49 protein-coding genes, 3 pseudogenes and 1 riboswitch are annotated in these 48355 nt (G+C 55.6%); of the genes and pseudogenes, 27 read left to right on the top strand and 25 right to left on the bottom strand.

Features of this window, described 5'->3' with window-relative positions; all coding sequences use genetic code 11:
- Positions 1 to 433 precede the first annotated feature (433 nt).
- On the top strand, positions 434 to 1000 hold the full coding sequence (gene satP, locus EPE01S_RS20000) for an acetate uptake transporter (protein WP_062748685.1): 567 nt from the start codon (positions 434 to 436) through the stop codon (positions 998 to 1000).
- 37 nt (positions 1001 to 1037) lie between these two features.
- Here the strand turns inward: satP and EPE01S_RS20005 are convergent, their stop codons facing one another.
- Positions 1038 to 1496: a GNAT family N-acetyltransferase gene (locus tag EPE01S_RS20005; protein WP_062748687.1), complete on the bottom strand. Its 459-nt coding sequence runs from the start codon at positions 1494 to 1496 to the stop codon at positions 1038 to 1040.
- A 210-nt stretch (positions 1497 to 1706) separates the two neighbouring features.
- Positions 1707 to 2642 carry an MBL fold metallo-hydrolase gene (locus EPE01S_RS20010; RefSeq protein ID WP_373279692.1) on the bottom strand — a complete coding sequence of 312 codons (936 nt, stop codon included), beginning with the start codon at positions 2640 to 2642 and terminating at the stop codon, positions 1707 to 1709.
- Between the two features lie 96 nt (positions 2643 to 2738).
- On the opposite strand from EPE01S_RS20010, the gene EPE01S_RS20015 reads away from it, so the two are divergent.
- Positions 2739 to 3677, top strand: coding sequence for a LysR family transcriptional regulator (locus tag EPE01S_RS20015; protein ID WP_062748692.1), 939 nt, complete (start codon positions 2739 to 2741; stop codon positions 3675 to 3677).
- A 42-nt stretch (positions 3678 to 3719) separates the two neighbouring features.
- On the opposite strand, the gene EPE01S_RS20020 is transcribed toward EPE01S_RS20015, so the two are convergent.
- Positions 3720 to 5105, bottom strand: a complete 1386-nt coding sequence (locus EPE01S_RS20020; protein ID WP_062748694.1) for an aminotransferase-like domain-containing protein — start codon at positions 5103 to 5105, stop codon at positions 3720 to 3722.
- 149 nt (positions 5106 to 5254) lie between these two features.
- On the opposite strand from EPE01S_RS20020, the gene EPE01S_RS20025 reads away from it, so the two are divergent.
- Complete coding sequence (locus EPE01S_RS20025; protein ID WP_072277494.1) at positions 5255 to 6115, top strand: DMT family transporter; 861 nt, start codon at positions 5255 to 5257, stop codon at positions 6113 to 6115.
- Positions 6116 to 6197: 82 nt separating this feature from the next.
- Here EPE01S_RS20025 and EPE01S_RS20030 read toward each other — a convergent pair whose 3' ends face one another.
- Positions 6198 to 8237 (bottom strand): choline transporter, encoded by a 2040-nt coding sequence (locus tag EPE01S_RS20030; protein WP_062748696.1) that lies wholly within the window; start codon positions 8235 to 8237, stop codon positions 6198 to 6200.
- 329 nt (positions 8238 to 8566) lie between these two features.
- A riboswitch (TPP riboswitch) is annotated at positions 8567 to 8688 on the top strand.
- 154 nt (positions 8689 to 8842) lie between these two features.
- Between EPE01S_RS20030 and EPE01S_RS20035 the strand changes: the two genes are divergently transcribed.
- The 6 genes from EPE01S_RS20035 (at position 8843) to EPE01S_RS20060 (ending at position 13586) form a co-directional block, all read left to right on the top strand.
- Positions 8843 to 9775 carry an FAD-dependent oxidoreductase gene (locus tag EPE01S_RS20035; protein ID WP_062748698.1) on the top strand — a complete coding sequence of 311 codons (933 nt, stop codon included), beginning with the start codon at positions 8843 to 8845 and terminating at the stop codon, positions 9773 to 9775.
- The gene (gene thiS, locus EPE01S_RS20040; RefSeq protein ID WP_062748700.1) at positions 9772 to 9969 is read left to right on the top strand and encodes a sulfur carrier protein ThiS; all 198 of its coding nucleotides are present in this window, start codon (positions 9772 to 9774) and stop codon (positions 9967 to 9969) included. Before EPE01S_RS20035 ends, thiS begins: the two co-directional genes overlap by 4 nt.
- A gap of 3 nt (positions 9970 to 9972) precedes the next feature.
- On the top strand, positions 9973 to 10743 hold the full coding sequence (locus EPE01S_RS20045) for a thiazole synthase (protein WP_062748702.1): 771 nt from the start codon (positions 9973 to 9975) through the stop codon (positions 10741 to 10743).
- Positions 10744 to 10746: 3 nt separating this feature from the next.
- On the top strand, positions 10747 to 11712 hold the full coding sequence (locus tag EPE01S_RS20050; protein ID WP_062748704.1) for a HesA/MoeB/ThiF family protein: 966 nt from the start codon (positions 10747 to 10749) through the stop codon (positions 11710 to 11712).
- A 268-nt stretch (positions 11713 to 11980) separates the two neighbouring features.
- A complete protein-coding gene (zigA, locus tag EPE01S_RS20055) occupies positions 11981 to 13201 on the top strand; it encodes a zinc metallochaperone GTPase ZigA (protein WP_062748706.1) in 1221 nt (406 codons plus the stop codon).
- Positions 13202 to 13301: 100 nt separating this feature from the next.
- Positions 13302 to 13586, top strand: coding sequence for a VF530 family protein (locus EPE01S_RS20060; RefSeq protein WP_062748708.1), 285 nt, complete (start codon positions 13302 to 13304; stop codon positions 13584 to 13586).
- Positions 13587 to 13651: 65 nt separating this feature from the next.
- Here EPE01S_RS20060 and EPE01S_RS20065 read toward each other — a convergent pair whose 3' ends face one another.
- Positions 13652 to 14569: a LysR family transcriptional regulator gene (locus tag EPE01S_RS20065; protein ID WP_062748710.1), complete on the bottom strand. Its 918-nt coding sequence runs from the start codon at positions 14567 to 14569 to the stop codon at positions 13652 to 13654.
- 123 nt (positions 14570 to 14692) lie between these two features.
- Here EPE01S_RS20065 and EPE01S_RS20070 point away from each other — a divergent pair, with 123 nt between their 5' ends.
- The 3 genes and pseudogenes from EPE01S_RS20070 (at position 14693) to EPE01S_RS20085 (ending at position 19684) form a co-directional block, all read left to right on the top strand.
- Positions 14693 to 15556, top strand: coding sequence for an SDR family NAD(P)-dependent oxidoreductase (locus EPE01S_RS20070; RefSeq protein ID WP_062748712.1), 864 nt, complete (start codon positions 14693 to 14695; stop codon positions 15554 to 15556).
- A pseudogene (locus EPE01S_RS23055) lies at positions 15553 to 16421 on the top strand (SMP-30/gluconolactonase/LRE family protein). Before EPE01S_RS20070 ends, EPE01S_RS23055 begins: the two are co-directional and overlap by 4 nt.
- A 158-nt stretch (positions 16422 to 16579) precedes the next feature.
- Positions 16580 to 19684: an efflux RND transporter permease subunit gene (locus tag EPE01S_RS20085; RefSeq protein WP_062748718.1), complete on the top strand. Its 3105-nt coding sequence runs from the start codon at positions 16580 to 16582 to the stop codon at positions 19682 to 19684.
- Between the two features lie 30 nt (positions 19685 to 19714).
- Here the strand turns inward: EPE01S_RS20085 and EPE01S_RS20090 are convergent, their stop codons facing one another.
- From EPE01S_RS20090 to EPE01S_RS20140, 11 genes are all read right to left on the bottom strand, one after another.
- Positions 19715 to 20356 (bottom strand): DUF1109 domain-containing protein, encoded by a 642-nt coding sequence (locus EPE01S_RS20090; RefSeq protein WP_062748720.1) that lies wholly within the window; start codon positions 20354 to 20356, stop codon positions 19715 to 19717.
- A complete protein-coding gene (locus EPE01S_RS20095) occupies positions 20343 to 20897 on the bottom strand; it encodes a sigma-70 family RNA polymerase sigma factor (protein WP_062748722.1) in 555 nt (184 codons plus the stop codon). Before EPE01S_RS20095 ends, EPE01S_RS20090 begins: the two co-directional genes overlap by 14 nt.
- 74 nt (positions 20898 to 20971) lie before the next feature.
- Positions 20972 to 22210: a protein-disulfide reductase DsbD family protein gene (locus EPE01S_RS20100; protein ID WP_062748724.1), complete on the bottom strand. Its 1239-nt coding sequence runs from the start codon at positions 22208 to 22210 to the stop codon at positions 20972 to 20974.
- 26 nt (positions 22211 to 22236) lie between these two features.
- A complete protein-coding gene (locus EPE01S_RS20105) occupies positions 22237 to 22800 on the bottom strand; it encodes a peroxiredoxin (RefSeq protein WP_062748726.1) in 564 nt (187 codons plus the stop codon).
- 119 nt (positions 22801 to 22919) lie between these two features.
- On the bottom strand, positions 22920 to 24185 hold the full coding sequence (locus EPE01S_RS20110; protein ID WP_062748728.1) for a type II toxin-antitoxin system HipA family toxin: 1266 nt from the start codon (positions 24183 to 24185) through the stop codon (positions 22920 to 22922).
- Positions 24175 to 24492: a helix-turn-helix domain-containing protein gene (locus EPE01S_RS20115; RefSeq protein WP_062748730.1), complete on the bottom strand. Its 318-nt coding sequence runs from the start codon at positions 24490 to 24492 to the stop codon at positions 24175 to 24177. The genes EPE01S_RS20110 and EPE01S_RS20115 overlap by 11 nt, the downstream gene beginning before the upstream one ends.
- A gap of 92 nt (positions 24493 to 24584) precedes the next feature.
- A complete protein-coding gene (locus EPE01S_RS20120) occupies positions 24585 to 25232 on the bottom strand; it encodes a TetR/AcrR family transcriptional regulator (protein WP_062748732.1) in 648 nt (215 codons plus the stop codon).
- 251 nt (positions 25233 to 25483) lie between these two features.
- Positions 25484 to 26107, bottom strand: coding sequence for a pyridoxamine 5'-phosphate oxidase family protein (locus EPE01S_RS20125; protein WP_062748734.1), 624 nt, complete (start codon positions 26105 to 26107; stop codon positions 25484 to 25486).
- A gap of 82 nt (positions 26108 to 26189) precedes the next feature.
- On the bottom strand, positions 26190 to 26525 hold the full coding sequence (locus EPE01S_RS20130) for a four-helix bundle copper-binding protein (protein WP_062748736.1): 336 nt from the start codon (positions 26523 to 26525) through the stop codon (positions 26190 to 26192).
- Positions 26526 to 26556: 31 nt separating this feature from the next.
- A complete protein-coding gene (locus EPE01S_RS20135; protein WP_062748738.1) occupies positions 26557 to 27414 on the bottom strand; it encodes an MBL fold metallo-hydrolase in 858 nt (285 codons plus the stop codon).
- A 121-nt stretch (positions 27415 to 27535) separates the two neighbouring features.
- Entirely contained in the window at positions 27536 to 27874 is a 339-nt protein-coding gene (locus EPE01S_RS20140; protein WP_062748740.1) for a hypothetical protein, read from the bottom strand.
- 501 nt (positions 27875 to 28375) lie between these two features.
- Here EPE01S_RS20140 and EPE01S_RS20145 point away from each other — a divergent pair.
- The 4 genes and pseudogenes from EPE01S_RS20145 to EPE01S_RS20155 form a co-directional block, all read left to right on the top strand.
- Positions 28376 to 28594: pseudogene (locus tag EPE01S_RS20145) on the top strand (con-10 family general stress protein); the annotation flags it as partial.
- A 9-nt stretch (positions 28595 to 28603) separates the two neighbouring features.
- Positions 28604 to 28675: pseudogene (locus tag EPE01S_RS23990) on the top strand (con-10 family general stress protein); the annotation flags it as partial.
- Between the two features lie 156 nt (positions 28676 to 28831).
- A complete protein-coding gene (locus tag EPE01S_RS20150) occupies positions 28832 to 29350 on the top strand; it encodes a DUF892 family protein (RefSeq protein ID WP_062748744.1) in 519 nt (172 codons plus the stop codon).
- 16 nt (positions 29351 to 29366) lie between these two features.
- Positions 29367 to 29948, top strand: a complete 582-nt coding sequence (locus tag EPE01S_RS20155) for a diguanylate cyclase (protein ID WP_255210166.1) — start codon at positions 29367 to 29369, stop codon at positions 29946 to 29948.
- A gap of 15 nt (positions 29949 to 29963) precedes the next feature.
- Here EPE01S_RS20155 and EPE01S_RS20160 read toward each other — a convergent pair whose 3' ends face one another.
- Positions 29964 to 30584 (bottom strand): DUF2913 family protein, encoded by a 621-nt coding sequence (locus tag EPE01S_RS20160; protein ID WP_062748746.1) that lies wholly within the window; start codon positions 30582 to 30584, stop codon positions 29964 to 29966.
- A 181-nt stretch (positions 30585 to 30765) separates the two neighbouring features.
- Positions 30766 to 31092: a hypothetical protein gene (locus EPE01S_RS20165; RefSeq protein ID WP_062748748.1), complete on the bottom strand. Its 327-nt coding sequence runs from the start codon at positions 31090 to 31092 to the stop codon at positions 30766 to 30768.
- Positions 31093 to 31486: 394 nt separating this feature from the next.
- On the opposite strand from EPE01S_RS20165, the gene EPE01S_RS20170 reads away from it, so the two are divergent.
- The 4 genes from EPE01S_RS20170 to EPE01S_RS20185 all read left to right on the top strand — a co-directional run bounded on the left by EPE01S_RS20170 (position 31487) and on the right by EPE01S_RS20185 (position 33775).
- Positions 31487 to 31963, top strand: a complete 477-nt coding sequence (locus tag EPE01S_RS20170) for a YciE/YciF ferroxidase family protein (RefSeq protein ID WP_062748749.1) — start codon at positions 31487 to 31489, stop codon at positions 31961 to 31963.
- A 71-nt stretch (positions 31964 to 32034) separates the two neighbouring features.
- Positions 32035 to 32541, top strand: coding sequence for a ferritin-like domain-containing protein (locus tag EPE01S_RS20175; RefSeq protein ID WP_062748751.1), 507 nt, complete (start codon positions 32035 to 32037; stop codon positions 32539 to 32541).
- Positions 32542 to 32595: 54 nt separating this feature from the next.
- Positions 32596 to 33471: a manganese catalase family protein gene (locus EPE01S_RS20180; protein ID WP_062748754.1), complete on the top strand. Its 876-nt coding sequence runs from the start codon at positions 32596 to 32598 to the stop codon at positions 33469 to 33471.
- Between the two features lie 70 nt (positions 33472 to 33541).
- Positions 33542 to 33775 (top strand): hypothetical protein, encoded by a 234-nt coding sequence (locus tag EPE01S_RS20185; RefSeq protein WP_062748756.1) that lies wholly within the window; start codon positions 33542 to 33544, stop codon positions 33773 to 33775.
- A gap of 27 nt (positions 33776 to 33802) precedes the next feature.
- On the opposite strand, the gene EPE01S_RS20190 is transcribed toward EPE01S_RS20185, so the two are convergent.
- Positions 33803 to 34627 (bottom strand): OBAP family protein, encoded by an 825-nt coding sequence (locus EPE01S_RS20190; protein ID WP_062748758.1) that lies wholly within the window; start codon positions 34625 to 34627, stop codon positions 33803 to 33805.
- 120 nt (positions 34628 to 34747) lie between these two features.
- Positions 34748 to 36370, bottom strand: a complete 1623-nt coding sequence (locus EPE01S_RS20195; protein WP_062748760.1) for a putative bifunctional diguanylate cyclase/phosphodiesterase — start codon at positions 36368 to 36370, stop codon at positions 34748 to 34750.
- Positions 36371 to 36528: 158 nt separating this feature from the next.
- Between EPE01S_RS20195 and EPE01S_RS20200 the strand changes: the two genes are divergently transcribed.
- Complete coding sequence (locus tag EPE01S_RS20200) at positions 36529 to 37329, top strand: SDR family oxidoreductase (protein WP_062748762.1); 801 nt, start codon at positions 36529 to 36531, stop codon at positions 37327 to 37329.
- 349 nt (positions 37330 to 37678) lie between these two features.
- A complete protein-coding gene (locus EPE01S_RS20205; protein WP_255210167.1) occupies positions 37679 to 38572 on the top strand; it encodes a GNAT family N-acetyltransferase in 894 nt (297 codons plus the stop codon).
- A gap of 42 nt (positions 38573 to 38614) precedes the next feature.
- Here the strand turns inward: EPE01S_RS20205 and EPE01S_RS23060 are convergent, their stop codons facing one another.
- Together EPE01S_RS23060 and EPE01S_RS20210 are read right to left on the bottom strand one after the other, a co-directional pair.
- The gene (locus EPE01S_RS23060) at positions 38615 to 38758 is read right to left on the bottom strand and encodes a DUF2256 domain-containing protein (protein WP_072277495.1); all 144 of its coding nucleotides are present in this window, start codon (positions 38756 to 38758) and stop codon (positions 38615 to 38617) included.
- Between the two features lie 178 nt (positions 38759 to 38936).
- Complete coding sequence (locus EPE01S_RS20210) at positions 38937 to 40202, bottom strand: oligosaccharide MFS transporter (protein ID WP_062748764.1); 1266 nt, start codon at positions 40200 to 40202, stop codon at positions 38937 to 38939.
- A gap of 339 nt (positions 40203 to 40541) precedes the next feature.
- On the opposite strand from EPE01S_RS20210, the gene EPE01S_RS20215 reads away from it, so the two are divergent.
- Both EPE01S_RS20215 and EPE01S_RS20220 read left to right on the top strand, forming a co-directional pair.
- Entirely contained in the window at positions 40542 to 41606 is a 1065-nt protein-coding gene (locus EPE01S_RS20215) for a LacI family DNA-binding transcriptional regulator (protein ID WP_062748767.1), read from the top strand.
- Positions 41607 to 41811: 205 nt separating this feature from the next.
- Positions 41812 to 42993, top strand: a complete 1182-nt coding sequence (locus tag EPE01S_RS20220; RefSeq protein WP_062748769.1) for a zinc-dependent alcohol dehydrogenase — start codon at positions 41812 to 41814, stop codon at positions 42991 to 42993.
- Positions 42994 to 43149: 156 nt separating this feature from the next.
- Here the strand turns inward: EPE01S_RS20220 and EPE01S_RS20225 are convergent, their stop codons facing one another.
- Positions 43150 to 44142 (bottom strand): threonine ammonia-lyase, encoded by a 993-nt coding sequence (locus EPE01S_RS20225; protein WP_255210168.1) that lies wholly within the window; start codon positions 44140 to 44142, stop codon positions 43150 to 43152.
- Positions 44143 to 44193: 51 nt separating this feature from the next.
- Between EPE01S_RS20225 and EPE01S_RS20230 the strand changes: the two genes are divergently transcribed.
- From EPE01S_RS20230 to EPE01S_RS20240, 3 genes are all read left to right on the top strand, one after another.
- Positions 44194 to 44532: an ArsR/SmtB family transcription factor gene (locus EPE01S_RS20230; RefSeq protein ID WP_062748771.1), complete on the top strand. Its 339-nt coding sequence runs from the start codon at positions 44194 to 44196 to the stop codon at positions 44530 to 44532.
- Positions 44533 to 44627: 95 nt separating this feature from the next.
- Positions 44628 to 45230 carry a hypothetical protein gene (locus EPE01S_RS20235; protein ID WP_245006750.1) on the top strand — a complete coding sequence of 201 codons (603 nt, stop codon included), beginning with the start codon at positions 44628 to 44630 and terminating at the stop codon, positions 45228 to 45230.
- 298 nt (positions 45231 to 45528) lie between these two features.
- Positions 45529 to 46848 (top strand): methyl-accepting chemotaxis protein, encoded by a 1320-nt coding sequence (locus EPE01S_RS20240; protein ID WP_062748773.1) that lies wholly within the window; start codon positions 45529 to 45531, stop codon positions 46846 to 46848.
- A gap of 196 nt (positions 46849 to 47044) precedes the next feature.
- Here the strand turns inward: EPE01S_RS20240 and maa are convergent, their stop codons facing one another.
- Together maa and EPE01S_RS20250 are read right to left on the bottom strand one after the other, a co-directional pair.
- Positions 47045 to 47596 carry a maltose O-acetyltransferase gene (gene maa, locus EPE01S_RS20245; protein WP_167550593.1) on the bottom strand — a complete coding sequence of 184 codons (552 nt, stop codon included), beginning with the start codon at positions 47594 to 47596 and terminating at the stop codon, positions 47045 to 47047.
- An 81-nt stretch (positions 47597 to 47677) separates the two neighbouring features.
- A complete protein-coding gene (locus tag EPE01S_RS20250; RefSeq protein WP_062748777.1) occupies positions 47678 to 48100 on the bottom strand; it encodes a VOC family protein in 423 nt (140 codons plus the stop codon).
- Positions 48101 to 48355 lie beyond the last annotated feature (255 nt).

Genomic DNA, 48355 nt, shown 5'->3' on the forward strand with positions numbered 1-48355 from the left:
CTAAGCGATTCTCTTGCCTTGCACATGAACGCGCAAGGTGGCTATACGCAGATTGACGATGTGATTTCCAAATTCGCACAGAGTTATCATCAGGCGAATGTTAGCCTGCTGATGGCCTCCGTCGAATGATAAAGAGGGGTGCTGGAGGTTATTGATTCTGTCTGCTGCCTGAATTCTTTTTTAATGAGCTCCGGCTTACAGATTCTGTGGTGTGGAAGCGATCACTGATGCTACAGATATCAGTGTTTAGTCTATTTAATGTATGTTGTAACTATAAACAAAAATTCTGACATCCTCATGTCGCTATTGCACAGAATATTCATTTTCTCCCTGCTGAGATCAAAGAGCATAACGGTCACACTGATTATTATCTCGCGCCCCGCCCTGAGGGCGGCATACACATTTTCTGCGCATCATCATTTTCTGGGGACTTATGAGTAACACGACATTAGCGAATCCGGCACCATTGGGACTGATGGGTTTTGGTATGACAACGGTTCTGCTGAACCTGCACAATATCGGCTTTTTCCCGATGGACGGTATTATCCTCGCCACTGGCATTTTTTACGGCGGGATCGTACAAGTCTTTGCTGGCCTGCTGGAATATAAAAAAGGCAATACCTTCGGTATGACTGCCTTTACCTCTTACGGCTGCTTCTGGCTGACCCTGGTCGCCATTATTCTGATGCCTGAACTGGGCCTGTCAGAGCCCGCCCACCCGCACTTCCTCGGGGCGTTTCTCGGCCTGTGGGGCGTTTTCACTCTGTTTATGTTTTTCGCCACACTGACAGGCAATCGTGTATTGCAATTCGTCTTTCTCAGCCTGACGGTGCTGTTTGTCATGCTGGCCATTGGCCATCTGATTGATAACGCTGCAATCATCCGGTTTGCAGGCGGGACAGGACTGGTCTGTGGTGCCAGCGCGATTTACCTGGCGATGGCCGAAGTGCTTAACGAACAGTTTGGCCGCCCCATCTTACCCCTGGGCGAAAAACAGTAATCCTCCGCCTGCCTGTGTCCCGGGCAGGCGGAAACGGTCATAACCGTTTAGACATATTGTAACCCGTTAACACAAACCCAAGGCTTTCATACAGCTTTTTCGCACGGCTGTTGTTGGCTGCTACACGCAGACCGGTTTCCGTGATGCCTTCCAGGGCCAGCTGCTGGTTAATCACGTCCAGCGCCTGTTTTCCATACCCTTTCCCGCGCCATTCGGGAAGCAGATAGATATCATAAATCCAGGCGATATTTTCGCTGACGCTGATCCAAAGGTAACCCACCGGCGGCTCGGCGCCCTCCGTTGCCGTGATACACAACAAACGCTGGGGAGGGCTGTTAACGCCCTGGGTCAGGGCCTGGTCAATCAGGGTTGTTGCGCGGCTAAGGGCATCTTCCAGGGAGCAACGCCGCGACTCTGCGAGGTCTCTGCCATACTCTGCAATCACGATCTGACGGTAAGCCGGAAACTCGTCCGCCTGCATGGGTCTTAATATCATCGATTTTTCCCTGAAATGGTCCGATAAACCCTGCGTCAGCCAGTCTGCACTAGGATATGATTAAGGATGATAACGTGATTTCAGGCGAATTCAACGCAGCAACACTGAACGCGCAGGCGCTGATGCAGCGATTGGCAGAAGAGATAAGAGAGCCGGGCGCAGGTAGTGCCGACATCCAGTCAGGGGCACAGACGTGCCCCTGACTGGGGATTAATGGCTGAGCTGCGTTGTATAATTTGCTGCCACCCAGCGATAGCCGCTGCCGTCGCGTTTAACGTGTCCCAGCCCCGGGAAGGCAATGTGTGCAGCAGCTACCCAGTTCCCCTCCTGCGCCATCTGCGCCAGCACCGCCTCACGGGTCTGCACGGCTTTTTTCTGGTCAACATCGAAGTGGATCGCCACGTGCGGATCGGGCATCTGCACTGATTTTGCATGAATAATGTCGCCCCACAGCACCAGCGTCTGTCCTTCACTCTCCACGCGGTACAGCACGCTACCCGGCGTATGGCCGGGTGCCGGGATGGCCCGTATATCGGCAAATACCGTCGCGGGGGCACTGAACGTGCTCAGACGTCCGGCATCAATGACCGGGCGCAACGTACGTTCAGACTCGGCAAAGGTGTGGGCCTGGCTGGCTGCCACCTTCTTAACGTTGTCGGGCGTCAGCCAGAAATCTGCGTCTTTCTTCTCAACGTAAATCCGGGCATTGGGGAAGGCCAGTTTGCCGCTGCGCGAGACACCGCCGGAGTGGTCGGCATGAATATGTGTCAGCAGCACCGCATTGAGGCTTTCTGCCGGATAGCCTGCCGCCGCCAGAATCTCCAGCAGATGACCGCCATTGTGGCCAAACAGGTCGCCCGCCCCGGCATCCACCAGCACCCGCTGCTGGCCGTTATCAATCACGTATGCATTGATTGAGGTCTCTGCCTGCGGCGTCATGGCATCACTGGCCATACGGTCACGCAGCTGTTGCGGGCTGATGTGAGTCAGTAACTTATCCAGCGGGATGGTGACCGTGCCGTCAGAAACAGCGGTGATGCGCAACTTACCCAGCGTCATGCGGTAAAAGCCCGGCGCCTGGGTATCCGGCGGAACATATTCGGGTCCGGCCAGCGCCGAAGCGGAGAGAGCCATACCGACCATCATTACCATCGTCTTCATTTTAACCTCGTTAATTCATGTCGTTTTTGCGTGAATGCCAGTATCCTGTCCGCAAAGACATCATTCAAATCGATTAAAATAATGCACACTATCAGAGAAAATGATTTTAGCCGTATCGACCTGAATCTGCTGACGGTGCTGCTGGTTTTGCATCGCGAGGGCAGCGTTTCACGTGCGGCTGAACGCCTGCACCTCGGTCAGCCCGCCGTCAGCGGGGCGCTGGCGCGCCTGCGTACGATGTTTAACGACCCGCTGTTTGTCCGCACGGCAAAAGGGATGTCACCGACGCCGCGCGCCGAGGCACTGGTGGCCTCGTTATTTCCGGTGATGGAAGAGATGCAGCAGGTACTTTTTCAGCCATCGTCCTTTTCACCTGAAACCGATACGCACCGGTTCCGCCTTGGGATGAGCGACTGGGTGGAAGGCTGGCTGATGCCCGGCCTGCTGTCGACGCTGAACCGCCAGGCACCGGGAGTGACCGTGCATACTACTGGCAGCGATCCCTTTCACGATGAGGAGATGGTGCAGCAGGATCGTGTTGACGTGGCGATTTCGGTCGGGCAGGGCGTTCCTGCAGGAACGGTGCGTGAACCGGTTACGCGTATGGGATTCTGCACGCTGTGGCACCCGCTCCAGTTAGCACTCACTTCGCCCCTGAGCCTTGATGACTATATATCCCATAATCATCTACTGGTTTCCTATCGCGGTGCCAGTCAGAGCCAGATAGACGAGCAACTGGCGCGGCAGAATCTGTCCCGCCGGGTGCGCTATGTGACCCCCCATTTTTCCTCACTGCCGCTGATGTTGAAGCAGATCCCGGCCCTGACCACCGTCCCGCAGGGGCTGGCAGCGGGCTGGATGGAACACTTCGGCCTGCAGAGCAGTGCCGTTCCGGTCAGCGTGCCGTCCTTTACCCTCTCCCTGCTGTGGAATAAGCGCCGCAGCCACGACCCGGCCCTGCTATGGCTGCTGGAAAAACTGCGGGAAAAGATGTGCACTGACCGATTGATTCACGCCTGACAGTAAGACGGTAAGTCTGAACGCGAGCGGCCGTCATACCCGTTACCGGTGCTGCTCCGCTATCGCGCGCTTCAGTACGCCGTAAATCCGTGCATCGCTGAGATGCGCCACGTTAAAACGTAAAAATGCACCGGCGGTCTGCGAGACGCTGAAGACATTTCCCGGCGCCAGAATGACTCCCTCTTCGCGGCAGCGCCGGGTCAGTAGCGTGGAATCGACGCCGTCCGGCAGGCGGCACCAGAGATAAAACCCGCCTCGCGGTACCTGCCACGGCACGATACCCAGCGTTGCCAGGCGTTCCACCGCCTCTTTCCGGGCGCGATCCAGCCGCGTTGTCACCTCCTGCAAATGCTTACGATAGCTTCCCCCCGACAGCACCCCGGCAATCAGTTCGCTGGCAAGCGGGCCTGGCCCGCCAAAGTTGGTGGCGATCTGCAGGTTAACCAGCTCATCGATCCACCCGGCCCGGCAGGCAATATAGCCACAGCGCACCGAGGCGGAGAGGGTTTTCGAAAAGCTCCCGGTGCGGATAACGCGATCCAGCCCGTCGGGGATCGCCAGGCGCGGCGAAGGGTCCGGTTCGAAGTCGGCAAAGATATCGTCTTCAATGATCAGCGTATCGTGCAGCGCGGCGGCACTTAACACGCGATAGGCAGTCTGCGCAGAGAGGCAGGCACCCGTCGGATTATGCAACGCGGAGTTAGTGATATACAGACGCGGGCGCTCCGCAGCAAGGACCTGTTCAAAAACCGCGATATCGGGGCCGGTTGGCGTGTAGGGTACGCCAGTGATCTTCACCTGGTGGGCACGCAACAGCGCCTTAAAGTTGAAGTAGCAGGGGTCATCCACCACCACGCTGTCGCCCGGGCGCAGCAGATAGCGACAGAGTAAATCCAGAGCCTGGCTCCCCGACCCGGTCAGCATCAGCTGTTCCATCGAAGCAGACAGCCCTTCCCGGGCAAAACGCGCCAGTATAAGACGCCGCAGTTTGGGCGACCCGTGGGAACTGCCGTAGTCGGTCAGCAGGGGACTGTCGAGCCGGGCAAGCTGCCGCAGCCCTTTGCGCAGTGCCTCATGGGGCATCCAGTCGTCGGGCAGCCAGCCGCAGCCCGGCGTCAGTTCACCCACTGCCGCATCCAGCGACTGGCGGGAGACCCAGAAAGGATCCACATCCCGTGGCTGCCCGATGCGCGTATCAACCAGACTGCGCGCAACCAGCGGGGTGCCAGACACGTAAAAACCGGAACCGCGCCGTGCCCGGATCACCCCTTCTGCTGCCAGCCTCTCATAGGCTTCGACGACCGTAGAAGGTGACACACTCCTGGCGGCAGCAAAGCGGCGCACCGACATCAGCCGGTCACCGGCTGCCAGCGTACCGGTCAGAATACTGCGGCGGATTTCGTCAATCAGTGTTTCGGTAAGCGTCATCGGTATCCCAGCCTGTCAGTGATCAACTGTATGGGAAAGACGCCCCATACAGAACAACTTGATTGTAGGGGTAGTGTATCTTCGAATCCGCCGTTCTGACCTCTACTATCCGTGGGATATACCTGTTTTTATACTTACACGGAGGACTTATGCAGCGCACAACATCAGGGTGGTGGAGTGGACTTTTTGGCGTGATGATTTTTAGCGGCTCCCTGCCGGCTACCCGGGTAGCCATCGGCGGATTTTCACCGCTGTTTCTGACCTCTGCCCGCGCGGTGATTGCCGCACTGGTCGCCGGGGGACTGCTGCTGGCGCTGAGGCAGCGACGTCCCGTGCGCAGCGACAGGGTATCGCTACTGATGGTGGCTGCGGGCGTTGTGGTCGGCTTTCCCTTACTGACGGCCCTGGCCCTGCGTGAGATGACCGCCGCCTGTTCTCTGGTCTTTATCGGCCTGCTGCCGCTTTCCACCGCCATTTTCGCTGTGCTGCGCGGGGGAGAACGGCCAGCGCGGGCCTTCTGGTTTTTCTCCCTGCTGGGCGCCGGGATCGTGACAGGTTTTGCTCTCTCAGCCGGCGGAGGGGGATCGCTGACCGGAAACCTGATGATGGTGGCGGCCATTCTGCTGTGCGGACTGGGCTATGCGGAAGGGGCAGAACTGTCGCGCCGGCTGGGCGGCTGGCAGGTGATCAGCTGGTCGCTGCTGCTGTCGCTACCGGTCATGGTGGTGACGGGCCTGATGACTCTACCGCACAGCTGGCAGGGGATCAGCGCGCCCGCCTGGTTCAGCCTTGGCTATGTCTCACTGTTCAGTATGCTGATTGGTTTTATTTTCTGGTATCGCGGGCTGGCGCTGGGCGGCATCGCCGGGGTCGGACAGCTCCAGCTGCTACAGCCGTTTTTTGGTCTGTTGCTCTGCGCGCTGTTCCTTCACGAGCCGGTTGCCCTGAGTATGGTGGTCAGCGCGGCGGCAATTATTCTCTGTGTTGCCGGCGCGAAGCGTTTCGCCTGAGCACCCTTCCACAATAATAAGGAGAACGTCACGGTTTTCTGAGCAAAAAAAAACCAGACCGGAGTCTGGTTTTTTTAAGGGTTTATGCTTCGGGGAAGGGCATCGAATTACCCGGTGCTTCCCGGTGAATATGCAGGAAGGTCAGGTGACGCTCATACTGGTCGAGAATGTCATTGATGATCTGCTCTTTGGTGTAGTCCATCAAATCGTTCCCCTGCGTACCCTCCAGCAGGAAGGTTTCCAGACGGAAGTAATCCGATTTGCCACTGCGCGCCCGGTAGGTGAAGGCCGGTACCGAGTAACGCTGAGGCCATATCTGATAGAGGAAGCTCTGCTCATCCGCCATATCAACCAGCAGTTCCAGATGGTTCAGACGCTCATCCTCCACCGCCGGCAGCTCATTCACCTGCACTTTGGCACCACGACGTTCCAGCTCAAGCCCGACTTCTTCCATTGCCGGACGACAGACGTTATCCAGCATTTTGCGGGTGTGGGTCGTTCCCGGATAGTTCATCACGCGTGAAATGCGCTGTTTCCAGTTCAGGCGATCGTCACGCGATACCGCTACCGGTGGCGTGTTCACCGTGGCACTGGCCCGACGATGATCTTCCACCCGCAGCGATTTATACAGACCGGCCATCACAAAGAAGATCACAAAGCTGAACGGCAGTCCCATGATCACCGTGGTCTTCTGCAGCGCCGTCACGCCGTTAACCATCAGCATTCCCAGCGTCAGGACGCCAATGGTGACTGACCAGAAGATACGCAGCCAGTTTGGCGCATCATTGTTGATGTCCGCCAGACGCGAGGTAAAGTTGCCCAGCACCAGGGAACCAGAGTCTGCGGAAGTGACATAGAACAGCAGGCCGGTGATGGTGGCCACTGAGGCGCTGAAAGTAAAGCCAGGATACTGTGCCAGCAGACTGTAGAAGCCGCGCTCCGGGTGCGCCATGGTTTCTTCAGCGAAGGCCATATTGCCGTGAATAATCTCGTATAGGGCGCTGTTACCAAAGATCGACAGCCACAGCAGGGTAAAGATAAATGGAATGGTCAGCGTCCCTACCACAAACTGGCGGATAGTACGGCCGCGGGAAATACGCGCCAGGAACAGGCCAACAAACGGTGACCAGGCGACCCACCAGGCCCAGAAGAACAGCGTCCAGTTGTTCATCCATTCAGTTGGACGATCGAAAGCGAAACTGTTCAGCGTCATGCCCATAAAGCGGTTGATGTAATCCCCGACGTTGAGCACCAGCGCGTTCAGCAGGAAGCTGGTATCACCGACGAACAGCACAAACAGGATCAGACCAAAGGCCAGCAGCACGTTGAGCTCTGACAGGAAGCGAATGCCCTTATTCACGCCAGAGGTGACCGAGATAGTGGCCATGATGACCGACAGCACGATCAGCCCGGCCTGCGCCGTCAGCCCTTCCGGTACATCAAACAGCACCTTCAGGCCATAGTTCAGCTGCACAACGCCGATGCCCAATGTGGTGGCAATACCAAAAATCGTCCCGAGTACGGCGGCGATGTCCACGGTATGACCGATTGGCCCGTTGATACGTTTACCGAAAATAGGGTACAGGGCCGAACGAATGGTCAGAGGCAGGCCGTAGCGGTAGCTGAAGTAACCCAGGGCGATGCCCATCAGGGCATACATGGACCAGCCGGTCAGACCGTAGTGGAACAGCGTCCAGACCATCGCCTGACGCGCGGCTTCCATCGTCTGTCCCTGGCCCTCTGGCGGCATCATATACTGTGTGACCGGCTCGGCGACCGAGAAGAACATCAGATCGATACCGATACCGGCAGCAAACAGCATGGCTGCCCAGCTCATCAGGCTGAACTCGGGCTTGGACTGCTCAGGGCCGAGCTTAATGGAACCAAAGCGGGAACAGGCCATAAAGATAACGAACACGATGTACAGCGTGGCGGCCAGCAGGTAATACCAGCCGAAGGTGTTGGATACCCAGTCGAGGGTACGATTGATCCAGCGATCGGAAAAATCAGTGAACAGAATAGTCGTCATGGAGAACAGCAGAATCAGTACTGCTGAGGTGTAGAAAACCACGGGGTTGATACGATCTTTTTGAGGCTTTCCTGGTATTTCAGTCGTCGGCATAATGTCTCCGCAAAAAATGATCAGGGAAAGAACCTGAAGTCCGCTCTGCGAAGCGCGCATTAGCGCATACTGGGTAAAATCCGCCGTATATCCGCTAATTACACTGGGAGAACCATCAGGATGAATATTAGTGTAATTTATTGATTAATCGTTATAACTCTTGACTCAAATCGCCTCCGGAAAGTAAATTTTGTGTAAACAGAAGCACGAATGATAGTTTTTATTGATTGAGCATTCAATTAAAAAAAATTTCAGCGTCTCAAAATGCCGTCTTTTTCCCCATTAAAACCGCATATCGCTTGACGATTCCCACCCGGTAAAATACAACTGGTTCCTGTCAGGGGAGTCTCGCCAGAGAGACTGAGAGGCTAATGAGCGATTTATCGCGGCGTAGCGACCCTTAGAACCTGACCCAGTTGATACTGGCGTAGGAAGACGCGTACCCTGATGACGGGCCAGCCGGCCACCCAGCGTACCCGCGCGCAGGCCTGTGTTTATTCCGCCTCCGCCTTTTTCCTTATCCTTATCACGGGTCTCATCAAGTTTTGAGAGGCTAACGTGACGCTATTGGTAACACCCCTTCTCCCTGTCAGGATCCTTACCTCATGAGCCGCTGGTCTGTGATCGGTGACGGCGTGGCCGGGCTGTGCATCGCCACGATGCTGGCAGAGCACGGCCAGGCCGTGGAGGTGATCACTTCACCGCAGCATGATGCGGCATCCCACTGGGCAGGCGGAATGCTGGCCCCCTGGTGCGAAGGCGAAAGCGCCCCGGCGGAGGTTGTTGAGCTGGGCCAGCGGTCTGCCCCGTGGTGGGCTGCGCGTGTCAAAGGCGTGGAGCATCAGGGCACCCTGGTGGTCGCTCCCCCGCGCGACGCGCCTGAACTCACCCGTTTTTCGCGCATGACGCACGCCCATCAGTGGGTGGAACCGGTCACGCTGGAACCCGCCCTGGAAGGGCGCTTTGCCCGCGGGCTGTTCTTTGCCGGCGAGGCCCATCTCGACCCGCGCAGCGCGCTGCAGCAGCTGCGGGCCAGCCTGCTTCAACACGGCGTTGACTTCCATCAGGACAAGCCCGGCGGCACGGTTATTGACTGCCGGGGGATCCACGCTGCCCACGAACAACCGGGACTGCGCGCCGTTCGCGGTGAAATGCTGATCCTGCACAGCGATGAGGTGCACTTCTCCCGGCCCGTCCGCTTGCTCCATCCCCGCTTTCCCTGTTACCTCGTTCCGCGCACGGGGGGGCGCTTTATGCTGGGGGCGACCATGGTGGAAAGCCATGATGACAGCCCCATTAGCGCCCGCGCCATGATGGAGCTGTTAAGTGCCGCTTACGCCATCCACCCGGCACTGGCCGAAGCCAGAGTGCTGGAAAGCGGCACCGGGCTGCGACCGGCTTACGCTGATAATGTCCCTGCCATTCATCGCCATAACGGCGTCTGGTCCGTTAACGGCATGTACCGGCACGGCTTTCTTCTCGCGCCAGTGATGGCGGAAAACCTGATGCAGCAACTGATACAGGAAAACCTGATATGAAAATTCAGCTTAACGGCCAGCCGGTCGATACTGCCGCCCGCACCCTGGCGGAGTTGCTGCGCGAACAACAGATTGACGCAGGCTGTGTCGCCAGCGCGTTAAATGGACAGTTCGTGCCCCGCGCCCGCTATGAAACGCAGCCGATCACACCAGGCTGTGAACTCGAAGTCCTGTCACCCATGCAGGGAGGATAAACGATGTTTTACGGTTTTGTACCCCAGTCACGTTTTCTGCTCGGTACCGCCGGGTACCCCTCTCCGGCGATCCTGCAGCAGGCGCTTGCGGCCTCCGGCAGTGAAATTATCACCGTCAGTCTGCGCCGTGAAGGCAGCCACGGTACCGCCTTTCGTGAGCTGCTGACCGGGCTGAATAAGCGGGTTCTGCCGAACACGGCGGGCTGTCACAGCGTGAAGGAGGCCGTCACCACGGCCCATATGGCGCGTGAGCTGTTTGATACGCGGTGGATCAAGCTGGAGGTGATCGGTCATGCCGATACGCTGCAACCCGACCCGTTCGCTCTGGTGGAGGCAGCGCGTATCCTTTGCGCTGACGGATTTCAGGTGTTTCCCTACACCACAGAAGACCTGATTCTGGGTGAAAAACTGATCGAAGCAGGCTGTGAACTGCTGATGCCGTGGGGCGCGCCAATCGGGTCCGGTCAGGGGCTGCGTAACAGAGAAGGGCTGCGCTCAATGCGCGCCTGGTTTAAAGATATTCCGCTGATTATCGACGCCGGGATTGGTGCACCCAGTCAGGCGGCTGAGGCTATGGAGATGGGTTTCGACGGTATTTTGCTGAATACCGCTGTTGCCAAAGCGCAGGATCCGGTTCGAATGGCAGGGGCCTTTGCTGCTGCCATACAGGCCGGACGGGATGCCCGGCAGGCCGGTCTGGTCGAACGTCGCGATATGGCCAGCGCCTCGACGCCGATTTTTGGTATGGCGCAGTTTCACTCAAGGGAGCCGTAGCCGATGAGTCGCTATCAACGACAGTCAATGTTACCGGAAATCGGCGATGCGGGGCAGCAGGCCCTGCACCATGCGCGGGTACTGGTAGTGGGCGCGGGCGGACTGGGTGCCACGCTGCTGCCGCTGCTGGCCGGGGCCGGTGTCGGTTACCTGCGGATTTATGACGGCGATCGGGTGGAGGAACACAATCTTCATCGCCAGACGCTCTTCGGGATGGGGGACATTGGCAATCTGAAAGCAGTCTGCGCGCAGCAGGCCCTTTACAGGCGTAACCCCGAGTGTGTCGTGGATGCACGGCCACTGGCGCTGAGTGCAAGCCGGGTCGCCGAGGCGCTGGAGGGCATTGATCTGGCTATTGATGCCGCCGATAACTTCGCCGTCACTTATCTGCTCTCCGACACCTGCCTGCCGCGTCGCATTCCGCTGGTCAGCGCCTCTGTGCTGGGACGGCAGGGCTACGTGGGGGGCTTCTGCGGCGGAGCACCCGGCTACCGTGCACTTTTCCCGCAGTTGCCAGGCAGCGCAGCGAACTGCAATACCGCCGGGGTCATGGGGCCGGCGGTGGCGGCGGTGGGCGCGCTTCAGGCTCAGATGGCACTCAGTATCCTGCTCGGATTTGCACCCTCACCGCTTGGCTGCCTGATTAACTGTGATTTCAGTTCGTGGCACTTCCGGCAGTTTCGCTTTGACGGCGCAGATGAGCCAGACAGACCCGGCGTCCCCTTTATTGACAGGCCGTTGCTGACCAGCAGCGATTGTATTGTAGAACTGCGCAGCGAAGAGGAAGCCCCTCGCAGTATCAGCGATCGCGCTGTGCGCATTCTGCCAGAGCAGATCGACCGCTGGCAACCACCAGCCGACCGCCGGATTGTGTTGGTATGTGCCACCGGTATTCGTGCGGCTAAAGCAGCGATGGCGTTGGAACAGCGGGGCTTCACACAGCTGGCGATTATTGCTGCAAATCGTTAGGAAAAAAGGGCGATTAACTGTAGTTTTCATACAAAAATCGCCACCCGACCTGAGTGGAAAAGGTGCTGGATTGAATGCGATCAACGCCAGCGCGCCGGAGGTGAGTGAGCACAGCCTGACCCTTATACCGCGTCAAGCCTGATATTGCGGCCCGGATAAAGTAAGGGATGACAACAAATATTGTTATGTTATAACATAACAATATTGATTTTCAGGTAGCCTGCTGGGGGGCCTGAAACGCGTTGTCAACGTCTGAGAGGATACCTGTATGTCAGAAAACACCAAGATAGCCATAAACGACAGCCGCCTGCCCGTTACGGTGCTGTCGGGTTTCCTGGGAGCCGGTAAAACCACGCTGCTCAATCACATACTGAACAACCGCGAAGGCCGCCGGGTGGCGGTGATCGTTAATGACATGTCAGAAGTGAACATAGACGCGTCACTGGTCCGTGACGGTGGGGCTGCACTGTCGCGTACCGACGAAAAACTGGTCGAAATGAGCAACGGCTGCATCTGCTGTACGCTGCGGGAGGATCTGCTGTTGGAGGTCAATCGTCTGGCACGTGAAGGCCGCTTCGACCAGCTGGTGATCGAATCAACCGGGATTTCCGAGCCGTTGCCGGTGGCGGAAACCTTTACCTTCGAGGACGATAGCGGAGAAAGCCTTTCAGCCGTGGCGCGGCTGGACACCATGGTCACGGTCGTTGACGGCTATAATTTCCTGCGGGATTACACCTCCCGCGACAGTATCCGCTCGCGCGGCGAGTCACTGGGAGAGAAGGATGAACGTTCAGTGGTCGATCTGCTTATCGAACAGATCGAGTTCTGCGATGTGCTGGTACTGAACAAAACCGATTTAATTGGCCATGAAGACCGTGCGCGACTGATCGCCATCCTCCATGGCCTGAACCCCCGCGCACGTATTGAAACCACCCGCTTTGGCCAGGTCCCGCTGAACAACGTGCTGAATACGGGCCTGTTTGACTTTGCTGAAGCGGCCCAGGCGCCTGGCTGGATGCAGGAGTTGCGCGGCAGCCACGTAGCGGAAACCGAAGAGTATGGTATCAGCCACTTTGTCTGGCGGGCACGCCGCCCGTTTCATCCTGAACGTTTCTGGGCGTTATTCTCCGGATCGCTGCCCGGAGTGGTGCGCTCAAAAGGTTATTTCTGGCTGGCTTCCAGGCCAGGCTACGCAGGCAACTGGTCACAGGCCGGGGGCGTGGCACGTCAGGAGCTGGCGGGAGCCTGGTGGGCCAGCGTACCGCGTGAACGCTGGCCACAGGATGACGAATCTCTGCTGGAAATCATGCGGAACTGGCAGGATGGCATCGGAGATGCACGTCAGGAGCTGGTATTTATAGGCATGGAGATGGATGAAAACACGCTGCGCCAGCGCCTCAACCACGCGCTGCTCACCGACAGTGAAATGGCAGAAGGTCTGCAACGGTGGGCCAGTTTTAATGATCCGGTGCCGGGCTGGTTTGACTGATCGGATCAGGACAGGGAGGACGGCATACCGGGTTTATTTGCATCTGTCCTCTCTGCTCAGTATCGTGTGCGCAATTTCCCAAGACTCGCCGGACTTAACCATGACTACTCACGCTGCGAAAGATCCTCTGCATGGCCTGACCCTCGAAGCACTGTTAATCAAACTGGAGGCGCGGTATGGCTGGGAGGAACTGGCGAAGCGCGTCAATATTAACTGTTTCAAGAGCGACCCCAGCATTAAATCGAGCCTGAAATTTCTGCGCCGCACCCCGTGGGCACGCAAAGAGGTTGAAGATCTCTATATCGCCTCACTGGAGGACGAAGTCAGGGGCCAGGCAGCGCCGCTGGCCGATGACCCCTGGGCCAGCTGGCAGGGGAAAAAGTAACGCACTGGCTCTGCGCGTAGTTGGCGCGTGGCGTATTCAGGCATACCCGCTCTCTTATCGCTGTTCTATTCTGGCTGGCGGTGGGCAGGAAAATCACCCTTCCTCCCCATAAACGCCGCGGCAGCGGGTGAAAGCTGGCGATGCGCCAGCACCAGATCAAAGCGGGCATCCACATCCGGGAGAGGGTAGTAACGGATCCTGTCTGCCAGAAAATGGCTCATGCTCTGTGGAGCAAGGGTCACACCCGCACCGACCGCCACCAGGGAAAGCACGGCGTGCATGCCGAAGGCCTCCTGTGCCACGTCAGGAACAAATCCCGCCTTCGCGCACAGGCGGATCACCTGCAGATGAAACCCCCGGCCCTCCAGGCGCGGCCATAAAATAAAAGGCTCGTCGGCCAGCGCGGCAAGCGTCAGTTCTGACCGCCTGCCGAGAGGGTGATCCTGTGGTACAGCGATGCACAGGGCATCGCTGTCGAAGGGCGTCAGGCTGATGTCATCGGCGCTGGCCACCGGGGGGATCACGACCCCCACATCCAGCTCCTCTTCACGTAAAGCGATAATTTGTGCCGCCGTTGTGGCTTCGCGCAGTTCCAGACGCACCTGCGGGTGTGTCAGGCGGAACTGGCGAATCACGTCCGGTAAACAACCGTAAAGCGCACTGCCCACATAACCCAGTCGCACAATGCCGGTTCGCCCGGCCGCCACATCACGGGTCAGGATGACGGCCTGCTCTCTTTGCTGCAGCTGGAGATAAGCCTGAGCCAGAAAGGTTTTCCCGGCGGGCGTTAAGCCCAGCACACGGTTACCACGTTCAATCAGGATCACATCAAGATCGTGCTCCAGTTTCTGTATGGCACTGGTCAGCGGAGGCTGTGACATATTCAGCCGCTTTGCCGCCCGGTGAAAATGCAACTCCTCTGCCACCGCGACAAACTGCTCCATCGCACGTAGCGTGATCGCTGAAGTATTACCCGTCCCCATCTCATCCCCCTCACGCCAATACGATATAAAAAATCTATCACAAATGCCGGTAAAGAGTATTTTTAATATCGCAGCAGCCCTCCCATACTTCCCCTCAGAGGTTTAACGTTGAGGAGAGAGAGAATGAATTTTAACAGCAGTACGGTGCTGATCACGGGAGGAGGGCGCGGACTGGGCCTGGCCTATGCCCGCCTTCTGGGCCAACTGGGCGCAACGGTACTGATTCAGGATAATGGTGCCGCCAGCGATGGGGAGAGCGTCGATCCGCAGGTTGTGGAAGACGCCGCCGCCACGCTCCGGTCGGAAGGGTTAACGGTGCGGGCGATAGCGGGCGATATCAGCACCCGGGAGGGCTGTTATGCTCTCTTCAACCGCGCGGAAGCCCTGGCGGGACAGGTTAACACGCTGATTCACAGTGCGGGCTGGGTGGCGTATCAGCCGGTGGAAGCTATCGGGGATGCAGCCTTCGACAGGATGATGACCATTGCTGCAAAGGCACCGCTCTGGCTGGCACAGGCTGCCTGGCCCGGGATGAAAGCCGCAGGCTATGGGCGGATCGTCGTGACCACTTCCTGCCGGGCGCTTTATCCGCAGTATGTGCAGCACGGACTGACCGCTTACGCGGCGTCACGCATGGCGGTCGTTGGCATTATGCACGTGCTGGCCGCCGAGGGCGCAGAATCGGGGATCGTGGTCAATGCCGTGTCTCCCGTGGCGAAAACGCGGATGTGGGGAGTGGACGGCGAACCGGATAATCTGCGGCCCGCAGACGTCGCGCCCGGCGTGGCATTTCTGGCTTCCCCAGCCTGTCGCGAGGGTGGCTGGATACTGCGGGCGGCTAACGGCCAGTTTCATGCCACACGCGCAGCAGAAGCCAGTGGCGTACATTATCCCTACGATCTGCGCGCAGTGCATGCCGCCACGCCAGACGATGTTGCCGCAAACTGGGCGCAGATTGCCGTGCATCATCCAGAGCCGCGCGGATGAATGCGGTATCTGTCGCCGTGGCAGGCGAGTCGCTTCTCGGGGAGTCCCCGATCTGGCACCGTGCCGATCGGCAGGTCATCTGGGTCGATACCCAGGGCGGCGTTCTCCATCGCTTTGATCCGCTGACCGGTCACCACCGGACGCTGACCCTACCCGCTCCGCTGGCGTTTGTCAGAGAAGCGCCGGACGGCGGGCTGGTCATCGGTACAGGCTGCCACATTGAGCGGATTGACCGCGCAGGCCGCAGACAGCGTATCGCCACCGCCCCCCACGCGCAGCCAGGTTACCGCTTCAACGATGCCTGTTTTGATGCCTGCGGTCGTCTCTGGGTCGGTCTGATCAAGCGGGTTCAGGCTATCTGTATTGCCTGTCACCGGACGGGCGCTGGCAAACGATCGAGGATGGTTTTACCCTGATCAACGGCCTCGCCTGGCGGGATGACCAGCGGATGTTGTATATCACGGACTCCCTCGCCAGCACGATTTATGCCTGTCCCCGCGATCCCCTGACCGGGCGGATGGGTATCTGCAAGCCGCTGGTTACCTTCGCGCGTCAGTATGGCAAACCGGACGGGCTGGTGGTCGATCGCGAGGGTTATCTGATTAGCGTGCTTTTTGACGGGGCGGCTGTTGCCCGTATCTCGCCCGATGGTGAAACCGTTCGCTGGCTGCCCCTTCCTGTGCCGCGCCCGACCAGCTGCACCTTTGATGGCAGCGGAACAACCTTATACATGACCTCCGCCCGGCTGGGCCTGTCTGCCCGTCAGCTCGCTCTCGCGCCCTGGTCAGGATCGTTGCTCAAAGTCGAATACGCCGTCGGGGATTTTCTGGAAAACATCGGTGATGTTATTACCCAAAACCGTTAATTTAACTTATTATATCGCCTTACTTTTTCGCCTTTATTTTCTGTCAGACTTCACCCCCTGACAGTTTTACTCTGGTCAGAACATTCGTTTTTCATCTGAACATGCCGCCCGACGGTAACGGCGACATATCAGGCTGGAAAACAACGAGGCATACGCTGATGTTTTCTCGCTTTTTTATCTATCGCCCGGTTTTTGCGTGGGTCATTTCCATTCTTATCATGCTGCTCGGTGCGCTGGCCATCTCGCAGCTCCCCGTGGAACAGTATCCCGACGTTGCTCCGCCGTCGGTCAGCATCAGCGCCACCTACACCGGTGCCTCTGCCGAAACACTGGAAAACAGCGTTACCCAGATCCTCGAACAACAGCTGACCGGGCTGGATAATCTGCTTTACTTCACCTCCAGCAGCAGCTCACAGGGCAACGTCAGCGTTGATGTCACCTTCAGCCAGGGCACCGACCCGGACACGGCGCAGGTACAGGTGCAGAATAAGGTGCAGCAGGCGCTGTCGCGGCTGCCAACAGAGGTTCAGCAGCTGGGCGTCACCGTCACCAAGTCCCAGTCTAACTTCCTGCTGGTGATGGGCCTGTATGATACAACCGATAAAAGCAGCAGTTCAGATATCGGCGACTGGCTGGTCAGCAATATGCAGGAACCTCTGGCGCGCGCAGAGGGCGTCGGCGATATTCAGGTCTTTGGCGGTCAGTATGCAATGCGCATCTGGCTGGACCCGGCCAAACTTTACTCTTATGCCTTACAGCCCTCAGATGTGGCCGCTGCCATCCGGGCGCAGAACGTCCAGATTTCCGCCGGCAAGATCGGCGGACTGCCGTCACCTGACAATCAGCAACTGACGGCCACCGTGCGCGCGCAGTCGCGCCTGCAGACCCCGGAGCAGTTTCGCAATATCATCGTTAAAAGCGACCGTAGCGGGGCCATCGTGCGCGTCGGCGACGTTGCCCGGGTCGAACTCGGCAGCGAATCTTATGATATGAGCACCCGCCTGAACGGTCATCCTGCGGCCGGGGTGGGGGTGATGCTGGCACCGGGCGCAAACGCGCTGGACACGGCGAAGCGGGTAAAGGCCACCATCGCAGAGTATCGTCACTCCATGCCGGACGGGTATGAAGTCTCGTATGCCCTGGACAGCACCGACTTTATCAAAATCTCCATTGAGGACGTGGTGATCACCCTGATTGAAGCAATCGCGCTGGTCGTGGTGGTGATGTACCTCTTTTTACAGAATATCCGCGCCACGCTGATCCCCGCACTGGCGGTCCCCGTCGTGCTGCTGGGCACCTTCGGCGTACTGGCCGTTATGGGCTACACCATCAATACACTGACGCTGTTTGCCATGGTGCTGGCCATTGGTCTGCTGGTGGATGATGCGATAGTGGTGGTGGAAAACGTCGAGCGCATCATGCACGACGAGGGACTCCCTGCCCGGGAAGCCACTGAAAAATCGATGAAGGAAATTTCAGGTGCCCTCGTGGCTATTGCCCTCGTGCTGTCAGCGGTATTCCTGCCGATGGCCTTTTTCGCCGGCTCAACCGGCGTCATTTACCGTCAGTTTTCCGTCACCATCATTGCCGCCATGACCTTTTCCGTGGTGGTGGCCCTGACCCTGACGCCAGCCTTGTGCGGCATGCTTCTGCGGCCCGTCACACCTCATCGCCGTGGCTTCTTCGGGGGCTTTAACCGGCTGTATGCCGCGACCGAACGAAAATACCGCCACAAGGTGCTGGGCACGCTGCGTCGCCCGGTGATGATGGTGGTGCTGTACGGTGCCATGGGGCTGATACTCTTTGTGGTGTTCACCCGTCTGCCGGGCAGTTTCCTGCCTAATGAGGATCAGGGGAGCGTCATGCTGCAGGCAACGCTGCCAGCCGGAGCCACCAGCAGCCGCACGGAGGCGGTTAACCAGCAAATTGTCGACTGGTTCCTGAAGGAGGAGAAAGACAATGTTGAGGTGGTCTTTACCATCAATGGCTTTAACTTCAGCGGGGCTGCACAGAACGCGGGTATGGCCTTTATCAAGCTGAAAAACTGGGATCAGCGTCCGGGGGCGGAGAACTCCGCTGAAGCCATCGCCGCACGCGCGACGGCCGCACTGTCAGGCATCCGTGATGCCCAGATCTTCGCCCTCACACCCCCCTCGGTGCCGGGCCTCGGGCAAAACAGCGGGTTCACCTATGAGCTGCTGGCCAGCGGGGGAACGCCGCGCAGCCAGCTGGAAACCCTGCGTGATACGCTGCTGGAAAAAGCCAGCCATCGCCCGGAGATGGCGGCGGTGCGCAGTAACGTTCTGCCACAGATGCCTCAGCTGCAGGTGGATATAGATATCAATAAGGCCGTGGTGCTGGGCCTGGCACCCGCCGATATTACCGACACGCTGACCGGGGCCTGGGGGGGGGCCTACATCAATGACTTTATCGATCGCGATCGCGTGAAGCGCGTCTATATGCAGGGCGACGCACCCTTCCGCTCCGCACCGGGCGACCTGGATAAATGGTTTATCCGCAATGCCGACAGCGGCATGACGCCGTTTTCCGCGTTTGCCACCACCCGCTGGACGGTCGGACCGGAAAGCCTAAACCGCTACAACGGTTCTGCCGCCTTTGAGATTCAGGGACAGAACGCAGAGGGGTACAGCTCGGGCGAGGCGATGGCTGCGCTGGAGGCGCTGCAGGAACAGCTACCGCCCGGCACGACGGGTGCATGGAGCGGTCTTTCCCTGCAGGAAAAACAGGCCGGAGGGCAGTCCACTGCCCTGTATGCGATTTCGATTCTGATTGTTTTCCTGTGCCTGGCCGCCCTGTATGAAAGCTGGGCAGTACCGTTCTCCGTCCTGCTGACGGTTCCGCTGGGCGTGCTCGGCACCGTACTGGCCGTCTCGCTGCGGGGGCTGAATAACGATATTTACTTCCAGGTCGCTCTGCTGACCACCGTCGGGCTGACCTCGAAAAACGCTATTCTGATTATCGAATTTGCCGAAGAAGCGGTCAGGCAGGGACGATCACTCAGCGCCGCTGCGCTGCAGGCCGCGCGGTCACGCCTGCGGCCGATTATGATGACCTCACTGGCCTTTATGGCCGGCGTGGTGCCACTGGCGGTGGCTACCGGAGCGGGGGCCAACAGCCGCATTGCCATCGGTACGGGGATTATCGGCGGAACGCTGGCCGGCACCGTGCTGGCGCTGTTCTTTGTTCCGCTGTTCTTTGTGCTGGTGAAGCGTTATCTCACCGCGCATCGCCGATCCAGCTGATGCAGCGTCGCGGAAGACAGGCCGCTATGGCTAACGGCTTAACAGGATCCAGCGCCGTCCGGCCAGTACGGTCAGCACCACAATGGTGACGCCCGCCGCCAGGTGCAGGGTGAAGTCCAGCCGGTGCAGATGAACCTCATGACACAGCGAGAGGAGCATTGATGACATAAAAGCAATGCCCGCCCCGGCCAGCGCCAGGCTCTGCCCGGGGCGCAGCGAGCGGGTGCGGGACAGGCAGGCAATAGAGATGGCGATCATCGGCAGGCTGGCGCTGAGCATAAACAGATAACAGTGTATGCCTTCCCCCCAGTGCCCGGCGCCCGCCGGTGGCGAGGCCGGTGCACTGTTCAGCAGGTTAATGACCAGCCAGACAGCAGCCAGCAGCGCACACCACTTCAGTCCGGACGCCTGACGACCGGCGATGCTGACGGTAAAGGCCGCGGCCATCGCGCCCGTGCCCGTGGCCAGCGACAGCAGCAGGGTGATCAGCGCCAGCCAGGATCCCGGCTGAGACCAGTCGGTAAACCGGCTGTGCAATGCCCAGCTGGTCAGCATGCCGCAGGGCAGCACGGCGGCCGCCCATACGACCACGCGCCAGGCCGTCGGCCAGGTGCGCGTGACCGGCCTGACAGTCTGACTGAGTTCGTCGATCAGTTGGTCATGATTTCTCATCATTCCCCCGTCCATATTTACGCAGATTGAGCATGGCGCGATGTAACAGTGACTTCACCGCAGAGACCGACAGATGGCTGGCCGCCGCCGTCTGCGCCAGACTTTGTTCACGCAGATGCACCGACTCCACCATCTCGCGCTGGCGCAACGGCAGCGCGCCCAGATAGCCGGTAAGCTCGTCATAAACGACACTTTCGTCCCCGCCGTCGGCCGCCTGGCGCAACAGGGCGTCATCATCCTGAACCTCCGGACGGCGGCCGCGCTGCCGCAGCGCATCAATCGCCCGCGCCGAGGTGATTGCAGCCACCCAGGGCAGAATGGGGCGCTGCGGATCGTAGGTATGACGTACGCGATGGATCGCCAGCAGGGCCTCCTGTACCACATCTTCCAGCAGGGCGTCATCGCTGATTTTTTTGCGTGCAAAGGCCCGGATGGCAGGCACCATCGCTTTCAGCAGCTGGTTATAGGCTGCCTTGTCACCCGCCTGCGCCTGCGCCATCAGACGCGGCCATTCCCGTGCGCGGGTATCAGTGCCTGCCATACATGCTCCTGGCAGTCACGACAGTCAGAGGGCAGTCAGGGGGATGTTGCAACAGCGTTCGCTCATCGGTTCATTCACGTTTTCTTCCCCTTGTCTGCGGCATGTTCGAGCGCAGAGATCACGATGCGCGGCGTCAGCACCTGCGGCAGCACCACCGGTTTACCGCCGTCGGCAGGGTAAACCACGTAAAGTGGCAGACCACCGCGGCCGAAATCACTGAGTGCCTGCTCCACATCGGGATTGTACCTGGTGGAATCCGCCACCATATAGAGGGTGTTGGTTCGCGCCATCGCGGCTTTCACCGCCTGCGTTGATAACGAGGTGCGATCGTTCACCTGACAGGTGATGCACCAGGAGGCGGTAAAATTCACCAGTATCGGTTTCCCCTGACCTTTGATCGCGTCAACATTCTGCGGGGACCAGGCGACCGCAGCCGCCGCGTCCGAAGCCTCAGCCGCCTCCGGCTGGCCGGAAAACGTCGTCAGGCTGGCCAGTGGGGGCACCATGATCAGCACGAACAGCGCCGTAGCAAGATGCTGAGGCCAGTGGCGCCGCCCCATCATGCGGCGTTTCTGTGCGATGCCATACAGCCAGGCGGCAAAGCTCAATACGATGCAACAGGCAAGGATCAGCGCCAACGCCCCCGAGCCAGCCTGACGTTCCAGCACCCAGATCAGCCAGGCGACCGCGCCCAGCATCGGGAACGCCAGCGCGTGTTTCAGCGTCACCATCCACGCTCCGGGAGCCGGTAAGATACGCGCCAGCAGCGGGAAGAAAGCGATCAGGGTAAACGGCGCGGCAAAGCCCAGTGCCAGGGCGATAAAGATCACCAGACTCACCAGCGGCGGCTGGGTCAGCGCATAGCCGACGGCACTGGCCATAAACGGTGCGCTACAGGGCGTCGCAACGATAATCGCCAGCGCCCCGGTGAGCGCCGAGCCAGTCAGACCACTGCGTCCGCCGCCCACTTCCCCCACCCGCTGCGCTGCGAGCCCGACCTCAAACAGCCCAAACAGATTAAGGGCCGAGGCAAGCATCACGAGAATGAGCAGAGCGATCACCAGCGGTGACTGAAGCTGGAAGCCCCAGCCGACGGCCGATCCTCCGGCACGGGCCAGCAGCAGCACGCCCACCAGCAGCAGCATGGTCACCACCACGCCGCCGAGAAACGCCAGACCTTCTGCCCGTGCCCGGGCAGGCCGATCGTGATGGCGGAGCATACTCAGCGCTTTAAGGGAAATCACCGGAAATACACACGGCATCAGATTGAGAATAAGGCCGCCAAGAAAGGCGGCAGCAAGGGCAGTCAGCATAGCGTTACCTGCTTTAAATCGGGACGTTACGCCGGATTGGCCTGGCGATATTTTTTCACGGCATCCATGGCTTTCTGGATATGTGCATCCGGGTTTTTATCGGTATAACTCAGCAGGATTTTGCCGTCCGGCGCAATCACGTACGACGTACGATCCGACAAAGTCTGCCCCTTCATCTGCATGGTACTCTGGTACTCTGCAGCCACTTTAGCCCCCGGATCGGCGGCGACCGTGAACTTGTCCCGGCACTCCAGCTGGGAGAACTTCTCAATCTGATCCACATTCCCGGCGGTCACGCCGATAACGGTTGCGCCCTGCTTGCTGAACGCATCGGTGGCTTCGGCAAAGTCATGGGCTTCCAGCGTGCAGCCCGCGCTGAAGGCGGCCGGGAAGAAGTACAGCACTACCGGGCCTTTCTTCAGGGCCTGCTGCAGCGAGAAGGTGGTCGGCTTACCGGCCAGCGCCGCCTTCAGCTGAAAGTCAGGGGCGTTTGCACCGACCGGCAGAGCGGCAAAGGCAGACGTGACGGGCAGCGCCAGCCCGAGAAAGGCGGTGACAGCCAGCGTGCAGAGGGTTCTTTTCATACGCATAAGTAGTTCTCCAGTGTGAGGCAGGCGACAGCGCCCTGATAACCTTAATCACAGTTTCGTCCGGGGCAGGGCAAAGGTTGCGGTTGCGGGAAAATATTTTTTTCCCTGCCCGCCAGCCCCTATTTCAACATCCGTTTAAGGGTGTCATCGATGCGCTGCTGAATCGTGCGTAACGTCTCCGGGGTGATCTGCCCGGGAAACATTTCGCCGGCCAGCCGGGTAAACCCGGACGCTACCTCACAGTGGCGCTCTATCACCTCCCCGGCCTGTGAAGCGGTCAGTTCAGCCTCCTGCTGCCCCAGCGCTAAAAGGTGTTCACGGCCAATATCCAGCGCTTCCCCCATCACATCCATCTGATGATAGCCGCCCGGCCCTTCACACCAGGTGACATCATACGCCGGTGCCAGCTGCCACTGACCCGGGGCAGACATCAGATAGGCAAAGTTTTTCGGATGATCGTCGCGATTATTGAACACCACGTTGAACACCACCCGTTCAAACGCCAGCGCCTTCTGCCGGACATCATGGGTACACAGCCAGGTGGCACGAAGAAAATTCGTGTAGTCCAGCGCCCCTGGCGTCTGGTAGTTTGCCCCGGTGAACGCCGCAAGACTCTGCATCGGCACCCGCATGCCGTTCTGCCGGTCAAAACGCCGTGAGGCAAACGCAGCCTGGCCATTGGGCAGGGCAAACCAGGCGGTCTCTGGCGTGCTGATCTGGCACGCACGCAGGCACTGCGCATAAACCGCTTCAATCGCACAGACTTCAGGATGTTCCTGCCGGGCAGGGAATTTAATCAGCCAGGCTTCTCTGTCTGTGCTGGCCGCGGTGGTAAAGGCCCCGCTGGTGGCATCGCGATACAACAACGCTTTCGGTCTTGCGCCCTGCGGGGAGCCGCCCATCAGCAGTAGCCGCTGTAAAAACTCCCCTCCCTCACCGTCCAGCACTTCCTGCACCTCAGCCGAGAGCTGCGCCAGCGCAATATCTTCCGCCGGGCTGGCCTCTTCCTGCTGCGAGGGGACAAACGACATCGCCCCCATGGCGTTGTCACCGATCCAGGTCAACCGCTCAAGCGGCCCGATGCGCGCCGCATTCAGCCCGCGCTGGCGGAACAGTCTGTCCATCAGCAGCATACCCCAGCCGTCGGGCAGGGCGTCATACACCGGGCCGGGCAGGCCCATCTGATGAGCCGGGAATGCTCTGCGCAGACGCGGCCCACTCAGCGGCAGGGTGAGCGAGGCCAGTTCCAGCCCGTGGCGAACTGCCTCTTCGCTGTACTCAAACAGGATCTGCGGGCGACCGGTGAGGGCGGTTGAAGAGGCCAGACTTCCCCACAGCCAGCGTTCACCCCAGCCTTCGTACCAGACATCGACTTTACTCACCATCGTGAAGGCTCCGTTTTATACGCTGGCGTGTCGTGTTCTTTTCGTAGCGCAGCAGATCGTCCAGACTGTCGATTTTCGGCGCGAACAGGGCCTCCAGCTCTTTACCGCGTCCCAGCACCATCGCCACCCTGACCAGATTTTCAAACCCCACGCTCCGTCCGGATTCCAGGTTAGACACGGTATTGACCCCAATTCCTGCCCTGGCCGCAACATCAGCCTGGGTCATTTGCTGTGTGAGCCGCTCTTTACGCAGTCGCTCGCACAGCAGCCTGACAATTTCATCGGGTTTGCTGAGAGTTAAATCCATAATAACGGGCCTTAAAATGGTTTTTCATTGTTAACACCCAATATTATAGAGTTAATTTTCGGATAAGGGAAAAAGCGGTAACGTATTCAGTGCTAACGTGCAAAAGGGGTGAGCACGGGGTGCGGTAGCAGCCTGACCGCGTACTGGCCGGTCTGTTTCAGGCTCTGCAGAGTCGCGCCGTCTTTCGCCTCAATCGACATACCTTCCAGTAGCGTGTTCAGCACGGTGGCCAGGGCTGTCGTCGGCGTCCCGGCAGGCAGTTGCTGTTCCTGAACCGCCCGGCGAAGCCGTTGCTCAAACCGATCTTTTCCCTCCTGGCGCAAGGCGCTGACAGCCTCCACGACGCCTGCGGAATCGGATGAGACGTTAATGGCAGCCAGTACCACCATGCAGCCACAGGGAGCGGAAGGTGACAGCAGAATATCTGCTGCCTCGCTGAAAAAGCGGTCAATGGACACCGTCACGTCTGCGGCATCTTCAAGCCTTTCCCAGGTCGCCTGCCAGTAAACGCGCTCGTAATAGTTGACTGCTTCCAGGAACAGTCGGGCCTTATTGCCAAACGCCGCATAGAGGCTGGGAGGATTGATCTCCATGGCCGCGCACAACTCGGCCACGGAAGCGGGTTCAAAACCCTTACGCCAGAAGATATCCAGCGCGCGGATTAACGCCTTATCACGGTCAAAACTGCGCGGTCTGCCTCGCGGCTTCTCACTGGCGGTGCTGACATCATTCCTCTTCATGCCGGTCTCTCATTATTCTCTTGACATTTTATATAGCGGTCACTATACAATAATAAATTAACTAGTGACCACTACAGATATCCGTAGTCCACAGCTTAACGGTGATCATCAGTATGACCGCTATCTCCTCCGTACAGGACGATAACGCCACTGTTGACGTACTGAATCACTATAAATGAAGGTGGGAAAAACAGGCGAAGAGTGTGCTGATGCCACCGGGCATCAGCACGTGACGACAGACACAGTTCGGCTCAGTAGAGCGTCGTTTTCAGCCGCTCAGGCAGCGCATTATCATAGGCTTCCCCGTCAATCTCATCGTGCGAGATCTGCTTCAGGATCGTGCCCGTGCTGGGCAGGGCCGTGCGCGGGAGCTGGAGAGCGGGATCCCACAGCCGGGATCGCAGAATGGCCCGGCTGCACTGGAAAAATACCCGCTGTACATGAATGCGGATGACACAGAGAGGCAGATGATTATCCACGGAAAAACGGGCAAGTAATGCCGGGTCAATACTGATTTCAGCCGTTCCGTTGACGCGCAGCGTCTCTCCGATGCCCGGGATCAGGAATAATAGCGCCACGCGGTTGTCCAGTAGAAGGTTACGCAGGCTGTCAATCCGGTTGTTACCCCGGCGATCGGGCAGCAGCAGCGTATGATCGTCTTCAATGTGGATAAATCCGGCCGGATCGCCCCGGGGCGAGATATCCATACCTTCTGCGCCCGAGGTCGCCAGCGCAACAAAAGGAGAGGATTCAATAAAGGGTCGGTAGGCCGGGTGAATATGATGGGTGACTTTGGTCAGGGAGGGTTTGGCAACAGCACCATACAGACGCTCCAGCGCTTCTACCTCAGTAATCGTTGCAGAAGGGGTTTTCATAGCAGTCCTCTCGTCAGTGAGCTGATCCTGATTATCACCATCACGCCTCCGGGAAACCAGCAAAACTCAACGCGACTGCGCGTCAGGGCAGCCTCATGGCGATGCCCCTGCAGCTTTCAGCACAGTCGAAGCAGGCCGTTGCACATATCTGGCAGTGATCGTGATCGTGCTGACTGCAGGTTTTGCCGCATTTCTCACACGCGTCGGCACACAGCTTACAGATCTGCGGCGCATAGTCGCTGTCCATTGCCAGCAGCTGCGCCGTCATCCCGCATAACACGGCGCACTGTCTGTCAAGCCGGATACAGTCGCGCAAATGCTCCAGATTGGGCTCCTGCAGGCAGGCAGTAGCACAACGCTCACAGGCCGCCAGACAACTGAGGCAGGCGTTAATACATAGCTGATTCATCTCTGACATAAACGAGTCCTCGTATCGTGGTGAAAGGGCACTACTGCGGCCTTTCCGGCACAGGTAGCACTTCCCCGGGGAGAAAAGCCGCCAGTTCGCGCGCATCATGACTGCAAAAAAGCGTGACATCCGCCGGGGCGGAGCAGGCCAGCTCACGCAGCCGTTGTTGATTCAGCCGGCGGGCACGGTTATCAGCAGACATCAGCCACTGATAAAAGCGAAGCCCGGGTGTGCAGTGTCGTTGCTCTCCCTGCATTTCGCTGCGATAAAACCAGGCGTCGCCGCCGTGCAGCAGCCAGCCCTCCGGGGTATTAACGGCGATACCCGCATGGCCCGTCGTATGTCCGGCCAGGGGGATCAGAAGGATTTCCGGGGGAAGTCCGTCAAGTGCGGATACGCAATCAAAACCAAACCATCTTTCCCCCTGCGCCTGATAACCCGTCCAGCCGGAAGCCCCCTGCCACTGTGCCGGCCGGTATCGCGAGCGGGCGAGCCAGCTGTGACGCGACCGGGCGGTATCGATTTCCTGCTGCATCAGGTGAATCTTTGCCCAGGGAAAATCGGAGAGGCCACCCGCGTGATCGAAATCAAGGTGGGTCAGAATAATGTGTCTGACATCGCGGGCTGAATACCCCATCGATTCAATCTGGGATAAAGCCGTCAGGGCGTGTTTATATTGGATGTTGTTCATCAGGCGAAAGAAACCGGCGATGCGTTGATCCGCCCTGCGCACATCATCCCGGCCAAAGCCGGTATCGACCAGAATGAGTCCCTGCCCGTCAGTTTCGATCAGCAGGCAGTGACAGACCAGGTGCGCCTTTATTCCTTTGCTGAACCCGTCGTATAAGGCACCGCCCAAGGGACACATGCAACCACAGTTAAGGTGGTGAATTCGCATATCACTCCTCTCAAATGCTGATCATGACGTTTCGCGTGCACGCCGTTCGGTGTTGAAGGATTCGCAGATTGCCCCTGACCGGACGCTTTATCTGAAAACGATGAGAACGTCATATTCAGCGCTAGATAACCAGCTGCTGAGTCTTAACAGAATATTTTTCGTGATGCCTGTCACATTCGTTTTTTAATGTATTTTCCTGCGAAGGGGATTCAACAGACTGAAAGCGTAACGAAGCGAAATGTATATTTCCCAAAACAGAACCGCGGGAAAGAGAATCAATAAGCAGGGAGGTCTGAAGCTCTCGTAATAACTGATTATTCTGTTGAATAAGTGTATCCAGCCGTTTTTTATCATGAGAAGAACCGCTGAAACCGCTAGCAATTTCAGACAAAATCTTTTTACGCTTCTTTTCGTTACGGTAACGTTCCTTAATTATCTTAAGTGTTGCTTCATCTGTCATCCGCACCTCCTCGGTGTATTCAGGTGATAAGCCGTTATAAGATGTTTTTTAACAAATACCCTCGCCGTAAAGAACGATTACAAGACGACTACCGCACAACACTCAATACTGCACCACGTAAAAACGAACTCTAATAATATACAACTTATACAACCATGAAGTAAAATTAGGAAGATTCCTAATACACTTATTATGCATTGATTTTCAACAACAATTTTTTAACAATGCGCCACAAACCCGTGCATAATTGTACGGTATTTTTTTGTTTGTATAATTTAGCGGTTTAAAAAACAACCTGCTTTAAAATATTTTCTTATTTCTTTCTTTTTAATTACGCGGAGTTAAGTGATTTAGGTATAAATAGATATACTTTTTTCATCACTTTCATTTGCGCACCCTAAACAGTTTGTCTAGTTTTAAATGCACACGGAATGTTGATGAACAAGCGAAACGCAACGGAATAAGGACGTTCTCTAATCTGAAAAATATGAGGAACACATTATGACTGAACATCGTGGTGGATCTGGTAATTTTGCAGAAAATAAAGAGAAAGCTTCTGAAGCGGGCCATAAAGGCGGTCAGCACAGCGGTGGGAACTTTAAAAACGATCCAGAGCGTGCTGCTGAAGCCGGCCACAAAGGCGGTCAGAATAGTGGCGGGAATTTTAAAAATGACCCACAGCGTGCTGCTGAAGCCGGCCATAAAGGCGGCCAGAATAGTGGCGGTAACTTTAAAAACGATCCGGAAAGAGCGGCCGAAGCTGGTCGCAAAGGTGGACAAAACAGTCATCGCAATGACTGATGTCATCTTGTGACGACTGATCAGGGCCCGTGAAAACGCGATGGCGTTTCACGGGCCCTGAACATCATTCAGCCACAGAACGAATGCGGATGCCGATAGCCTCTGATGTCTCAGGTGTCAGCCTGATACAACGTTCTGCGCTTAACGGAGAATGGAATGCAACCTGAAAAAAGTTACCACTGCTGGCTACGCGATGCCTGCGCAATTGAACGTCACGCAGAAATTGCGCTGAATGAATTAAAGCAACACCTGTCGCCATGGCCAGAACTGCAGGAACATGTCGAAACGCATATTAAAGAAACCCGATCGAACATTGCCCTGCTCAATGAATTTATGCAAAAGCGCCAGATCGATTCGGTTGCGCTGGGCAGCGAGCGGGTCTCTCATTTCAGGAACTGCATTCAGGGGATAAACAGTCTGCTGATGTCACCGGATCCGGTTAATAATTTCATCGGCAGCTATCTGCTGGAAGCTTACGAAATCGGCTGTCTGACGCCGCTGATCGCCGCGGCAGAAGCGCTGGGCGATCAGGAAGCTATTCTGTTATTCGACAAAATAATCCAGAAAGATTTTAAGATGGTCAGGTGGGCGCTTGAGCATCTGCCGGACATCACACGGAATCAGCTTTTCCCCGTGGACACCTACGCGGAAAAAGTGAGCCACGAGATCCACTGAGAGGAGGCACACGCTGATGATGCAGCATGCCGACCCGGTACTCTTATTATTACTTTATGGCGTTCTGCCCGTCTGGCTGATTGCCGGTTTTTGTGACTGGCTGTGTCACCGGGCATCGGATATTGAAACGACGTCAGGCAGCAAGGAATCCCTTATCCATCTGTTGATGTTTCTGGAGATGGGGATCCCTTTGCTGGCCGCACTCTTACTGCAGGTCAATGCTCTGATCCTGTTGGTGATGATCGTCCTTTTTCTCTGCCATGAAGCGACAGCGCTCTGGGATGTCAGCTATGCCGTCACGACGAGACGCGTCTCGCCCATTGAACAGCACATACACAGTTTTCTCGAGATGGTGCCATTAATGGCGCTTCTGCTGGTCATTTCCCGGCACTGGCAGCAGTTTCTGTCTCTCTTTGGGGCCGGTACTGAGCGCAGCGATTTCACGTTACGCCTGCGGGAGACGCCGTTACCGGTGGGCTACCTGGTGACCCTGATGACGGCGATTATCCTGTTTGAAATTCTGCCTTATCTTGAAGAGTACTGGCGTGGTCGCAGGGCCGCTCAGCACAGGGCGACGCAGGGCGACCCATCCGGTTAAAGCCCGCTGCGTATTTCAGCGCAGACTCTCTCCGACTTCAAATTGTTCAGATTGTTCAGTCGCGGATAAGCTGAAAAGCGTCACGCTGTAAAATCCACGGTCATCAACGAAGCCAGTCGCACTTAATCGCGCATCCTCCGCCAGCAACATCAGACCGGGAAATGCAGCACTCAGGCGTATGGTCATCGGGTAAAGCATGTTTTCATTCAGATCAAAACCCTGATGCAGAGCGGACTTGCGCAGATAGACGGCAGGATAGGTCAGCCCTTTTGGGGTCATGCTGTCCCATTCACTGTCTGGCACCAGCACATCACGCCAGCCCACCATCTGCATCGCTTCAAAGAAAGACGTGACTCGGCGAAGATCGGACAGCGCTTCTTTTTTTCCTGTACAGGTATTCCAGATATATTCCGCCTTTGCTCTCAGTCCAGCCCGATAATGCAAACGCTTACCTTCTTTAAGAAAGAAATCTATCTCCGGAGCAACGCTCACCGGAAAGATCTTTTTTCTTTTTGCCTGTTCAAGCCAGCGCATAATAAAAATATGCTCTTCCAGTAATGAGCGTTGTCCATTTTGATGAAAGAGCCTGACGGCCACCAGCAGGGCCCAGGAAAAGTCTCTCACCGCAAAATTCATTCTTTTAACCTCTGGCAAAGCAAATCCTCCAGTGATGGCATCTGGTTTTATAAAAATGGTTGAGTAAAGAGTAAAGTGCTTAACTCGGATAACAATGACGAGAGCCAGTGCGTGATGACAATGGCTTTCTTTTTTTAATATAAACCTTCGTGATACGGATTTATTTTTAAACGCGACTTACTTACCCGGAACGCCGCCAGTGCGAAGAAGACAGCGTCATACTGATGTTGTCGGGGACATCGTGGTCCTTTCTTCTCCAGGGGAACCTGGCATTCTTAACGTGGCTGTATTCCCTCAGCCATGCAGAAAGCCTGACGATACAGAGCTCCGCCTCTTCCTCGGGCACCTTACCGATAAACAGTAGTGAAGGTTGTTCTTTATTATCAGTGAGATAAATCTCACTCCGGCTCCTGCCTGAGCAGGGATCTGTGTCACGGATGATTTTAACAGCAACAAAATCCAGCCGCGGCCAGGCTGATATCAGCGCAAAGATACGTTGTTTTTCCATTACCGCCTCAGGGTAAGTTCGTTATGAGTATGCAGATAATCTCAGCATCACGTTCACGAGGAAAAACTCTACTCATGCCAAAACGAGTTGTTCCCGGTAGTCTATCAACCTTGCGTACGGGGGCAAGAAGATGCGGTTTCGCTTAATAAAAAGTCGTCTCTTCACCACCGAAAAACAATTGTGGCAAAGAGTCAAAAAAAAGCAAACTATACAAAAAATTAAAATTTGTACAATATTAAAAGCCGACCTCCTCACCTCCTTAAAAATTGGATTTAAGAATATTCTTACCATGTTTTTTTAATATGAGCATGATCTTCACCTCATCCTGACTAAACTTAGAAGCGTCTGTGGAAAACTTCCCTTTCTTTTTATTCACCCTTATTTGGATACCACTATGAAAATTACAACGCTGGAAGATTTATTTATTCATGACTTATCTGACATTTACAGCGCTGAGAAGCAGATTACACGAGCGTTGCCAAAAATGGCACGCGCAGCAACAGATGAAAAGTTGATTTCTGCCTTTAAAGCGCACCTGGAAGAAACGCAGGGTCAGATTGAACGTCTGGACAAGCTGGTTGATGTTACCGATGGCGTTCGCATTAAAAGAATGAAGTGCCACGCACTGGAAGGCCTGGTAGAAGAAGCACAGGAAATCATTGAGGCCGTTGAGGCAGGTCCGGTGCGGGATGCCGGTCTGATCGGCGCGGCACAAAAGGTGGAGCACTATGAGATCGCCACTTACGGCACCCTGCATGCGATGGCGCTCCGTCTGGGCTATGAAGAAGCAGCCAGCCTGCTGGCTGAAACGCTGAAAGAAGAAAAAGCGACCGATGAAAAACTGACCGTAATTGCAGAACAACAGAACTGAGGGATTGGTCTTGCTGACCATCAGCCCGTGAGTCCACGCGGCTCGCGCATTTGTTCAACGAGGAGAATGCTATGAACTACGAAGACCACTACCTTTCCTGGGTAAAAGACGCTCATGCCATGGAAAAACAGGCGGAGAGTATGCTGGAAAAAATGGCGGCACGACTAGAACACTATCCGGACCTGAGGGCAAGGATTGAACAGCATATTGAAGAAACACGTGAACAGCAGGCTTTGGTTCAGTCAGTCATTGATCGTTACGACACCTCCAGCTCGATGGTGAAAGATGCCATGGGCAAGCTCTCTGCCATGGGCCAGGCGATGGGAGGCATGATGGCAGACGATGAAGTCGTTAAAGGCGCCATTAGTGGTTATGTCTTTGAAAATTTTGAAATCGCAAGTTACACCTCTCTGATTGCCGCAGCGGAACTGGTCGGCGACATCGAAGGGGCACGCATTTTTGAACAGATCCGTGAACAGGAAGTGGCCATGGCTGACTGGGCGCTGCAACATCTTCCTGATGTCACCGAACAGTTTATGGTGCGCTCTGCCACGCCAGGCGTGGAAGCCAAAAAATAGACGACCCTATGGCCTGCTTTCGGGCAGGTTTTTCATGAACAGCGGGAGTAAACCATGTTCAGACACGTCAAACAACTGCAGTACACCGTCCGGGTCGCAGCACCCAATCCCGGCCTGGCAAACCTGTTACTGGAACAGTTCGGTGGTCCCCAGGGGGAACTCGCCGCCGCCTGCCGATACTTCACTCAGGGGCTGGGTGATGACGATCCCGGACGGAAAGATATGCTAATGGATATCGCCACCGAAGAGCTGAGCCACCTCGAAATCATCGGATCACTGGTCGGCATGCTCAACAAGGGAGCGAAAGGGGCCCTGGCTGAGGGAACGGAACAAGAGGGAGAGCTTTACCGGGAAATCACCGGGAAGGGGAATGACAGCCATCTTACCTCCCTGCTTTACGGCGGCGGGCCACCGTTGACCAACTCGGCTGGCGTTCCCTGGACAGCGGCTTATATTGACACCATTGGTGAAGTGACGGCCGATCTGCGCTCGAATATTGCTGCCGAAGCGCGGGCAAAGATCCTCTATGAACGGCTGATTAACGTTACGGATGATCCCGGTGTTAAAGACGCGCTGGGCTTTTTGATGACCCGGGAAGTAGCCCACCAGCTCTCTTTCGAAAAGGCGTTGTACGCCATCCGTAATAACTTCCCACCGGGCAAGCTGCCGCCTGTGGAGCAGTATGCCGGTGTTTATTACAACATGTCACAGGGGGGAGACGTCAGAGGGAGCTGGAATTCTGACGAGAACTTCCGCTATGTCGATAATCCTGCGCCGGCCGTTGACGGTGGCGATGGTGGTGCCAGTGTGGCCCTGCCACCAGAAGCCCAGGCCGATCTGGATAATCTGAAATTGCGCACGGCATCGGATACCACGCTTAATCCGGTCACGGGCGCAGAGCTGGGCTCAGAAACACCCGTTGATAAATAAAGGGTATCCGCGCCCGATAAGCACACAGGTTAACCACGACAGGGGTTAACCTGTTAACAGGAGAATAGCGGTGTTTCGTTTGTTGAAAAATCTGTTCAGCAGCCCTGAAAATCTGCTCAACGTCTTATCCAGCGAAGACATGGAGGAAGCCCGGCAGGAGAAGGAAGCGATCCTGATTGACGAAGATGGCAACGCCAGCGTTAATACCGACAGCCCGGAAATGAAAGCCAGCTTTGCGCGGCATGTGGCGGCGCTTCGTAATGCGGGTGGCCGTGATATTGACGACAGCCACGCTGGCTCCTAGTCCGCTACTCTTCTGCTCCCCGACACGTTACATCTCGTTATCATCCGCAGGAACATCGTGATCCTTGGCGTGTTTTAGGACGCGCTCCGAGGTTGAAAAAGACGTAGTTCCCTTTGCATATTCACCGCCACCAGCCACTCTCTTCAACTGGATGACATGCCCTTTTTGCCAGGCATCAGCCTGTGGGTCGACCGCGTCACTGCGGAGGTCCTGCCGGGACTGTTTAATGCTCTGCGTATTCGTACCGAACCGGCGATCGCGATCGGCAAGCAGACGCGGATCGAGCTGGCCATCAGCAGTGAACCCCATCATCAGCGCCGGGATCCCGAGGGGCAATGTTTTATCGCGATCGGTATGCCAGGTATGCCAGGTTTTCCCGTAGGTGTTGACGATCCTCGCCATAAGCTGCTTTTCAAGCGGAGCGGGCAGCCCGGGGGCGATCAGCGTGCCCGACTTCACCTCATAGCGGTGGCTGTGCCAGAGTCGCTTCTCTTCCGCCGGCAGGCCCTTATAGAGACGCTCGCTGATGATATATTCAATGCCCATCAGCCGCGCGTCGCGCGTGTTCCCATCATAAATAACCGCCTGCATGACATCGTCATTCAGCACGGTCACATAATGGTGTGCCTCCATCTGGCCGTTCCGGTCACCGCTGTAAAAGTGGAAACCATCAAGATAGGTGTTGATGGCCGCAATCGGCGGTCTGGCTTGAACGAGCCCGGCGCCGGTGGATAACGCGCTCAGCCCGGGGGAGGTGGGCTCGCCGGGTGACGTCACCTGGGGGCCGGTGTTGTTGCCGCCGCAGCCTGCTAGAAAAACGCAAGCCATCAAGGATGGTCGTGTTAACTTCATGTCACCTCCCGGTCAGTTAGCCTCAGATATCTGGGCTGTTTACACCGGATAAGTTTAGACCATCTGGCTGCCTGCATCAGGGGAAATCTCAGGTTTTGGCCCCCGCAAAGGGGAGTAAACTTACCCCACCGTGAGTACTGCGCGGCTCTGCATCTTTTCATTTAAGAGCGCGCTCAGCTCTTTCAGGGCGGTGCCGTTGAACAGGTGAGGCACGGCCTCTCCGGGAACCGGCTTGCCAAAGAGATATCCCTGGGCAAAATCGCAGCCGTGCATCGCCAGCCACTGTGCCATGTCGACTTTTTCAATCCCTTCGGCCGTGACCTGCATCTCCAGACTTTTCCCCATTGCCAGAATGGCATCAACCATCTGGTTTTTATTCGACGACTGCAGGGCAATAAAAGAACGGTCAATTTTGATCTTATCAATTGAGAGCTGTGTCAGATGATACAGGCCGGAATAGCCGGTACCAAAGTCATCCAGAGAGACGGATATTCCCATCGCCCTGAAGGTATTCAGGTTCGTTTTCGCGTTATGCAGATTGGTGATCAGCGCCTCCTCGGTGATCTCAATTTCCAGGCGTGAGCAGGGGAAATGTTCTTCCAGCAGTTGTTGCCGCAGACTTTCCGGGAAGCCCAGATCGTCAATCATCGATGCGGAGACATTGATGGCCAGGGTCAGATGCGACTCCCAGTTCAGGGCAATGCGGCACGACTGGCGCAGCATCTGTTCGGTCAGTGCAGGCATCACGCCCATTCTGTCGACGTCAGCGATAAAATCGGCAGGCATCAGCAGGCCCCGCCCGGGATGATGCCAGCGTGCAAGAATCTCAAAGCCGGAGATCTGCTGGCTGTGCAGATTGACGATAGGCTGGAAGTAGGGGACAAATTGTCCCTGCTGCACCGCCTCAATGATTTCACGTTCAAAACGCTCTCTGGCACGCACGGCCTCACCGTAAGCCGGATCGTAGAACCGGTACGCGCCGCGCCCGTTATTTTTGCTGTGATACATCGCCGTGTCGGCGCATTTCAACAGCAGATCCGGCTCATTCGCATCCTGCGGGGCGAGGGCAATCCCAATGCTGACACCGGCAGAAACAGGGTGAGGGGTGGAGGCCAGTGGCTGAGAAAGGGCCATGCAGATACCCGATGCCAGCAGAGCCAGTTCATCCTGGGTCATGCTGCCGTCGATCAGCAGGGCAAACTCGTCGCCCCCAATCCGGGCAACGCTAATCCCCTCACGGCGGAAATGCCTGAGTCGTTCTGCCAGCTCACACAGCACCTCATCACCGGTGGCGTGTCCGAAGGTGTCATTAATGGGCTTAAATTTGTCGAGGTCAATAATCATCACGGCCGTGCCGGTTTCACGGTTACTGAGCGCCTGCCTCAGGCGTTCCATAAAGACCCGTCGGTTATGCAACCCGGTGAGCTCATCATGACGCGCCAGCCGCAGTGTTTCCTTGCGGGCCGCCATAATTTCCCCATTACTCTGGCTGAGAGAGATCAGCAACCGCCGGATGATCCAGCCGGGAATGAGAATCGACAGTATGGCAAAGGCGGTCGAAGTGAAGACGAAACGCCAGCGCTCCGCCGTTTCAAAACCGCCGTCATAGGGAATACCCAGCCAGGGCAGAACGATGCCTTCAAGCGTAAATTCCCACAGGGTGGCCAGGGCCGCGACGCTGATCAGAGAGATAAACAACCAGAAAGCCAGTCGCCATTGTAGTTTAGAAGACCGATCTTCCACGTCAGAGATCCTGATAATTAAGGAGGGATTATTCATCACTATCGGCCAGGGTCCTCTAAACTTGAACGACCGGCGACAGGCCGGTGCGGTACGAATTCTGCCGCCATGCGGACGGCAGGGGCAGAGACACGACAACATTCGCGGAATGAGGAGAGTTTATGAGGGTATCACTCAGGGGGCAGGTGGCGCTGGTCACCGGCGCGAGCTCCGGAATCGGGTACGCCTGTGCAGAAACGCTGGCAGAGGCCGGTGCGAGTGTGGCGATCAACTATCACCGTCAGGCTGAACCCGCCGAGGCGCTGGCCGACAGGATCCGTACCGCCGGTGGCCGTGCCATTGCACTGCAGGCCGATGTGTCGAAAGAGACTGAAGTAAAACAGCTTTTTTCCCGCACGATAGCCGAATTTGGCGTTCTGGATATCCTTGTCGCCAACTCCGGCCTGCAGAAGGACGCGCCCGTCAGCGAAATGACGCTGGCAGACTGGAACGGGGTACTGGAGGTGAACTTAACCGGGCAGTTCCTCTGCGCGCAGGCCGCCGTCCGGCAGTTCCGCCAGCAGGCGCACCGGCCCGAGGTCAGCCGGGCCGCAGGAAAAATTATCCATATGAGTTCGGTACATCAGCGCATCCCGTGGGCGGGGCACAGTAATTATGCCGCCTCTAAGGGCGGGGTGGATATGCTGATGCAGTCGCTGGCACAGGAACTGGGTGGCGAGCGCATCCGCATCAACGCGGTCGCGCCCGGTGCGATTGCAACCGCCATTAATCAGGAAAGTACCCAGGGAGAGGCGGGAGAAAAGCTACTGAAACTCATCCCGTACGGCCGCATCGGTGACGCTGAGGACGTGGCGAACGCGGTCGTCTGGCTGGCCAGTGACCTGTCAGACTATGTTCATGGCACCACACTGTTCATCGATGGTGGCATGAGTCTTTATCCCGGGTTTCGCGATAATGGCTGAGCGATAAGGCGCAGTCATCGGGTACGGCCAGAACTCCTGTTCTGGCTTTGATGCCGTATAAAGCACGTCGTCTGTACAGACCGGATTTAACCACGCATCGTGGGAGGTCTGAAAACGTATTAATCTGTGCGTGGTGATCAACGCCCTGACAAGCTGTCATCCGGCCATTCCTTTTCCATCCTTCATCACAGACGGATAATTCAGCCTGTATTTATCAACCTTCCGTCAAGATTCAGTCAATATATTATCGGTAAAGAAAAATCAGAGAAAGATAATTTTCTGATTCATCTTGAACATATCTTGATAAAGCCTGCTTAGTATGAAAGTCTGGTTAACAGCAATTTATTATATGATGAGAAAGTTAAAAAGATTACTTTATGGATGGGAAAAGTCCGATGCTAAAACCTACCGGCACACTTATCAGTTATTTGGCGGGAGTTTGAATGTCAACCCGGATGTCCTCGACTTCATCGGTGATCATGAAAACCTGCGCATCCGTTACTTTCATCGCGAGAAAAATGGCGTGATTACCGGGGGTTATCCGGTGGTTGAAGATCAACATGTTGGAGTAAACATATGGGAAAAATACCCTTTCTCCTATGACGAAATCCTGCTCCCCCTGCCTGCGGAAGCAAAATTACTTTTTCCGGATAAAACAAACCGATTATCACCCGTACATAATAAAGTTCTGCTCAACGTTAATTATTCATTCGCACGGAAAAATGCCATCTGCATTGTTGAGCAAAAACTTTCGGCCAAGAGCGAGAAAAATCGCAGAAATGAATTCAACCGTTTTATTAAAGCCGGGGGAGTGATCTGCGACCAGTCTGATTTTTCTGCTGAAGAACTTGCTCATTTATATGTACATCTGTTTAACGCGAGATTTCGGGGAACAGTAAAATGTTTTAATGTCGATGTGCTGACAAATACAATTAGCTCACTGCGACATCTTTTCTTTGGCAGCATCCTGTTTGTCAGAGACATTCCCTGTGCGATGGATCTGGTTCTGCACGCGGCAAGTGATCAGCAGATCTATTTTGACGTTCCCAATGGCGGCATTGACCCTCGTTTCTCATCGCTGAGCCCGGGGAGCCTGCTGATGTGGAAAAACATACAGGCGGCCAGGCAGCTCTGCGAAAACACCCACAAAAAGATGCGGTTTTCGCTTGGCGCATTAGATGCAGAATGGAATTATAAATTACGCTGGGCCACCCCTTATAAGACCGGAAAAGTGGTCATCTGACTCCGCGCCGCCCCCCGACAGTTGAAAGGAGGGGGTGATTATTCAGCGTAAGTCTTTCTTACGCCTGCAGCGTTCTGAGCATTTACGCACCTCGTCCCAGCATGTCTCCCACTTTTTTCGCCAGCTAAAAGGACGTCCACACACCGTGCAAATTTTTGTCGGAAGCGCGCTTTTTTTCACCCCCATCCTCCTCTCTGACGTTTATCCCCCGGCCTTTTAGCGCCCGGAGTCCCGAAAAGGAGAGTATAACGGATAACATTCGCGCTGCAGGCTGGCGCGACTGTTCCCCTTATACCCAGCAGCAGGAGGACAGCGTCGTACCCGCCAGATCGGCTGGCGGGTACGACGCTCTGCCGGCTTCGGCTTACAGCGTAGCCGTATCCGCCTTTGCCAGCGGACGCAGGCCGCGACCGGTCAGGGTAAAATAGGAGATCACGGTAAAGGTGGTGGTGATCAGACCCAGAATCAGGTAAGCCTGATGGAAGCCTACAGTGTCATACATTCTTCCTACCCACGCGGATAGCACCACGCCAGAAAGCTGTTTAGACAGGTTAAATCCGATCAGGAACAGGGTGGCCGATACGCGCGGATCGAAGACCGAAGAGATGTATTTAAAGGTGCCGACCAGCAGGAAAGGCAGCTCAAACATATGCAGCATTTTCAGCAGGATCACCTCAACACCGCTGCTGGCAAATGACGACCCGATAATCCTGACTGACATGATGGCACCGGCCACAAGCAGGGCGTTTTTTGCCCCGATGCGGTTAATAATAAACGGTGCGCAGAACATGATGCAGGCGTTGAGTAATTCCCCGCCGGTAGTGACGAATCCAAAGATCTCGGTGCCCCGCTGGGGCGAAGAAAAGAATCCTTTAAAGAAGTTGGCAAACTGCTGATCGAACACGTCGTAGATACTGGCAACGCCGATAACATATAACAGGAAAGCCCAAAAGCGCGGCATTTTTAACAGTTCCAGCGCCATCGCCAGCGAGAACTCGCGCTGGTTCGCCCCCAGCTTATTCAACACCTGAGCCGTCTGGTTCGGCTGCGGACGGGAGACCACCAGCAACACCGCCAGCACCACCCCGAAACCGGAGGCTATCCAGAAAGTAATATTGGGGTTGATGCTGAACAGCAGCCCGGTGATGGAGGCGCAAATGGCCCAGCCCACGCAGCCCGACACCCTGACTTTGCCATATTCAAAGCGGTTGGTACGACTGACACGCTCGATATAGGCTTCTACTGCCCCCGCGCCGCCGGAGAAAACAAACCCAAGGTACAGCCCACCCGCCAGCGCACCTGCATAAATATTGTACTGCAGCAAGGGGGCGAGAACGTAGATAAAGAACGGGGCGAATAAAATCAACAGCACGACAATGGCCCAGAGCAGATGCTTGCGCAGGCCCAGCTTGTCAGAGATCAAACCGAAAGCCACCTGGAAAACGATGGCAAATAAGGCGATAAAGGAAAATACCAGACCGGTTTCAGACTTGGTGAGGTGATTAACGTCCGAAAGCCATATTGGGAAGAAGGGAAAATAGGCCGACATGATGAAATAGTAAAAGAAGAAAAACAGCATAAAATAGATGAAGTTATGCCGTTCCTGCGTAGAAAGCTGCGTCATTTTCATAGTGTCACCTGGATTATTATTCTCTCATGGGGATGAAACGCCCCGTCCACGCTTCCTGATGTTGAATAGCGCCACTGCCTTTTCTGCCCCCCGGGGGGATGCCGGGTAGCCGGGACACCACCTTCTTCCGTGTTCCGGTCCTGCCTGCTCAGAATGTATAGCGCCATACATTTAAACTGGAGTAAAAACGATATCAGTCCGTATGAGCAATGCTTTTTACCGGTATTTTTGAGCCAAATCACGCTAATAGCTGATTATTTCCTGTAATGTCGTGCGCATGACATTTATTCTCCATTTAATACATTTTCCGACAAGAAGTGTTTATGACCAGGAAAAATAATGAATAAACGGCAGGCAACACTGGAGGATGTCGCCAAAGCGGCAGGCGTCTCCCAGCAGACGGTGTCACGGGTGCTGAATAACCCTGACATTGTCTCCGAGCGGACGTGCAACAAAGTGCTCAGCGCCATGAATACGCTGAATTATGTCCCTAACCGCTCGGCGCAGATCCTGGCAGGCAAGACCCTGCCCACGTTTGGCTTGCTCACCACCTCTCTGGCCCTGCATGCCCCGTCGCAGATAGCGTCATCCTTTAAACACCATGCGGAGAAGGTGGGGTATCAGGTGGCCATCTCGATGCTGAAAGACGGGCAGCTGAATGTACTGCAGACCGCGCTAAGTGAGTTCAGCGCGCAGAAGATCAACAGCGTAGTGATGAGCCTGCCACTGGAAAAAACCGAGGCGGAAACGCTGGCACAGGATAATCCCCACATGCAGTTGCTGTTCCTCGACGTGCCTCCCGCTGCCGGGGTCTGTCATCTCGGCTTTCTGCACAACGACGGAACAGCCAGCAGCGTCAATCTTCTGCTCAGTCTGGGTCATGAAAAATTCGGCCTGCTGGCCGGGCCGGAGAGTTCCATTTCCGCGCGGCTTCGCCTGGCCTGCTGGCGCGACGCGCTGTGCAAGGCCGGCGTCCTGGAGCGGGACGTCGAATACGGCGACTGGAGCGCCAGCAGCGGCTGGGTAAAAACCATCGAATTATTCAGCCGCCATCCTGACATCACCGCGATGCTGGTGGCCAGCGATCAGATGGCCTTAGGGGTCATCAGCGCGCTGCGGCATCTCAACCGGCGTGTCCCCCAGGATGTGTCCGTTATCGGCTATGACGATACGCCCGACAGTCAGTATTTCCATCCGGCCCTGACCACGGTCAGGCAGGACTTTGACCTTATCGGTCAACGCGCCGTTACTCATCTGTTAAACAGGATGAATTCCCCGCAGACCGTCTTTACCGACCTGCTTCCCACCACCCTGATGATCAGGGAGTCCACCGCCCAACCGGCGGTTACAGGGGCGGAGGATCCGCTGATCCGGCAGCTTAAGGCGCTGGTTCAGCAGCTTTAGCAGCCCACCGGGGATCTGACGCCCGGCACGGCAAAGGCCTTAGCGAGCATTACCTTTTCCTATCAGTGAACCTGCCTGGGCATAAACGGGCAGGGCGGGAGCCGGTTTTTTGAGATTTTACGCTGCCACTTTGGCTTAACTCATCGGGTTTGTTCTATGCTTTTTAACGTCACGTCCTTTTCCCCCCTTCCTGGAGGAGCAGCACATGAGAGCATTAACCTATCACGGACCGCATAAGGTCAGCGTCGACAACGCCCCGGACCCGGTTCTGCAGGCAGCGGATGACATCATTCTTCGCGTCACGGCAACGGCAATCTGCGGTTCAGACCTGCATCTGTACCGGGGGAAAATACCCGGCACGCATCACGGCGACATATTTGGCCATGAGTTTATGGGTGAGGTGGTGGAAGCCGGCAAAGAGGTCAGCGCGGTGGCCAAAGGCGATCGCGTGGTGATCCCGTTTGTGATCGCCTGTGGCGACTGTTTTTTCTGCCATCTGCATAAGTATGCCGCCTGCGAGAATACTAACAGCGGGAGAGGCGCCATCCTGAACCGAAAAGGCATCACGCCTCCGGCAGCCCTGTTCGGCTACAGCGATCTCTACGGGGGCATTCCCGGCGGACAGGCTGAATATGTTCGGGTCCCCAAAGCCAATACCGGCCCCTTCCGGGTTCCCTCAACGCTGCCGGATGAAAAAGTCCTCTTCCTGTCGGATATCTTACCTACCGCATGGCAGGCGGTGAAGAATGCCGACATCACCCGGGGTTCCAGCGTTGCCATTTACGGTGCCGGCCCGGTAGGGTTACTCAGTGCCGCCTGCGCCCGGCACGAAGGGGCGGAACAGATCTTTATGGTCGATCATAATGATTACCGGCTGGCCTTTGCCCGTGAGCGCTATGGCGTTATCCCGATTAACTTTGATGAAAATGACGATCCTGCCGCACTGATTATTGAAAACACGGCGGGCCACCGCGGTGTGGACGCCGTCATTGATGCCGTGGGCTTTGAAGCCAAAGGCAGCCTGACCGAAACCGTGCTGACCACGCTGAAAATTGAGGGAAGCAGCGGCAAGGCGCTGCGGCAGTGTATTGCTGCCGTGCGGCGCGGTGGGGTGGTCAGCGTCCCCGGCGTTTACGCTGGCTTCATCCACAGCTTTATGTTTGGTGATGCGTTTGATAAGGGCCTGACGTTTAAGATGGGGCAGACCCATGTTCACGCCTGGCTGCCGGACCTGCTCTCCCTTATCGAAAAGGGCCACCTGAAGCCTGAAGAGATTGTCACCCACCATATGCCGCTGGAAGATGCCGCGAAAGGATACGAAATTTTTGAAAAACGCGAGGAGGAGTGCCGGAAGGTGATCCTGGTGCCGGGGATGGCCGCGCGCTAACGTCCCCCGGGGGCGAGAGACCGCCCCCGCCCCTTACCTTTTACTTTTCAAAACAGAATAATACTATGTGCCATTTTGCAGAAATACCAGCGGTGCTGAAGACGATTGCCGCTGGCAAAAGGTCTGTAAAATCGTAGAGACAAAAGGAATGATTCTTCAGAGTGAAGCCTCATTAACTAATGTGAGATAGCGGGAGCCAGATATGTTTTTACCGCTAACCACACAGACAACTTTCCGCCCGCTCAGTTCTTTTGCATAACGAAGGACCGCCGCAACGGCGGGTACTCCTGAAGGCTCGACAACATGGCTATGTAGATTGAGCATTAACAGCATCGCTGCTTTAATTTCGGCTTCCGAAACGAGAAGGACACGATCGACGCGGTCGCGTATAAGTGGCCAGGTCATCGTTTCAGGTTCTATATAGCCACTGATACCTTCGGCGATTGACGACGTAATTTCCACAGGGATCGTTTCGCCAGCATCTTTCCAACGCGCAAATGTCGGGCTCGCTTCACTTTGTATTGCCCATACTTCAGCTGCAGGGTTTATGGCTTTGATGGCCGTTGCAATACCGGAGGCCAGGCCGCCGCCGCCAATGTTAACCAGAATAACGTCAGCGTCTGCCCAGTCTTCCATAATTTCCAGACCGACAGTGCCGCCCCCGGCAATCATCTTTTCATTATTGTAGGCGGAAACGAATAGTGCGCCTGACTGTTGCGCTGCGATAATGGCAGCCTGTCTCGCATCTTCAATATTTTCAAAAAACGTAACCTGAGCACCATAATTTTTCATCGCCGAGACCTTAATGGGGTCTGCTGACAGCGGCAAGAATATGGACACGGGTATGCCTGCTACCTGTCCCGCACAAGCAAGTCCTAAGCCATGGTTCCCCGCCGTCGGGGCGATGACGCCGGCACGTTGCTGGTCTGCGCTGAGACAGGCAAGAACGTTTGCGGCGCCTCTCAGCTTAAAGCTACCGGTATGTTGGAGATTTTCCATCTTGAGCCTGACATCCGTCCCGACAAGGGCAGACAGCGCGAACGAAGGCACCAGCGGAGTTCTGCATACTGTTGTCTTAATTAGCCGGGAAGCTGCGTAAATATCTTTCAACGTGACACTGCCCATTGGCCTTAGAGTGTGGTTTGTCATAGTATGCCCGTGAAGTTATATAAGACATTAACTATATAGGTAATTGGCTATATGAACAACTCAAAGACATCCATGGCCGATATCTTTCGCGCCCTCGGTAATGAGCACCGGCTCGTGATTGTCGAATGGCTGGCCGATCCAAGGTCACATTTTCCTGAGCAGCAGGACGGCGATCTGGTTAAAGATGGCGTATGTGTCGGGTTTATCACTGAAAAAATTGGATTAAGTCAGCCCACCGTGACAGGCCATCTACAAAATCTCGCTAAAGCCGGAATTGTGACCTCGAAACGTATCAAAAACTGGGTATTCTATAAACTTGATCGCCAAAGGATGGATGAAGCAACGGCAATGCTGTCGGAATATGGGAAGCTGGCGACTCGCCGCTTATAGCGAACGATGTCTGGGCCAGCCTTCATTCTCTGCATAATATCGCCAGATATTATCGGTTCACAGCCAGCAAAGACTCAATACTTTCACCTCTGGAGATGAATGACAGGTCAGGAAAAATTTATTGCTACCAGGGTTATACTTTTGGAAGAGAAACTTATTTTGTACGCTCACTGGATGCAGCCTATACCCTGGCAGTATTATCAGACATCGAAGGTTATGATATCTATAAAAAATTCAATCAGATATGTCGTACGAAATACAGACACACAGACGTAGAGAACATTATGAAAAAAATCATTGACGACAGTTTGGTTATAAAAGCCACAATATCAGCACTTTTTAGTAGTATCGTTGGTTCATTAGTATTTTTAATGTATCTTTCTTGGGGAGATAATAGCACATCCGTATTGGGTCTTATTTTTACTTACTTTTTCATCGTCATGATGAGTATTATTGGGACCATAATGGGTTCTTTAATAATGGGTGTACCATTATTGATGATTTCAGCGCGTTTTTATCCTGATGCCACTGTAAAAGGTAGCTTATTTATAGTGTGCTCTACAATCTTCATGTGGCTGGTTGTACTGGCGTGGCCTGTAACCAAGATATTTGAAATTCATTATTCGGATGTTTTGCTTTTAAGCCCCTATGCTTTCTGTTCGGCTTTCACACTTACCTATCTGACTTACTGGAATTAATGGGCATGGCATTTTCGGGCATACTTATCCTTCCGGAGAGCCTGCTGATGTGCTCACTTACCCTCTGAACACCGGGCATCTCCTGCATCACGCCCAGCCGTGATTTTGGTATCAGGAACATCAGATTGTAAGATTCACATATTCGCGGTAATCCTGGCGGATCAGGGTAAATGTTTCCGGGTTATTACACCGTTAACGATTGCACATTATAATCAGCCGAAACTATCGCAGTGATACGTGATGCGTACGACCTGGCTGCCGATAATCAGGACAGTCCCCTGGTTAACTGGAATTGCTGATGCGCCCATCGTTACTGAAATATCTCTTTGCCTTACTGAACCGCCATCGCGGCCAGCATTCCTCTGCTTCATTGAAAGCACTGACTCAATCCATGCCTGTCATTGAGTTCAGCCCTGCCGGCATCATCCAGAAGGCCAGCCCTCTGTTTCTGGAAGCAATGGGCTATCGTGCGGAGGAAATACTGGGTCGTCATCACAGTATGTTTTGTCCTCCTTCGCTGGTTAATACACCGGAATACAGGAACTTCTGGCAGCGTCTCGCTGCTGGCGAACGTTTCAGTGATAAATACCTTCGCCTGGCCAGGGGAGGACGTCCCGTCTGGCTTGAAGCAAGCTATATCCCGGTAACCGACCGGCGGGGCAGAGTATTCAAAATCATCAAAATAGCTGCGGATATTTCAGAGAGAATGCAGTCTGCGTTGGAGCAGCAATCTGTGATTAATGCGATCAGCCGGTCAATGGCGATCATTTCATTCAGCCCAGGCGGCGTGGTACTCGATGCTAACGATAACTTTCTGAAAGCTACCGGCTATACGCGGGAACACGTGCTCGGGCAGCATCACAGGATGTTTTGTTCAGACAAACTCAGCGCAAGCGAAGCGTACCGGCAGTTCTGGGAGAGGCTCAATCAGGGAGAGTATTTTTCCGGTCAGTTTCCACGCCTCAACCGGAAGGGTGAACCCCTGTGGCTCCGCGCGACCTATAACCCGGTTTTTAACAGTAATGGCCAGCTCTATAAAATCGTCAAATTCGCTTCCGACGTGACGGAACAGGTCATACGTAATAAGAGTGAGCAGGATGCGGCCGTCCATGCCTGGAATATGGCCGTAGAGACGCGGGGAAGCGCTCAGGCTGGCGCAGCGGTGATTGATAACAGTATCCGGGTCATTAACAGGATTGCGGAAAACATGAACGTTGTCTCCGCCGACATATCACGTCTTAATAGTCAGTCGGTCAGCATTGACGGTATGGTGGAAACCATCAGAGGCTTTGCCATGCAGACTCGCCTCATTGCTCTTAATGCGGCGATAGAGGCCGCAAGGGCAGGGGCATCAGGCAGGAGCTTCGCCGTTGTTGCCTCCGAGGTGCGTACCCTTGCAGCCAGCGTCAGCGGCGCGACAGAAGAAATTGAACGGATTGTCTCCGGTAACCATCAGCTGGCCAGAGAGGTTCTCAGGGGCATAGAAGTCAGTCTTGAAAATACCGGTCAGGGTGTCACCCTGATGCGTGAGGCCGGTGAGGTGATTACCAGCATCCAGCAGAATTCTGAACGTATGGAAAATGCCGTCAGGGAAGTTGCCCGCTCGGTTGACGCTTAATATTGGGGCCGATTCAGTGCATACCGCAGCCGAAGCACAATCGTTCGGCTTCTCAGCAGGTAACGAGCCACTCACACGTTGTCTCTGGCCCAACATATGACGTATCACAGCGTATATACGCTACCCTGTGATACCGTCTGTGACCCGGTGGATCCTCTCGATGCCTCTTATGACAGTTCTCAGTGCCATCAGATATCTACAGTTCTTTAATCACTCTGGCTGGATTCCCTGCAACAACACAGTTTGGCGGCACGTTTTTCGTCACCACTGCGCCTGATGCAACAACAACATTATCGCCCAGCGTCACTCCCGGGTTAATGATTGCACGGCCGCCGATCCATACATTATGACCAATCGTAACCGGCTTACCGTACTCTGCGCCACCGATGCGTGCCCCGGCGTCGAGAGGATGAGTGGCTGTATAGATATGTACGCCGGGCGCAAGCATGCAGTTATCCCCAATACGCACTTCACAAACATCCAGGATCACACAGTCAAAATTGGCATAGAAATTCTTGCCCAGATAAATATTATATCCATAATCGCAGCGGAAAGTTGGCTCCACGTAGGCCTTACTAAGGCCGCCTAACAGCTCAGTTAATAATTTCTGACGCAGATCTATCTCATCTGGCGATGAATGATTGTAAAGGTGTAGCAGATTTCTTGCTTGTTTCCGTTCGCTACGCAATAACGCATCTCCGGCATCATAAAGGTCGCCAGCGATCATTTTCCGCTTTTCTTCACTCATCGTCATCTGATGCTATCCTTTTAATAAAATCCATTAGTTCCCGGTGTTACTACGTGCAATTATGACCATCTCAGCTCTGTATCATGCGGCTTTGCAACCTAAGCTTTGGTTAAACCGCAATAAATAGCCATCTGGATCAAGGATCAAGAAATTAAGCTGACCATGCAAACGATTATGGTCGCGATACCAGCGTTCCTCGACAGGTTTATGCAAAGGGTGACCGGCATCTTCAATTGCCGCCGCGAGTAGCGCGCAGTCAGGACACACAATTGACAGGTTCAACCCTCTGCCAAAGGGACGCTCCAGAGGACCTACCCGCCAGGGCGACTCATCCGGATAGTCTTCCTCAAGCATCAGTTGACTACCATAATAGGAAAGAAATGCGAACTTGTCTTCTGGCCTGTCATACTCAATTTTGAACCCCAGAATATCGTGATAAAACTGCAAACTCTGTTGCAGATCAGAGACGATCAATTCAGGAATCAGCGCATTCATTTTCAGCATGACATGCTCCTGTTGATTTCAAAGGTATAAAATTATAAAGACGGCATGCTAACCACGTAGCATGAGGCTATGCAAGCAAATATGAAAGCGCCTGTTTTCGTTCTACTGACCCCCCTTATATTAATGTAAACAGGGGGTTAATATCATTACTGCATTATGATATGTGCGGCCCTTATAGGTACGCACAACGTTAATTATGTTAAATTTCATATCAGATCAGGTACCCGGCTGTGGGCTGTGCTCACGGGTACCTTG

It is taken from the genome of Erwinia persicina NBRC 102418 (genome assembly GCF_001571305.1).
GTDB lineage: Bacteria > Pseudomonadota > Gammaproteobacteria > Enterobacterales > Enterobacteriaceae > Erwinia > Erwinia persicina.

Excerpts from the sequence above, each read along its gene's own strand:
- EPE01S_RS20015 (WP_062748692.1), top strand. The coding sequence starts at position 2,739 with ATGCACACTATCAGAGAAAATGATTTTAGCCGTATCGACCTGAATCTG.
- EPE01S_RS20150 (WP_062748744.1), top strand. The coding sequence starts at position 28,832 with ATGCAACCTGAAAAAAGTTACCACTGCTGGCTACGCGATGCCTGCGCA.
- EPE01S_RS20095 (WP_062748722.1), bottom strand. The coding sequence starts at position 20,897 with ATGGCAGGCACTGATACCCGCGCACGGGAATGGCCGCGTCTGATGGCG.
- EPE01S_RS20225 (WP_255210168.1), bottom strand. The coding sequence starts at position 44,142 with ATGACAAACCACACTCTAAGGCCAATGGGCAGTGTCACGTTGAAAGAT.
- EPE01S_RS20205 (WP_255210167.1), top strand. The coding sequence starts at position 37,679 with ATGATGAGAAAGTTAAAAAGATTACTTTATGGATGGGAAAAGTCCGAT.
- satP (WP_062748685.1), top strand. The coding sequence starts at position 434 with ATGAGTAACACGACATTAGCGAATCCGGCACCATTGGGACTGATGGGT.
- EPE01S_RS20105 (WP_062748726.1), bottom strand. The coding sequence starts at position 22,800 with ATGCGTATGAAAAGAACCCTCTGCACGCTGGCTGTCACCGCCTTTCTC.
- EPE01S_RS20085 (WP_062748718.1), top strand. The coding sequence starts at position 16,580 with ATGTTTTCTCGCTTTTTTATCTATCGCCCGGTTTTTGCGTGGGTCATT.
- EPE01S_RS20045 (WP_062748702.1), top strand. The coding sequence starts at position 9,973 with ATGTTTTACGGTTTTGTACCCCAGTCACGTTTTCTGCTCGGTACCGCC.
- EPE01S_RS20190 (WP_062748758.1), bottom strand. The coding sequence starts at position 34,627 with ATGAAGTTAACACGACCATCCTTGATGGCTTGCGTTTTTCTAGCAGGC.
- EPE01S_RS20180 (WP_062748754.1), top strand. The coding sequence starts at position 32,596 with ATGTTCAGACACGTCAAACAACTGCAGTACACCGTCCGGGTCGCAGCA.
- EPE01S_RS20065 (WP_062748710.1), bottom strand. The coding sequence starts at position 14,569 with ATGGGGACGGGTAATACTTCAGCGATCACGCTACGTGCGATGGAGCAG.
- EPE01S_RS20060 (WP_062748708.1), top strand. The coding sequence starts at position 13,302 with ATGACTACTCACGCTGCGAAAGATCCTCTGCATGGCCTGACCCTCGAA.
- EPE01S_RS20220 (WP_062748769.1), top strand. The coding sequence starts at position 41,812 with ATGAGAGCATTAACCTATCACGGACCGCATAAGGTCAGCGTCGACAAC.
- EPE01S_RS20050 (WP_062748704.1), top strand. The coding sequence starts at position 10,747 with ATGAGTCGCTATCAACGACAGTCAATGTTACCGGAAATCGGCGATGCG.
- EPE01S_RS20130 (WP_062748736.1), bottom strand. The coding sequence starts at position 26,525 with ATGTCAGAGATGAATCAGCTATGTATTAACGCCTGCCTCAGTTGTCTG.
- EPE01S_RS20010 (WP_373279692.1), bottom strand. The coding sequence starts at position 2,642 with ATGATGGTCGGTATGGCTCTCTCCGCTTCGGCGCTGGCCGGACCCGAA.
- zigA (WP_062748706.1), top strand. The coding sequence starts at position 11,981 with ATGTCAGAAAACACCAAGATAGCCATAAACGACAGCCGCCTGCCCGTT.
- EPE01S_RS20210 (WP_062748764.1), bottom strand. The coding sequence starts at position 40,202 with ATGAAAATGACGCAGCTTTCTACGCAGGAACGGCATAACTTCATCTAT.
- EPE01S_RS20100 (WP_062748724.1), bottom strand. The coding sequence starts at position 22,210 with ATGCTGACTGCCCTTGCTGCCGCCTTTCTTGGCGGCCTTATTCTCAAT.
- EPE01S_RS20125 (WP_062748734.1), bottom strand. The coding sequence starts at position 26,107 with ATGAAAACCCCTTCTGCAACGATTACTGAGGTAGAAGCGCTGGAGCGT.
- EPE01S_RS20140 (WP_062748740.1), bottom strand. The coding sequence starts at position 27,874 with ATGACAGATGAAGCAACACTTAAGATAATTAAGGAACGTTACCGTAAC.
- EPE01S_RS20030 (WP_062748696.1), bottom strand. The coding sequence starts at position 8,237 with ATGCCGACGACTGAAATACCAGGAAAGCCTCAAAAAGATCGTATCAAC.
- EPE01S_RS20160 (WP_062748746.1), bottom strand. The coding sequence starts at position 30,584 with ATGAATTTTGCGGTGAGAGACTTTTCCTGGGCCCTGCTGGTGGCCGTC.
- EPE01S_RS20020 (WP_062748694.1), bottom strand. The coding sequence starts at position 5,105 with ATGACGCTTACCGAAACACTGATTGACGAAATCCGCCGCAGTATTCTG.
- EPE01S_RS20035 (WP_062748698.1), top strand. The coding sequence starts at position 8,843 with ATGAGCCGCTGGTCTGTGATCGGTGACGGCGTGGCCGGGCTGTGCATC.
- EPE01S_RS20240 (WP_062748773.1), top strand. The coding sequence starts at position 45,529 with ATGCGCCCATCGTTACTGAAATATCTCTTTGCCTTACTGAACCGCCAT.
- EPE01S_RS20115 (WP_062748730.1), bottom strand. The coding sequence starts at position 24,492 with ATGGATTTAACTCTCAGCAAACCCGATGAAATTGTCAGGCTGCTGTGC.
- EPE01S_RS20005 (WP_062748687.1), bottom strand. The coding sequence starts at position 1,496 with ATGATATTAAGACCCATGCAGGCGGACGAGTTTCCGGCTTACCGTCAG.
- EPE01S_RS20170 (WP_062748749.1), top strand. The coding sequence starts at position 31,487 with ATGAAAATTACAACGCTGGAAGATTTATTTATTCATGACTTATCTGAC.
- EPE01S_RS20230 (WP_062748771.1), top strand. The coding sequence starts at position 44,194 with ATGAACAACTCAAAGACATCCATGGCCGATATCTTTCGCGCCCTCGGT.
- EPE01S_RS23060 (WP_072277495.1), bottom strand. The coding sequence starts at position 38,758 with ATGGGGGTGAAAAAAAGCGCGCTTCCGACAAAAATTTGCACGGTGTGT.
- EPE01S_RS20200 (WP_062748762.1), top strand. The coding sequence starts at position 36,529 with ATGAGGGTATCACTCAGGGGGCAGGTGGCGCTGGTCACCGGCGCGAGC.
- EPE01S_RS20215 (WP_062748767.1), top strand. The coding sequence starts at position 40,542 with ATGAATAAACGGCAGGCAACACTGGAGGATGTCGCCAAAGCGGCAGGC.
- maa (WP_167550593.1), bottom strand. The coding sequence starts at position 47,596 with ATGAGTGAAGAAAAGCGGAAAATGATCGCTGGCGACCTTTATGATGCC.
- EPE01S_RS20175 (WP_062748751.1), top strand. The coding sequence starts at position 32,035 with ATGAACTACGAAGACCACTACCTTTCCTGGGTAAAAGACGCTCATGCC.
- EPE01S_RS20155 (WP_255210166.1), top strand. The coding sequence starts at position 29,367 with ATGATGCAGCATGCCGACCCGGTACTCTTATTATTACTTTATGGCGTT.
- thiS (WP_062748700.1), top strand. The coding sequence starts at position 9,772 with ATGAAAATTCAGCTTAACGGCCAGCCGGTCGATACTGCCGCCCGCACC.
- EPE01S_RS20025 (WP_072277494.1), top strand. The coding sequence starts at position 5,255 with ATGCAGCGCACAACATCAGGGTGGTGGAGTGGACTTTTTGGCGTGATG.
- EPE01S_RS20090 (WP_062748720.1), bottom strand. The coding sequence starts at position 20,356 with ATGAGAAATCATGACCAACTGATCGACGAACTCAGTCAGACTGTCAGG.
- EPE01S_RS20250 (WP_062748777.1), bottom strand. The coding sequence starts at position 48,100 with ATGCTGAAAATGAATGCGCTGATTCCTGAATTGATCGTCTCTGATCTG.
- EPE01S_RS20235 (WP_245006750.1), top strand. The coding sequence starts at position 44,628 with ATGAATGACAGGTCAGGAAAAATTTATTGCTACCAGGGTTATACTTTT.
- EPE01S_RS20135 (WP_062748738.1), bottom strand. The coding sequence starts at position 27,414 with ATGCGAATTCACCACCTTAACTGTGGTTGCATGTGTCCCTTGGGCGGT.
- EPE01S_RS20070 (WP_062748712.1), top strand. The coding sequence starts at position 14,693 with ATGAATTTTAACAGCAGTACGGTGCTGATCACGGGAGGAGGGCGCGGA.
- EPE01S_RS20110 (WP_062748728.1), bottom strand. The coding sequence starts at position 24,185 with ATGGTGAGTAAAGTCGATGTCTGGTACGAAGGCTGGGGTGAACGCTGG.
- EPE01S_RS20120 (WP_062748732.1), bottom strand. The coding sequence starts at position 25,232 with ATGAAGAGGAATGATGTCAGCACCGCCAGTGAGAAGCCGCGAGGCAGA.
- EPE01S_RS20165 (WP_062748748.1), bottom strand. The coding sequence starts at position 31,092 with ATGGAAAAACAACGTATCTTTGCGCTGATATCAGCCTGGCCGCGGCTG.